Below are 57,671 nucleotides of genomic sequence, written 5' to 3'. Positions count from 1 at the left end.
GGCGTCGTCACCACCTCCGACTCCTGGCTGGTCCACCGCCTCACCGGCGCCTTCGTCACCGACGCCGCCACCGCCGGCCGCACCCAGCTGCTGGACCTGGACGGCGTCACCTGGTCCCCGCGCGCCCTCGACCTGTACGGGCTGGCCGGCGAACGCCTGCCCGAGGTGACCGACGCCGCGCAACCGGTCGGCACGACACGGGCGTTCGGCCCCGAGATCCCGCTGACCGGTCTCGCCGTCGACCAGCAGGCCGCCCTGCTCGCCCAGCGCGTCACCGGGCCCGGCGCCGCCAAGTGCACCTACGGCACCGGCGCGTTCCTCCTCGCCCACACCGGCGACCGCCCCCGGCGCGGCGCCTCGGGCCTGGTCAGCTGCGTGGCCTGGCGGCTCGCCGGACACACCAGCTACTGTCTGGACGGCCAGGTGTACACGGCCGCCTCCGCCGTCCGCTGGCTCACCGACCTCGGCGTCCTCTCCCGCGCCGCCGACCTCGACCCGGTCGGCGCCGCCGTGCCCGACAGCGGCGGGGTCACCTTCGTCCCGGCCCTCGCCGGACTCGCCGCCCCCTGGTGGCGCGGCGACCTGCGCGGCTCCCTCACCGGCCTCGGTCTCGACACCACCCCCGGGCACCTGGTGCGCGCCCTGTGCGAGGGCATCGCCGCCCAGGTCGCCGAACTCGCCGAGGCCGCCGCCACCGACCTCGGCACCCCGCTGGACACCCTCCGCGTCGACGGCGGCCTGACCCGCTCCGCCCTCCTCATGCAGGCCCAGGCCGACCTGCTCCAGCGCCCCGTCGAGGTGTCCGCGCTGCCCGATGCCACCGCGCTCGGCGCCGCCGCCCTCGCCCGCCTCGGCGCGGACCGCGCACTGAGCGTCGATGACGCCCTGCCCGACTGGGCACCCGCCACCGTGTACGAGCCCCGCATGCCGGCCGACCGGGCCGCCGAACACCGCGCCCGCTTCCGCGGCGCCGTCGCGGCCCTCCTCGGCCCGTGACCGTCACCGCGGACGGCCCGCTGCCGTCGGCGCCGTACGACGTGGCGATCGTCGGCGCCGGCGTCGTCGGCTGCGCCATCGCCCGCGAACTCGCCCGCCATCCCCGCCTGCGCATCGCGCTTCTCGAGGCCCAGGACGACGTCGGCCAGGGCACCTCCAAGGCCAACACCGCCATCCTGCACACCGGTTTCGACGCGACCCCCGGCACCCTGGAGGCCCGCCTGGTCCGCGAGGGCTACCAGCGGCTCGGCGCCTACGCCGCCGAGACCGGCATCCCCGTGGAACGGGTCGGCGCGCTGCTGGTCGCCTGGGACGAGGAGCAGCTGGCCGCGCTTCCCCGGCTCGCCGCGAAGGCCGAGCGCAACGCCTGCCCCGACCTCGCGCTGCTGGGCCCCGGCGAGCTGTACGCCCGCGAACCCCACCTCGGCCCCGGCGCGCTCGGCGCCCTGCGCATCCCCGGCGAGAGCGTCATCTGCCCCTGGACGACCACCCTCGCCTACGCCACCCAGGCCGTCGGCGCCGGAGCCGACCTGCACCTCAACACCGCCGTGAGCGACGCGCGGTGGGCGGCGGACGGGCACCGGCTGACCACCACCAGAGGCACCCTGCGCGCCCGCCACCTGGTCAACGCGGCCGGACTGCACGCCGACACCCTGGACCGCCGGCTCGGTCACCAGGACCTCACCGTGACCCCGCGCCGCGGCCAGCTCCTGGTGTTCGACAAGCTCGCCCGCCCCCTCGTCCGGCACATCCTGCTGCCCGTCCCCACCGCCCTCGGCAAGGGCGTCCTCGTCGCCCCCACCGTCCACGGCAACGTCCTCCTCGGCCCCACCGCCGAGGACTTGCGCGACAAACGGGCCACCGGGTCCACCGCCGACGGACTCGCCACGCTGCGTGACCAGGGCCGGCGCATCCTGCCCGCCCTCCTCGACGAGGAGGTCACCGCCGTCTACGCCGGGCTGCGCGCGGCCACCGGGCACGAGGACTACCGGATCACCAGCCACCCCGGGCAGGCGTACGTCACCGTCGGCGGCATCCGCTCCACCGGCCTCACCGCGTCCCTGGCCATCGCCGCCCACGTCACCGGCCTGCTCACCGACGCCGGCCTCGACCCCGGCCCGGTACGCGAACCGGAGGCGGTCGCCCTGCCCCAGCTCGGCGAGGCCTTCCCCCGCCCCTACCAGCGGCCCGACCTCATCGCCGCGGACCCCGAGTACGGCATCCTCGTCTGCCACTGCGAGCGCGTCTCCCGCGGCGAGATCCGCGACGCCCTCGCCGGGCCGCTCCCGCCCCGCAGCCTGGAGGGTCTGCGCCGCCGCACCCGGGCCCGGGCGGGCCGCTGCCAGGGCTTCTACTGCGGGGCGGCGGTGCGCGAGCTGTTCGAGCGGGGGCCCGGCGACGGAAGGAACGGGCCATGACGACAGCGCGCCGCGTCGACGTCCTCGTCGTCGGGGCGGGCCCCGCCGGGCTCGCCGCCGCCGCGCGGCTGGCCGTGGCCGGCGCCGGACGCGTGGAGGTACTGGAACGTGAGGCGGCGCCGGGCGGAGTCCCCCGGTACTGCGCGCACGGCGGCTTCGGCACCTGGACGCGCCCGTTGACCGGCCCCCGCTACGCCCGCCTGCTCACCGGGGCCGCCGAACGAGCGGGCGCCACGGTCCGCACCCGGACGACCGCGCTGGACTGGGCGACCGGGGGCCCGGCCCTCCACGTCGTCGGTCCCGGCGGGCACGAGATCATCGAGGCGCGGGCGGTCGTCCTGGCCACCGGCGCGCGCGAACGCCCGCGCCCCGCACGGCTGGTGCCCGGCACCCGCCCCGCCGGCGTCTACACCACCGGCGAACTCCAGCAGGCCGTCCACCTGTTCGGCCAGCACATCGGCAGCCGCGCGGTCGTCGTCGGCGCCGAGGACGTCTCCTACGCGGCCGTCGGCACCCTGCGCGCCGCCGGCACCGGGGTCGTCGCCCTGGTCACGGAACACCCGCGCGCCGGGACGGGACGCGCCCGCGCCCAGGCGGCCCGGCTGCTCCACGGCATCCCGCTGCTGACGGGCACCACGGTCGCCGAACTGCTCGGCCACGGGCGGCTGTCCGGCCTCCGCGTCCGTCACCGGGACGGCCGTACGGCCGTACTGCCCTGCGACACCGTCGTGTTCACCGGCGACTTCGTCCCCGACCACGAACTCGCCCGGCGCGGCGGCCTCACCCTCGACCCCGGCACCCGCGGCCCCGCCGTCGGCGGCTCCCTGCACACCTCGCGGCCCGGCGTCCTCGCCGCCGGCAACGTCCTGCACGCCGTGGAGCCCGCCGGCACCGCGGCCCGCGAGGGCGCCCGGGCGGCCGGCACCGTCCTGGACCTCCTGGCGGGCGCGCCCTGGCCGGACCCGGGCGTACCCGTCACCGTCGAGGCGCCGCTGCGCTGGATCGCCCCCAACCGCGTCACACCGGGCGCCCGACCCGCCCGCCATGTGCTGCGCACCGGCACCCCGCTGACCCGCCCGGTCCTCCTCGTCCACCAGGACGGCCGCCTGCTGCACCGCGAGCGCCCCGGCACCGCCTCACCCCACCGCCCCCTGACCCTCACCGGCCACTGGCACGACCTGGTCGACCCCGGGGGAGGAGAGGTACGGGTGAGCACGGCCCGGTGACCGCAAACGGTGCTCGCTGGGGCTGTTGGCCAGGTCAGGGCATGTGTGCACGTCGTTTGCAGGGGCTGGTGCGGGCCCGGTGCCGCCGCCGTCGGCGACACCGCTGTCTGCGCCACCGTGATGGTCGGCGGCAGTCTGTGGCGTCACCGCCACTACCGGTTCGGCCTCACCAACCGCTCCAGCCAGATGCACGAACACCGCCTGCCGAGCATCGCCGGGCCCCTCGTCCACCGACTGCACGCGCTGCTGGCCATGGGCCCTGTTCGCCGCGTGGCCGTTCAGCCGCCTCGTCCACGCCTTCACCGCTCCCACGGCCTGCCTCGTGCGGCCCCGCATCGTCCTACCGCTCCCGCGGCGCGTACCCGGCAGCCGCCCACCGCACGGGCCCCTGCCTGGGAAGAGCCCGGGAACCGTGAGGAACGGAGTCGCATATTCCGGCGACGCGACCGGCGGCTACCGACGCTGCTCCCAGTCGGATCGGGCGAGGCCGTACTCGACCTCGCCCTGCTCGGATCCCACGATCGCCTCCGGCCAGTCTCCGGTGAAGTGCCGGAGGAACGACAAACCCGCCTTCTCCATCACGCGCCGGGACCGTGTGTTCACCGCCATGGTGTTCGCGATGACCCGCTCCACCCCGAGGTCGGTGAATCCTTTGCCGATCAGGGCCCGCGATCCCTCCGTGGCGTAGCCCCTGCCCCAGGCGGCCTTGTTCAGCCGGTAGCCGAGCTCGACCACGGTGGGGCTGCGCTCGTCAAGGGGACGGAACTCGAACCAGCCCAGGAAGGTCCCGGCCTTGTCCTGGGCGGCCCAGTAGCCACGGGTACCGAAGCACGGATAGTCGTGCAGGAGCCATGGCAGGGTCTGCGCACGGATCGCCTCGCGGGTTGTCGGCCGGCCGCCGTTGATGAAGCGCATGACGTCGGGATCGTCGTCCAGCGCGAACAGGTCGTCGGTGTCGGCGTCGGTGAACGGGCGCAGCACGAGCTGGTCGGTCTCCAGGAAGACATGCATGCCGCGATCCTCACTACGGGCGGCCGTGTCCGCCACCGGATATCGAAGGCAGGGCGTGAGAGGGCGGTTCACGCAGCGCCGCGCCGCGACCTGCCGAGCCAAGGGGCGGAAGGACCACCGCTGCCGCCCCGGTCCCGGTCCGTCCACGGGGCGGCGCTTCACGCGTCCGGGAACGTGCCGTGTCGGCCGGAGCCGGAGGCGAAGCGGGTCGCGCCCTGCGTGCCGTGGGCCAGGACGGCCATGCCGTGGCGGAGTTCGGTGCGCAGCGCCGTCTCCTCGTCCCGGCCCTCCTGGTCCAGGACCGACGCGCGGTCGCCGCGCAGGCAGGCCTGGGGGAAGCGGGCGATCCCCGCGGCGAGCGCCTCGGCCTCCGCGCGGGCGGTGCCGGCCGGCACCACGCGGTCGGCGAGCCCCATCGCCCGCGCCTCGCGGGCGGGGACCGGGCGGCCCGTGAGGATCATGTCCATGGCCCGTCCGGTCCCGATCAGCCGGGGCAGCCGTACCGTGCCGCCGTCGATCAGCGGCACCCCCCAGCGCCGGCAGAACACCCCGAACACCGCGTCCTCCTCCGCGACCCGCAGATCGCACCACAGGGCGAGTTCCAGGCCGCCCGCGACCGCGTGCCCGGCCACCGCCGCGATCACCGGCTTGGACAGCCGCATCCGCGTCGGCCCCATCGGCCCGTCACCGTCCTCCGCCACCCGGTTGCCGCGGTCGGTGCCGATCGCCTTCAGGTCCGCGCCCGCGCAGAACGTGCCGCCCTCCCCCCACAGCACCGCCACCCGGGCGTCGTCGTCCGCCTCGAACGACCGGAAGGCGGCGGCGAGGGCGGCGGCCGTCGGCCCGTCCACCGCGTTGCGGGCCTCCGGCCGGGAGAGGACGACCGTGGTGACGTACTCCTGCCGTTCGACGCGCACCGGCATACGGCGACCTCCTTCTCGGGCCCCGTGCGCAGACGGGGACGGTGGACTTCCCCGTAGCTTCGCGTGGAACGGCCTCCGGGCGCACCACCGCCCCGCGCGTCAGCGCTCCCGGCACCACCACCGCTTCCGCGTGAACACGCTGGCCACCCAGGTCAGGCACCTCGCACCGGCCGCCGCGAGCGACCACGGCCGGCAACCGCCGAAGGCGCCCCGCGCCGTCCCGCCGGCGGGTGGCGGGACCCGCCGGTACGGGGGCACCGGCGGGGGCGGAAGAGCGCGGCCCTTGACCTCGACGACGCTTGAGGTTCTACGTTTTCTCCCATGAGCATGGAAACCACCGCCTGGACGCAACTGCACAGCGTGATGAACGCGCAGTCCGAGCGTCGCCCCCTCGCGCGCGCCACGCTGCGCCGCATCGCCGCCTTCGCCCGCCCCCATCGCGCCGGCATCGTCCGGTTCGTGCTCCTGGGGGTGGTGACGGCCCTGCTCGCCGTGGCGACCCCCGTGCTCGCCGGCCGCGTCGTCGACGCGATCGTGGCGGGGCACGACTCCCGCACCGTGGTCCGGCTGTCCCTGCTCATCGGCCTCGTCGCCCTCGCCGAGGCCGGGCTCGGCATCCTCGGCCGGCGCCTGTCGGCGACGCTCGGGGAGGGACTCATCCTCGACCTCCGCACGGCCGTGTTCGATCATGTGCAGCGCATGCCCGTCGCGTTCTTCACCCGTACCCGTACGGGCGCGCTGGTCAGCCGTCTCAACAACGACGTGATCGGTGCCCAGCGGGCGTTCGCCAACACCCTCTCCGGCGTGGTCAGCAACCTGGTCACCCTGCTGCTCACGCTCGCGGTGATGCTCACCCTGTCCTGGCAGATCACCCTGCTCGCACTGGTGCTGCTCCCGGTGTTCGTGCTGCCCGCCCGCCGCATGGGCCGCCGGATGGCCCGCATGCAGCGGGAGGCGGCGACACTGAACGCGGCCATGGGCACCCGGATGACCGAACGGTTCTCCGCCCCCGGCGCCACCCTGGTCAAACTGTTCGGCCGCCCGGAGGAGGAGTCGGCCGAGTTCGCGGCCCGCGCCCGCGAGGTCCGTGACATCGGCGTGCGCACGGCCACGGCCCAGTCGGTCTTCATCACCTCCCTCACCCTGGTCTCCGCCCTCGCCCTGGCCCTCGTCTACGGCCTGGGCGGCTGGTTCGCGCTGCGCGGCACCCTGGAGCCCGGCGCGGTGGTCTCCCTCGCCCTGCTGCTCACCCGCCTGTACGCCCCGCTGACCGCGCTCGCCGGGGCCCGGGTCGAGGTGATGAGCGCGCTCGTCAGCTTCGAGCGGGTCTTCGAGGTGCTCGACCTGGAGCCGCTCATCGCGGAGAAGCCGGACGCCCGCGAGGTCCCCGAAGGCCCCGTGGCCGTCGAGTTCGAGGACGTCCGCTTCGCCTACCCGTCCGCCGACCAGGTCTCCCTGGCCTCCCTGGAGGAGGTCGCCGCCCTCGACACCCGGGGCGGCGCCGAGGTCCTGCACGGCGTCTCCTTCCGCGCCGAACCCGGCCAGACCGTCGCCCTCGTCGGCTCCTCCGGCGCCGGCAAGTCGACCATCGCGCAGCTCCTGCCGCGCCTGTACGACGTGGACGCGGGCGCGGTCCGCATCGGCGGCACCGACGTCCGGGACGTGACCGCCGCGTCGCTGCGGGCCACCCTCGGCATGGTCACCCAGGACGGTCACCTCTTCCACGACACCGTCCGCGCCAACCTGCTGCTGGCCCGGCCGGACGCCACGGACGACGACCTGTGGGACGCCCTCGGACGTGCCCGCCTCGCCGACGTCGTACGGTCCCTGCCCGACGGCCTGGACACGGTCGTCGGCGAGCGCGGCTACCGGCTCTCCGGCGGCGAACGCCAGCGCATGACCATCGCCCGGCTGCTGCTGGCCCGCCAGCGCGTCGTCATCCTGGACGAGGCCACCGCCCACCTGGACAACACCTCCGAGGCGGCCGTCCAGGAGGCGCTCACCGAGGCACTGGAGGGCCGCACCGCCGTCGTCATCGCACACCGCCTGTCCACCGTGCGGGCCGCCGACCAGATCCTGGTGGTGGAGTCCGGCCGGATCGCAGAACGGGGCACGCACGAGGAACTGCTGGCGGCGGGCGGCCGGTACGCGGAGCTGCACCGCACCCAGTTCGCCCGGCGGGACGAGACCGTGCCGACGGTCTGAGCGGCCACGGCCCACGGGTACCCCACTGCCCGGGCGTGAGGGGCGCGGGGCGGGGAAGCCGTGATCGGGTCAAGTACCCGTGAACGAAACCGAATTGGAAGGAACCTCACCGTGTCCAAGGCTGGTATCGGAAGTGCCGTCGCCGCCCTCGTCCTCGCCGCCGGGCTGACCGGCTGCGGCAGCGAGGACGGTGCCGGCAAGGGCGGGGGCACGCAGGCCCGGCCGAGCGCGACCCCGCCCGCCCGGGCCGTCCAGGACGCCTACCGCAGGACGATGGCCGCGGGCACCGCGAAGATCGACATCACCAGCAAGGTCGTCGCCGAGGGACAGGCCGTCACGGCGCACGGCAGCGGCGTGGCCGGTTTGAAGGACGGCACCAGCCGCGTCACGCTGACCTCGCGGGGCGCCACCGTCGAGCAGCGCGTCGTCGACGGCGTGGTCTACCAGAAGCCGTCGGGAGGGAAGCACGCCTCCGTGCCGGGCGGCAAGACCTGGGCGAAGATCGACCTCGAGCGGCTGGCCGCCCGGGGTTCGGCCGGCCGGTCCCAGGTCAGCGATCCCGCCGAACCGGTCCGCTACCTCAGGAAGGTCGGCTCCGAGGACGTCACCCGCGTCGGCACCCAGACCCTCGACGGCACCCGCACCACCCACTACCGCGTCTCCGTCCCCCTCTCCGCGTTCTCATCGGGAAACGCCGCACAGGAGCGGGAACTGCGCGAGCAGCTCGGCAAATCCACCCTGCCCGTGGAGCTGTGGCTGGACGCGCGGGGGCGGCTGCGCCAGGAGAGCGTCCGCCTCACCCTGCACCCGCTCGCCCACAAGACCCCTGGCCGGGGGGACACCCCCGTGACGAGCACGACCGTGCTGCGCTTGTCGGACTTCGGGACCGACGCGCGGGTCAGCGCGCCGCCCGCCCGCGACACCGCGGACGTGACCGACAAGGTGGCCAGGACCGGCGCGGCCGGCACCTGACAGGTGTGAGCAGCCCGCGTCTGGATACGCGGTGGAGACGGCATCACCGCCCGTCCGGAAGGTCAGCCCCCACATGACCAGCGCACAGGAGCCCGGCCACCACTCCGAGGTGACCCTCCGGGTCAACGGCAAACCGCACACCGTGCTCGTCGACCACCGGCGCGTCCTGCTGGACGTGCTGCGCGAGGACCTGGATCTCACCGGGTCGAAGAAGGGCTGCGACCAGGGCCAGTGCGGTGCCTGCACCGTGCTGGTCGACGGGCGCCGCCTGAACAGCTGCCTGCTGCTCGCCGTCGCCCTCGACGGCCGTGAGGTCACCACCGTCGAGGGCCTCGGTGACGGGGAGCAGCCGCATCCGCTCCAGCGGGCCTTCCTGGACCGCGACGCCTTCCAGTGCGGGTACTGCACCCCGGGCCAGCTCTGCTCCGCCGTGGGCATGCTCGCCGAGGCCGCGGCCGGCCACCCCTCCCACGTCACCGACCCGGCGGCCCCCGCCGGGCGGCCCGTGGCGCTGGACCGGCCCGAGATCCGCGAGCGGATGAGCGGCAACCTGTGCCGCTGCGGTGCCTACCCGCGCATCGTCGAGGCGATCGAGGACGTGATCGAGTGACCGGCTTCGGATACCTCAGGCCCGACGGTCTGCAGGAGGCCGTCGAGGCGTACGCCGCCCACCCCGGCGCCCGCTACCTCGCCGGCGGCACCAACCTGGTCGACCTGCTGAAACTCGGCGTCGAGCGGCCCGCCCTCCTCATCGACATCGGCCGGCTGCCGCTGGACACCGTCGAGGAGCTGCCCGACGGCTCCCTGCGCGTCGGCGCCACCGTCCGCAACAGCGACCTGGCCGCCGACCCGCGCGTCCGCGCACGCTACCCGGCCCTGTCGCAGGCGCTGCTGGCGGGCGCCTCGGGTCAACTGCGCAACGCCGCAACCACCGGCGGCAACCTGCTCCAGCGCACCCGCTGCCCCTACTTCCAGGACCTGGACAAGCCCTGCAACAAACGCGAGCCGGGCAGTGGCTGCGGCGCGCGGGACGGCGTCCACCGCGACCACGCCGTCCTCGGCCACTCCGAGCACTGCATCGCCACCCACCCCTCCGACATGGCCGTCGCCCTGACCGCGCTGGACGCCCAGGTCGAGCTGTACGGCACCGACGGCACCCGGCGCCTCGCCGTGGCCGACCTGCACCGGCTGCCCGGCGAGCACCCCGAACGGGACACCTGGATCCGCCCCGGCGAACTGATCACCGGGGTGGTCCTGCCGGCCGCCACCGCCGGGGTCCCCTCCGCCTACCGCAAGGCCCGCGACCGGGCGTCGTACGCCTTCGCCCTCGCCTCCGTGGCCGTCGTCCTGAAGGTCGTGGACGGGGTCGTCGACCAGGCCGGCGTCGCCTTCGGCGGACTCGCCCACCGGCCCTGGCGGGCCCGGCACACCGAGCTGGCCCTGCTGGGCGCCCCCGCCACCCCGGCCGCCTTCGAAGGGGCCGTGGCACTCGAACTCGCGCACGCCGAGCCGCTGCGGGACAACGCCTACAAGGTGCCTCTCGCCCGCAACCTGGCCCTCGACGTTCTGCACCGTCTCGTCCCGGCACCCGCAACGGCCTGAGCCGCCACAGGAGGAACCATGACCGGCAGCGCCCTGGGCGCCCCCGCCGAGCGCCGGGAAGGACGCCAGAAGGTCACCGGCACCGCCCGCTACGCCGCCGAGTACGCCGTGCCCGGCCGCGCCCACGCCTGGCCCGTGCCGGCCTCGGTCGCCCGCGGCCGGGTCACCGGCGTCGACACCTCGGCCGCCCTCGCCCTGCCCGGCGTCCTCGCCGTCCTCACCCCCGGCGACGCCCCGCGCCTCGCCGAACCCGAGGACGCCACCCTCGCCGTCCTCCAGGACGCCGCCGTACCGCACCGCGGCTGGTGCGTGGCCCTGGTCGTCGCCGAGACCCCGGAGACGGCCCGCGCCGCCGCCCGCGCGGTCCGCGTCAGCTACGACACCCGGCCCCACGACGTGGACCTGAACGAGGGCCACCGCGACGCGTACGCGCCGAAGCAGGCCGGTGGCGAGCCGGGCACCCTGGAGCACGGCGACCCGGAGGCGGCCTTCGCCGCCGCCGACGTGCGCGTCGACGTCACCTACCGGGTGCCGCCGCTGCACAACCACCCCATGGAGCCGCACGCCAGCACCGCCCACTGGGACGGCGACCGGCTCACCGTGTACACCTCCAGCCAGGGCGGTACGGCCGTCCGGTCCGTGCTGGCCCAGCTGTTCGAGCTGCCCGAGGAGCAGATCACCGTCGTCGCCGAGCACGTCGGCGGCGGCTTCGGCGCCAAGGGCACCCCGCGCCCGGACGTCGTCCTCGCCGCGATGGCCGCCCGGCACACCGGCCGCCCCGTCACCCTGGCCTGCCACCGCCGCCACCTGCCCACCACCACCGGCCACCGCGCCCCCACCCGGCAGCGGATCCGGCTGGGAACGGACGCGGACGGCCGCCTCACCGCCCTGCTGCACGAGGTCACCACCTACACCTCGCGGGTGAAGGAGTTCGTGGAGTACGCCGCACTCGTCTCCCGCACCATGTACGCCACCCCCGCCCTGCGCAGCACCCATCGCGTCGTCCCCCTGGACGTGCCCTCCCCCTCCTGGATGCGGGCACCCGGCGAGGCCCCCGGCATGTACGCCCTGGAGTCCGCGCTGGACGAACTCGCCGACGCGCTCGGCGTGGACCCGGTGGAGCTGCGCGTCCGCAACGAACCCGACCGCGAACCCGGCAGCGGCAAGCCGTTCAGCAGCCGCGGCCTCGTGCGGTGCCTGCGCGAGGGCGCCCGCCGCTTCGGCTGGGCCGGCCGCGACCCGCGCCCCGGCATCCGCCGTGAGGGCCCCCTGCTCCTGGGCACCGGCGTGGCCGCCGCCACCTACCCCGTGATGGCCTCCCCGTCCTCGGCCAGTGTCCAGGCCCTGCCCGACGGCACGTTCACCGTCCGGGTCAACGCGGCCGACATCGGCACCGGAGCCCGTACCGTCCTCGCCCAGATCGCCGCCGACGCCCTCGGCGTCCCCTTGGACCGGGTGCGCAGCGAGGTCGGTCACAGCGACCTGCCCCCGGCCCCGCTGGCCGGCGGTTCCTCCGGCACCGCCTCCTGGGGCTGGGCCGTGCACGAGGCGTGCACCCGGCTCGCCGCGCATCCCGGCCCGCTGCCCCCCGACGGCCTGACCGTCCGCGCCGACACCACCGGCCGCGCGGACGCCGAGAGCCCCTACGCACGGCACGCGTTCGGCGCCCACTTCGCGGAGGTCGCGGTCGACACCGTCACCGGCGAGGTCCGGGTGCGCCGCATGCTGGGCGTCTTCGCCGCCGGCCGGATCCTCAACGCCCGCACAGCACGCTCCCAGTTCACCGGCGGCATGGTCATGGGCCTCGGCATGGCGCTCACCGAGGGCAGCACCCTTGACCCCACGTTCGGTGACTTCCCCGAGACCGACCTCGCCTCCTACCACGTCCCCGCCCACGCCGACGTCCCGGCCATCGAGGCCGACTGGATCGACGAGGACGATCCCCACCTCAACCCGATGGGCAGCAAGGGCATCGGCGAGATCGGCATCGTCGGCACCGCCGCCGCCCTCGGCAACGCCGTCCACCACGCCACCGGCATCCGCTTCCGCGAACTGCCCCTCACCCCCGACCGCATCCTCACCGGCCTGCTGTCCGAGGGCTGACCCGCCCGGCCCGGTCGGATCCGTCAGTGCTCGGCGACCGGGTAGCGGTGCACCGGGGGCAGGCCCGGCAGGAGCCCCGGCCACACGGTGTCCAGGACGTGGGCGCTCGGTGTGAACGGCGGCGCGGACAGGGCGGGCAGGTCGGCCACCTCGTGCCACTCCCAGCGGTGGATCAGATGCGGCTCGGTGACGACCGGTGCTCCGGTGAACGCGGTGACCTGGACGGCGGCCGTCAGCCGGGGCATGCCGTCGACGGAGTCCAGCAGCACCGCCCGCACCATGACGCCGGCCGGATCGGCCCGCAGCGACGTCTCCTCCGCCAGCTCCCGCACCCCGGCGGAGGCGAAGTCCTCACCCGGGTCGTTCTTGCCGCCGGGCAGCTCCCAGACGCCCCGCACCGACCAGCCCAGCAGCACCCGCCCCGCCGGATCGGTGACCACGACACCGGCACCGGTCAGCGCGTGCGGGACGGGGCGCCCCTTGGCGGCGCACACGAGCGGGCCGGGGGAGGGGCCGCGCAGCACGAGCAGGGCCAGGCCGTCGGCGTCGTACCGCCCGGCCGACTCCCAGCCCGCGCACAGCAGCCCGATCTCCTCCTCGTCCAGGGCGACAGCCCGCTTGTCCTCCGGTACGGCGTCCGCGATCCAGGTGATCACGCACAGCGCGCCGCCGGGACGCAGCCGCTCCCGCAGCCGGTTCAGCACCCGGGTACGGTCGCGCACGAACGCCCAGGCGAGCCGGACGGTGATCAAGTCATAGGCCTCATGGGGTAGTCGTCGCAGGTCGTCGCGTTCGACGTCCAGCCGCAGGTACGCCACCTCCGGCCCGTCCGTGCGCCCGGCCTCGGCGAGCGCGGCGGCCGACAGGTCGACCGCGTCCACCCGGTACCCCGACCCGGCAAGATGGCGGGCGAGTTCGCCGAGTCCGCAGCCCACGTCCAGGGCGAGCCCGCCTGCGGGGGCCGGGACGCGGGCGGCGAGCAGCCGCCGCTCGGCCTCGCCCAGCGACCGGAACCGGCCGCCCCTCGCGTAGTGGGCGTCCCACGCCTCGGGTGTCAGGTGTGCCACCGGGTCTCCTCCGTGCGTGCCGGTCCGTTCCGCCGCCAAGGCAATCATGGCCGGGGGAGGGACCGGACACACCGCCGGCCCGGACACACCCGCCGGATCCGCGCACCGCCGGCCCTGGCACACCGCCGATCCGCGCGCACCGCCGTACGCGATCTCGACGCGAGGGCCCGACGGGACCACCATTCCCTGGGAGGAGCGGTCGAGGGCGACGGGAGCTGCCGGAACATGCACGTGAGTGACGTACCCCTGCGCGTCCTGGCGGTGGACGACGAGCGACCCGCACTGGAGGAACTGCTGTACCTGCTGGGCCAGGACCCGAGGGTGGGCACGGTCGTGCCCGCGTCCGCGGCCACCGAGGCGCTGCGCCGGCTCGGCCGGGCCATGGAGACGGGGCCGGGCGGCGCGGACGCCTTCGACGTCGTGTTCCTCGACGTCAGCATGCCGGGCCTCAACGGCCTGGAACTGGCCCGGCTGCTCGGCGGGTTCGCCACCCCGCCACTGATCGTGTTCGTCACCGCCCACGAGGACTTCGCGGTCCGCGCCTTCGACCTCAAGGCCGTCGACTACCTGCTCAAGCCGCTGCGCGAGGAGCGCTTCGCCGAGGCCGTGCGCCGGGTCGCCGACCTGGTCCGGGCCGGGCAGGGGCCCCGGCCCGCCGCCCTCCCGCCGCCCACCCCCGCTCTCGGTGACCAGATCCCGGTGGAACTGGGCGGGGTGACCCGCTTCGTGCCCGTCGCCGACATCACCTATGCCGAGGCGCACGGCGACTACGCCCGGCTGCACACCCGCGACGGCAGCCACCTGGTGCGGACACCGCTGTCGACGCTGGAGGAACAGTGGCGCGCACGCGGCTTCGTACGGATCCACCGCAGCCGGCTCGTCGCCCTCGGCCGGATCGAGGAACTCCGGCTGGACGGCGGCAACCTGAGCGTCCGGATCGGCGACCGGATCCTCGCGGTGAGCCGCCGCAACGCCCGCGAACTTCGCGACCTGCTGGCCCTGCGCGCGACGGCCCGGCCCCGCTGAACCGGCGACGCGACGGCGGCCCGGTGCCGCGCCCGGCTGCCGGGCCGTGGGGAATCCGGTCCGCCGGGTGTCTCGACGGTGGCGCTCTGCGTACACTCGCCGCACACAAGGTGATCACCGTGGCGTCGGGGAGTGCGTGATGGGTGCGGAATCCGTCCCTCGCAGAGAGGTGGTCACCGGACGGCCGCGCACGCCCGGCGGCGGCCGGGCCCTGCCGCCCCCGGTCCCCGTGCCCGCCCCCGGCCCCGCCCGCCCGGACGGCGACACCGCCGTCCGTGCCCTGATGCGCCGTCAGCTGCGGGCCGCCCTCACCGCCATGGCCCTGCTCGCGGTCCCGCTCGGTCTGCTCCCCGTCCTCCTGCGGGTCCTGCCGCTCGCCGGCACCGCGCCCCGCGTCCCGCCGGCCCTCTGGCTCCTGCTGGGCGTGGCGCCGTATCCGGCGCTGCTGGGCATCGGCGCCTGGTACGTCCGCCGGGCCGAGCGCAACGAAACCGGCACGTCCACCCCCGCGGAGCGCCCCTGACCATGCGCCGACCACACACCGGGGCCGGCCGGTGAACCGGACGTACGGCATCGCGGGCGTGACGGCCGTGGTCCTCGCCACGGTCCTCGTCGGCGCGCTGGGCCTGCGGGTCTCCCGCACCACCTCCGACTTCTACGTCGCCTCACGCACCGTGGCCCCCCGTCTCAACGCCTGCGCGGTCAGCGGCGAGTACCTCTCCGCCGCCTCCTTCCTCGGCGTCGCCGGGCTCGTCCTCGCCCAGGGCGTCGACATGCTGTGGTTCCCCATCGGCTACACCGCCGGGTTCCTGGTGCTGCTGGCCTTCGTCGCCGCCCCGCTGCGCCGCTCCGGCGCCTACACCCTGCCCGACTTCGCCGAGGCCCGGCTGGAGTCCCGGGCGGTCCGCCGGGTCGCGGGCGGCCTGGTCGTCGGCATCGGCTGGCTGTATCTGCTGCCCCAGCTGCGCGGGGCCGGGCTGACCCTGCGGCTGCTCACGGGCGTGCCCGGCTGGTTCGGCGGGCTGATCGTCGCGGCCGTGGTGACCGTGGCGGTTGCCGCCGGGGGGATGCGCAGCATCACCTTCGTCCAGGCCTTCCAGTACTGGCTGAAACTCACCGCCCTTCTGGTGCCCGTCGCCTTCCTGCTGCTCGCCTGGCGCGCCGACCACGCCCCGGCTCCGTCCTGGGACGACCGGCCCGTCCTCCACCGCTCGACCGAGGCGCGCCTGGACCGGCCGGTCACCCTCACCGCCCGCGCACCGGTCCGCGTGATCGTCTCCGGCTCCGTCGACGGCCGTACCCTGCACGGCGCGCCGCTCACCCTGGCCGAGGGACGGCACCGGATCGGCGCGGACACCACCCTGCGCTTCCCGGCCGGCGCCCGCGTCCCGCTGCCGGACGGCACGTCCGGCCGTACCGCCCCGTCCAGCTGGGGGAGACCGCTCTCCTCGGACCGCGGACAGCACGGCCTGTACGCCACCTACGGGCTGATTCTGGCCACCTTTCTCGGCACGATGGGCCTGCCGCACGTCGTCGTCCGCTTCTACACGAACCCCGACGGGCGCGCCGCCCGCCGCACCACCGTGATCGTGCTCGGTCTGCTCGGCGCCTTCTACCTGCTGGTGCCCCTGTACGGCATGCTGGGCCGGCTGTACGCGCCCGACCTGCTCCTCACGGGCGACACCGACGCCGCGGTCCTCGTGCTGCCGCAGCGGCTGATCGGCGGCGTCGCCGGTGACCTGCTCGGCGCCCTCGTCGCCGGCGGCGCGTGCGCGGCGTTCCTGTCCACCGCCTCCGGGCTCACCCTGTCCGTGGCCGGCGTGCTCGCCCAGGACGTGCTGCCCACCCTGGGGGTACGCCACTTCAGGTTCGCCGCGCTGCCCGCGATCGCGGTGCCCACCGCCGCGGGTGCCGTGGTCAGCGACCTGCCGGTGGCCGACGCGGTCGGGCTCGCCTTCGCCGTGTCAGCCTCCTCGTTCTGCCCGCTGCTCGTGCTCGGCATCTGGTGGCGCGGCCTGACCCCGCCGGGCGCCGTCGCCGGGCTCCTGCTCGGCGGCGGCTCGGCGCTCACCGCGGTCACGGTGACCATCGCGGGCGGCGCCCGTTCGGGCTGGCTGCACACCCTGCTGGCCTGGCCCGCGGTGTGGTCCGTGCCGGTGGGGTTCGCGGCCATGGTGCTGACGTCCCTGGCCACCCGTGACCGGGTGCCACCCGGCACGACCGCCACGATGGCCCGCCTCCACCTCCCCGAACCCGCCTCCACCCACCCCTGATCCACCCCGGCCCCCACCCACCTCCGACCGCCCCGGTCCCGACCGCCCCCGCTCCCGGCCGTCCCGCCCTCGTCCGTCCGCCACGACCAGCCCCGCCGCGGCCACCCGGATCCCGACGCCCCCAACCCCGCCAGAGCCACCCCCACCGCCACCCCACCGCCACCGCCACCGCCACCGCCACCGAGGAGTACCGTGTCCGTCCGTCCGCCGCATCCCCTTCAGCCGTACCGCTCATGACCGTGCTCGTCACCACGGCCCTCGCGCTGGCCGGGCTCGCGCTGTTCGTGCTGGGGGCCGCACTGGGGCACGGCGCGGCGCGCCGGCAGCTGGAACACGCGGCCGGCACCGACGGGACGCGCGCCCTCGCGCACGCCCTGCACTCCGCCGCGCTCGCCGCGGCACCGCTGCGCGCCGGACTGACCCCGGACACGGCCCGCAGGACGGCCCGCCGACTGCGCCCCCTGCTCGGCGCCCCGGCCCTCGCCCTCGCCGACGACACCCGGATCCTCGTCTGGGACGGCGCCGCCGAGCACCACCGCGACCAGCTCGCGGCCCAGCTGGCCCCCGCCCCGCGCCCCCGTACCTTCGCGCTGTCCTGCGCAGACGAGGGCTGTGCGGTGCGCTGGGCCGTCCTGGTGCCGCTGAGCGCCGGCGGGGTGACCACCGGCACGCTCGCCGTGTTCGCGGGAGCGGAGTCCGCCACGCTGGTCCGGGCCGCGGAGGAGGCGGCCCGCCGGCTCTCCGTGGACCTCGACCTGGCCGGCCTCGACCGGGCCCGCTCCAGCGCGCACGAGGCCGAGGTGCGGGCGCTGCGCGCACAGATCTCCCCGCACTTCGTATACAACTCCCTCGCGAGCATCGCCTCCTTCGTCCGCACCGACCCCGACCGGGCCCGTGAACTGCTGCTGGAGTTCGCCGATTTCACCCGCTACTCGTTCCGCCGCGACGGTGACTTCACCACGCTCGCCGAGGAACTGCGTTCCATCGAGCAGTACTTGGAGCTGGCCCGCGCCCGGTTCGGCCACCGTCTCCAGGTCACCCTGCGCATCGCCCCCGAGGTACTGCCCGTGACGCTCCCGTTCCTGTGCCTGCAACCCCTGGTCGAGAACGCCCTCAAGCACGGCCTGGAGGACTGCGTGGAGCGCAGCAGGGTGACGATCACCGCCGAGGACGAGGGCACCGAGGCCCGGGTCGTCATCGAGGACAACGGCGTCGGTATGGAACCGGAGCGGCTGCGCGGGATCCTGCGCGGCACGGCCGGGGCGTCCACCGGGATCGGCCTGAGCAACGTGGACCGCAGACTGCGCCAGGTGTACGGCGACGACCACGGCCTCGTCATCGAGACGGGCGTGGGAGCCGGTACGAAGATCACGGTCCGCGTGCCGAAGTTCCGGCCGGGCGTCCAGGCTCCCCCGCCCTGACGCCGTCGTCCGGCCATCATGGCCGAACCCCGACGGTCGTGGCACCGCGTCAACAGCCCCCCGCCACCGTGGCATTGGTCACGTTAACAGGGGCGCCGACAGGGGCAGGGCTCCTTTTCGGGGACGCGGGGCGGCGAGCCGTCTTGCCGCGGGGACAGGGGTGGGACTTGTGTGGGGGAATGGTGAACGGGGGCCGTGACCACGCGTGCGCCCGGCCAGTCGTCGGCGAGCGTTAACGGCGGCGTCACAGCGATTCGTGGTGCTTCACCGCATGAATACGTATGGTTGTGCGAAGAGATCCATGTGCGGATGGCGAGGGCGTTATTCCTCGCCGGTCATGTGAGGTTCGTGCGCGACTGCGGTTCACCATGCGTGTAGCAACCCGGACAACCGGCGCACAGGCCAGGGGGGTTACTTGATGTTCTTCATCAAACCGGGCCGTGTCATGCAGCAGCCGCTCCGGCAGGGCGGAGTGCGCAGACCGTTCGTTCGCGCAGCACGGCGGACGGGGCGCTGAGGCGCTCCGGTCGAGTCGGACAAGGGCGGACCGCACGGGTCGTGCCGTGCGGGCCGTCGGCGGACAAAGCAGCTGTGAGGTGCGGAATCGTGCTGGACGGCGGACGCGAGCAGACGCAGGACACCTTGCGGTTCTTCCGGGCGGGTCCCCGGAGAGCCGCGGCGGGGGGCAGGGCACCACCTCCGAGCGGCCCCGAAGAAGCGGCCAACGGGTCAGAGCGACACCCCCACAAGATCAGAACGCCACCCGCTCACGAGTCAGAGGTCTGTAGTGCCCCCGCGATATTCAGTCATCTCCGAACAAATTCTTCTGGAATCATCTTCCGAACCGGGCCGCTCTATTGCACAATCCGCGCTGTTCTGGCTCGACGGGCGCCTTGGCAAAAGCATGGAGTTAGCAGCCGCGGCGTCGCAACCGGTCCCGGGGGAACGGACCGGTGGCGTCAGCTCGCTCGAGGCCCGCATCTGGTACGCGACGCTGCTGACCCGAGTCCGCGGCCTGCGGCCGGCCGGCCGTCTCATCGCCGGCGTCGGGTCCGCCCCCCACGCGTCGCTTCGCCCGGAGGTGCATGCGGCGCTGCACCTGTGCCAGGCGGAGATCCACCTCGCCGCGGGGAGACCCGTCGAGGCCGCGGCGGCGGCCCAGGCGGGGCTCCGGCTGGCCGGCCAGGCCGGGAGCCGGGGTCTGCCGCCGCGGGGGCACGTGGTCATGGCCGTGTGCTCGGTGCGTTCCCTGGACCTGACGACAGGCCTGTTGTACGCCAACTACCTGCGGGACGCGGGGCTGCTCGGGCAGGAGAACCTCATGCCGGGCCAGTGCGTGTGGGCCGCCGCCCAGGCGCTGGAGGCCCGCAACGGCCTGGAGAGCGTGGCCCACTTGCTGAAGGGCATCGCCCACGACGACGTGCTCACCGACGACCTGCTGGTGTCCCAGCCGGCGGCGGCCTCCTGGCTGGTGCGGGCCGGGCAGCGCCTCGGCGACGACGGCCTCGCCGAGGGGACCGCTCGCCGCATGAGCGCCCTCGCCCTCGTCAACCGGAGTTTCCGCAGCGTACAGGCGGCGGCCGAGCACGCAGCCGCGCTGTACGAGCGGGACGCGGACGCGCTGGAGGCGGCCTCGGAACGGCACCTGGACCCGTGGGCCCGGGCGTCCGCGCTGGAGGACGCGAGCCGCATACGCTCCGCGCACGTCTCGGAGCGCGACCGGGCGGTCGGCCTGCTCCGGCGCGCGGCCGACGCCTACCTGGGGGCCGGTGCGTCCCGCGACCTGTCCCGGGTGCAGAGCCGGATCCGGGAGCTCGACGGGCAGTGCGGCAGGCCGGCCCGCAGCCGGACCCGGGTCAGCCGGCTCACGGACACCGAGTTCGCGGTGGCCGAACTGGTCAGCCAGGGTCTGACCAACGGTCGGGTCGGCAGTCAGCTGTACATCTCGCCGCACACGGTGGCGTTCCATCTGAAAAAAATCTTCCGCAAGCTCGACGTGACCTCCCGCGTCGAACTGGCCCGCTCCTGGAACCGGATCCTGGTCGAGGAACGCCCCGACTCCCCGCGGGAGTCCGAGCCCGGGTTCAAGGTCCGGCCGCCCATGGCGCGGCAGGCCGGGTAGCCACCCGTCGGTGCGGGGCCGTCGTCGCAGCTGGCAGCCCCGCGCCGGGACCACCTACCCCGCCCTACCAACCTGGGGGATGCCGCAGCGCCGGTGTCTGCCCGTAGCCTCCCGTCGAGGGAAGCACCGCTCCTCACCGTGGTGTGCCGTCCGTCGGCGAGTGCCGGCCGGAAGGGACCGGGCGGGTTGCCGGGACAGCCGTACAAGTGGCCAGGAGTCATGTCATGACCCATCTTCTGCACATCGACGCGAGCATCCGTTCCGGCGAGTCCGTGACGCGGCAGCTCACCGCCGAGTTCGCCACCCAGTGGCGGCAGAACCACCCCGACGCCGGTTACACCTACCGCGACCTCGGTGCCGAGCCGGTCCCGCACATCACGCACGAGGTGCGGGAGTGGCTCTTCGACCCGTCCGGCGACCTGCACGGCGTCAGCCCCGAGGAGCAGGCGCTCACCGAGGCGCTCGTCTCCGAGGTCCGCGAGGCGACCACGATCGTGCTCGGCATCCCGATGTACAACTACACGATCCCGTCGTCGATCAAGGCATGGATCGACCGGCTGGTCAGCCCGGCCCACATGATCCTCCCGGGTGCCGAGTCCGGCGCGCTGAGCGGCAAGAACGTCATCGCCGTCACCGCGCGCGGCGGCTCCTACGCCCCCGGCACCCCGCGCGAGGGCTGGGACTACCAGGAGCCGTACCTGCGGGCCGTGCTGAGCGCCATCGGCCTGGCCGACCACCTGAAGTTCGTGCACGCCGAACTCACCTTCGCGGCGATCGTGCCCGCCATGGCGCAGCTGAAGCCGCTGGGCGAGAAGTCCCTGGCGGACGCCCGCGAGACCTTGCGCAAGCTGGCCCTGTGACCTTCGGCACCACCGTTCTCGCGGGCGGGCGCACCCGTGGGGGGCGCGGTTCTCCGCGGCCAGGTACGTTCGCACACACTGTGGGGAAGGTGCTTCATGAGCGAGATGCTCTCCTACGAAGAAGTCTGGTCACGCACCCATCACTTCGACCCACCCGCGATCTTCGACGCGCTGCGGGAGGAACGCCCGCTCGCGCGGATGGCCTACCCCGACGGTCACATCGGCTGGATCGCGACCAGCCACCGGCTCGTCCGCGAGGTCCTCAGCGACCCCCGCTTCAGCCACAGCCTGGAGATCGGCCACTTCCCGGTCACCAAGTACGGCGCCGTCGTACCGCAGTTCCCGGCGCTGCCCGGCATGTTCATCCACATGGATCCGCCGGACCACACCCGCTTCCGCCGCATGCTGGCGCGGGAGTTCACCGTCCGGAGCATCGCCGAACTCGCCCCCCGCGTCGAGTCGGTGGCCGCCGAGCAGATCGAGGCGGTGCGCGAGCACGGCGCCCCCGCCGACCTGCTGGCCACCTTCGCCAAACCATTCGTCCTGCGGGTCCTGTCCGAGCTGGTCGGCCTGCCGTACGAGGAGCGGGAACGGTACCAGGACGTGCCCGCCCTCACCCACGACCCGGACGGTGACGCCGAGGAGGCGATGGCCGCCTACGGGCAGGTCGGCGCGCTCATAGGGGAGACCATCGAGCGCAAGCGCAAGGAACCCGGCGACGACATCATCAGCCGGCTCCTGGCCGCCGGCGAGCTGTCCGACGAGGAACTGGGCAACATGGTGGCCCTGTTGCTCTTCGCGGGCTACGAGACGACGGAGAGCGCTCTCAGCGTCGGCGTGCTGGCGCTGCTGCACCACCCCGGGCAACTCGCCGCCCTGCGCGCCGACCTGACCCGGGTCGACGCGGCGGTGGAGGAGATCCTCCGCTATGTGACCGTCAACCAGTACGAGATCTTCCGCACCGCGCTGGAGGACGTCGAGCTGGACGGCCGGACCGTGAAGAAGGGGGAGACTGTCACGGTGTCCCTGCCGGCCGCCAACCGCGACCCGGCGAAGTACGGCTGTCCCGCGCAGCTCGACCTCGACCGCGACACCGCCGGACACCTGGCGTTCGGCCACGGCATCCACCAGTGCGTCGGCCAGAACCTGGCCCGCCTCGAACTGCGTACCGGCCTGCGCGCGCTGCTGGAGGCCTTCCCGAACCTGCGGGCGGCCACGCCGCCCGAGGAGATCCCGCTGAGCCTGCGCGGATCCGTCTTCGGGTTGAAGACCCTGCCCGTCACCTGGTGAGACCCCGCACCTCTCGGTAACCCCACCCCTGCGACCACCTCCGGCGTGGCGGCGCCCCGCGCAATGTCGCGCGGGGCGGCCGCCCCGCTCTTCCGGGCGCCTGACCGCCGCGCGCTCCAGCGCGGCGCGGGATGTTCTGCTCCCGTCGTTCAGGAAGCCGGCCGGCTGTCCGATGCCGCACAGCCGCCTCCGCCGTGTCCGGCAACCGCTCCCGCCCTGCTGCTCCCGGTACCCGCTGCCGCCCTGTGGAAGGAGTCCGAGGCGTGCGTCCCGACCTGGTCACACCGCTTGCGGTCACGCTCCGACAGCACGCTTCCCGCACCCCCGAGAAGGCCGCCTTCGCGGACGACCGGCGCTCCGTCACCTACGGCGAGCTGGAGGCGCGTACCCGGCGGCTCGCCGGACATCTCGTCCGCCTCGGTCTGCGGCGCGGCGACCGGGTGGCGCTCAGCCTCGGCAACTCCGTTTCCATGGTGGAGGGTTACCTCGCGGTCGTACGCGCCGGCGGCGTCGGCGTCCCCGTGAACCCGCGGTCCGCGCCGGCCGAGCTGGAGTACCTTCTCGCCGACAGCGGCGCGGTGTTCGCCCTCGCCGGGGCAGGCAGTGCAGAGACGTTTCTCCGGGTGGTGGCGTCCACCGCCCCCCGTACCACGGTCCTGGTGGCCGGCACCACGTCCGTGCCGCCCGGCACCCACGCCTTCGACGAGCTGGCGGTCACCGATCCGGATACGCCCGCCCCCGACGACCTCGGCCTGGACGAGGTGGCGTGGATGTTCTACACGTCCGGCACCACCGGGCGCCCCAAGGGCGTGCTGTCCACCCAGCGCAACTGCCTGTGGTCCGTCGCCGTCAGCTATGTGCCCCTCCCGGGCCTCACGCCGGACGACCGGGTGCTGTGGCCGCTGCCGCTGTTCCACAGCCTGTCCCACATCGCGTGCGTGCTGTCCGTGACCGCCGTCGGCGCCGCCGCCCGCATCACGGACGGCGGTTCCGCCGACGACGTACTGGACCTGCTCCGCGAGGAGAAGGCCACCTTCCTCGCCGGCGTCCCCACCACCTACCACCACCTCGTCGCCACCGCCCGGCGCACCGGCCTGTCCCTGCCCGACCTGCGCATCGGCCTCGTCGGCGGCGCCGTCACCGGCTCAGAGCTGCGCCGCTCCTTCGAGGAGACCTTCGGCGTCCCGCTGGTCGACGCCTACGGCAGCACCGAGACCTGCGGCGCGATCACCATGAACCCGCCGGACGGCGCCCGCGTCGAAGGCTCCTGCGGACTGCCGGTCCCGGGCGTCGGCGTCCGCGTGGTCGACCCCGGTACGGGACAGGACGTGCCCACCGGGCAGGAGGGCGAGGTCTGGGTCAGCGGCCCCAACGTCATGGTGGGCTACCACAACAGCCCCGAGGCGACCCGCGCCGCGCTGCGCGACGGCTGGTTCCGCACCGGAGACCTGGCCCGCCGCGACGCCGCCGGCTACTTCACCGTCTGCGGCCGGCTCAAGGATCTGATCATCCGCGGCGGCGAGAACATCCACCCCGACGAGGTCGAGGCGGTCCTGCGCGGCGCCCCCACGGTGGCCGACGCCGGAGTCGCCGGCGCCGCCCACGTCACCCTGGGCGAGGTCCCCGTCGCGTGGGTGGTCCCCGGCCCGGCCGGCCTGGACACGGCCGCCGTCCTCGAACACTGCCGCACCCGGCTCTCCGCCTACAAGATCCCCGAACGGATCCACGAGACCACCGTCATCCCGCGCACCGCCTCCGGGAAGATCGTCCGCCGGCTGCTCGCCGCACAGCCGTACTGGCCGCGGCACACCGCCGACGGCCACCACGACACCCTGGTCACCTCCACCTGGATCCCCGCACCTGCCGGCCCCGCCGCCCGCCCGGCCGCGTGCGCCCTGGTCGGCGAGGACACCACCGGACTCGCCGCCGCCCTGCGCACGGCCGGCGTCCGCACCGGCCTCCACCCCGACCTGGCGTCGGCCGCCCGGAGCGACACGCCCCTGACCGTCCTGCTGCCGCCGGCCGCCACCGCCGACCCCGCCACCCCGGCCCGCGTCCTCACCGAACACGTCACCAGCGGCGCCGGTCCCGCACCGCTCGTCGTCCTCACCCGCGGAGCCACACCCGCCGGCGACACCGCACCCGACCCCGCGGGCGCCGCCCTGTGGGCCGCCGTACGGTCCCTCCAGGCGGACGGACACCCGCAGGTGTCCGTCATCGACCTCGGCACCGACGGCCCGGACACGGACACGCTGCTCAGCGCCCTCGCCACGGACGAACCCCAGATGGCCGTCCGCGACGGCCGGTTGCTGGTGCCCCGGCTGCTGCGCACCCCTGTGGACGACCGGCCACGGCCCGCCCCGGCGCTCACCCGCCCCGGCACCGTCGTCGTCACCGGCACCGACACCCCCGTGGGCGCCGCGCTCGCCCACCACCTGGCCGACGTCCACCGGGCCGCCCACCTGCTGCTCGTCCACGCACCCGGCACCACCGACGGCACCGACCCGGACGCCTGGCCCCCCGGCACCCACACCACCAGCGTCGCCGTAGACGGCCCCGGCCCGCACCGCGCCCTGGCGGACATCCGGCACCCGGTCACCGCCGTGGTACACACCACCGGCGACCCCGGCCTGGCGCACATCCTCGACCAACTCGCCGACGAAGAAACCGAGTTCGTCACCATCACCGACGGCTCCGCCACCCTGGGCGCGCCCGGCGACCCGGACCGGGCCCTCCGCGACGCCCGCACCGAGGCGGTCACACACGCCCGCCGGGCCCGGGGCGCCACCGCCTCCAGCCTGGCCTGGACGGGTCCCCGGAACACCGAGGACGCACCGGAACAACTCGTCGACCTGCTGGCCGCGTTCGATGTCCTGCTGGCCGACCGGACCCCCGCCCTCCTCGCGCCCCGCCCCGCCCTGCCCGACCCGTCCCGGCCGGTACCCGCGCTCCTGCGCGCGCTGACCGAACCACCGGCCCGGCAGACGCGGCCCGACCCGGCGGTCACCGCGGCCCTGCGCACCCGCCTGGCCGGTCTTGACGAACGCGCCCAGCTGTCCCACCTCGAACAACTCGTCCGGGAACAGGCCGCCGCGGTCCTGAACGGACCGGACGCGGCCCCGCTCCCCGCCGGCCGTGCCTTCCGCGACCTCGGCCTGACCTCGGTGACCGTCGTCGCCCTGCGCGACCGGCTCACCGGGCACACCGGTCTGCGGCTGCCCACCACCGTGACCTTCGACCACCCGACCCCACGCGACCTGGCGGCCCACCTGCACGGCGCGGTCCTCGGCCTGGACGGCACCCGGGCGCCACAGGAGCAGCCGGCCGAAGCCACCGACCCGCAGGAGCCCATCGCCATCGTCGGCATGGCCTGCCGGCTGCCCGGCGGCGTCAACACCCCCGACGAACTGTGGCAGCTGCTCGCGTCGGGCCGGGACGCCGTCTCCGGCTTCCCGACCGACCGGGGCTGGGACCTGGACCGCCTCTTCGACCAGGACCCGCAGAAGACGGGCACCTCCTACGTCGACCGGGGCGGCTTCCTGCACGAGGCGGGCCGGTTCGACGCCGGCTTCTTCGGGATCTCCCCGCGCGAGGCACTCGCGATGGACCCGCAGCAGCGGCTCCTGCTGGAAACCTCCTGGGAAGCGCTGGAACGGGCCGGTATCGACCCGGCCTCCCTCAAGGGCACCGATGTCGGTGTGTTCGCCGGTGTGATGGGCCAGCAGTACGGCACCGGCGGCGAACTCCCCGCGGAACTCGAGGGCTTCGTGACCACCGGCACCGCGACCAGCGTGGCGTCCGGACGGGTCGCCTACGTGTTCGGCCTCGAAGGCCCCGCCGTCACCGTGGACACCGCCTGCTCCTCCTCCCTGGTCGCCCTGCACCTGGCCGCCCAGGCCCTGCGCCGCGGGGACTGCGCCATGGCCCTGGCCGGCGGCGCCACCGTCATGGCGACCCCGGGCACCTTCGTGGAGTTCTCCCGGCAGCGCGCCCTGGCCCCCGACGGCCGCTGCAAGTCGTACGCGGAGGCCGCCGACGGCACCGGCTGGGCCGAGGGCGCCGGCGTCCTCGTCCTGGAACGCCTGTCGCAGGCCCGCCGCAACGGGCACCGGGTGCTCGCGGTGGTTCGGGGCAGCGCGGTCAACCAGGACGGCGCCTCGAACGGCCTCACCGCTCCCAGCGGCCCCTCGCAGCAGCGGGTGATCCGCAAGGCACTGGCCGACGCGGGCCTGACCCCGGCCGACGTCGACGCGGTCGAGGGCCACGGCACGGGCACGACCCTCGGTGACCCGATCGAGGCGCAGGCCCTGCTCGCCACCTACGGCCGCGACCGCGAACGGCCGCTCTGGCTCGGCTCCCTGAAGTCCAACATCGGGCACACGCAGGCCGCCGCCGGAGTCGCCGGCGTCATCAAGATGGTCCAGGCGCTGCGCCGCGGTGTCCTCCCGGCCACGCTGCACGTCGACGCGCCCTCCTCCCAGGTCGACTGGTCGGCGGGCGCGGTCAGACTACTCACCGAGGCCCGGGACTGGCCCGAGGCCGGCCGTCCCCGCCGGGCCGGCGTGTCCTCCTTCGGCGTGAGCGGCACCAACGCGCACGTGATCCTGGAACAGGTGCCGGACGAGCCCGTCACCCCCACCGAGACGTACGACGGTGTGCTGCCCCTGGTGGTGTCGGCGGCTTCGGGGGGTGCTCTGTCGGGGCAGGCGGAGCGGCTTGCGGTGTTCGTCGGTGGCGTGGACGCGTCGCTGGTGGAGGTCGCGGGTGTGCTGGCGGCCCGGCGTGCGGTGCTCTCGGAGCGCGCCGTCGTCGTCGCGGGGTCGCGTGCGGAGGCGGTGGCGGGGCTGGGCGCGCTGGCCCGGGGCGAGAGCAGCCCCCTCCTCGTGAGCGGAACCGTCGCCGGCTCCGGCGGCCCCGGCCGGACGGTGCTGGTGTTTCCGGGTCAGGGTTCGCAGTGGTTGGGCATGGGGCGGGAGTTGCTGGGGTCCTCACGGGTGTTCGCGGAGCGGGTGGGGGAGTGTGCTCGGGCTCTGGAGCCGTGGGTGGATTGGGACTTGTTGGCCGTGCTGCGGGGCGATGTCGATCTGCTGGCGCGGGTGGATGTGGTGCAGCCGGCGAGTTTCGCGGTGAACGTGGCGTTGGCGGCGGTGTGGGCGTCGGTGGGTGTGGTGCCGGATGCGGTGGTGGGTCATTCGCAGGGTGAGATCGCCGCGGCTTGTGTGGCGGGTGCGTTGTCGCTGGAGGATGCGGCGCGGGTGGTGGCGGTGCGTAGTCGGGTGATCGCGGGGGAGTTGGCGGGCGGGGGTGGTATGGCCTCTGTGGCGTTGTCGGAGGCCGACGCGGTGGGCCGGATCGGCCGGTGGGAGGGGCGGGTCGAGGTCGCGGCGGTGAACGGTCCTTCGTCGGTGGTGATCGCCGGTGACGCGGAGGCCTTGGACGGGGTGTTGGCCGTGTTGGAGGCGGATGGTGTGCGGGTGCGTCGTGTCGCAGTGGACTATGCCTCGCACACCCGTCATGTGGAGGCGATCGAGGGGGCGTTGGGGGAGGCATTCGCGGAGGTTCGTGGTCGGGTGCCGGTGGTGCCGTTCTTCTCCACGGTGACCGGTGGCTGGGTGCGTGAGGCGGATGTTCTGGACGGTGGTTACTGGTATCGCAACCTGCGTGGCCAGGTCCGTTTCGGTCCGGCGGTCGCCTCCCTTGTCGCCGAGGGGCACACGGTGTTCGTGGAGTCCAGCGCCCACCCCGTCCTCGTCCAGCCGGTGAACGAGATCGTGGACGAGGCGCAGTGCGAGGCGGTCGTCACAGGCTCCTTGCGGCGTGATGAGGGTGGTCTTCGGCGGTTGTTGGCGTCGATGGCGGAGCTTTTCGTCAGGGGTGTGGCGGTCGACTGGACCGGTGTGCTGCCCGAGGGTGCCGGGGCCGCGGACGTGGAGCTGCCGACGTATGCCTTCGACCACCGGCACTACTGGCTGAAGCCCGCTCCTGTGGCGGACGCGGCCTCCCTGGGGCAGGCCCGCGCCGACCACCCCCTGCTCGGCGCGGTCGTCGGCCGACCCGACTCCGGCGGGTTCATGACGACCTCGCGGTGGTCGTCGCGCGCGCAGCCCTGGCTGGCCGAGCACCTCGTCGGCGACGACACTGTCCTGGTGCCGAACGCGGCACTGGTCGAGCTGGCGGTCCGGCTCGGTGACGAGGCCGGGGCGCCGGTCGTGGTGGAACTGACCGTCGAGCGGCCCGTGGTCCTGCCGGCGCGCGGTGGCCGGGCCGTCCAGACGGTGGTCGGCGAGGCGGACGGCACGGGGCGGCGTACGGTCGAGGTCTACTCGCGTGCGGACGGCTCCGGGCTGGACGCCGTCTGGACGCGGCACGCGCACGGCACGCTGGCACCCGCCGCCGAAGAGGACGACGAACGGCCGGCCGCCGGGCCCGGTGTCGAGGTGACCCTCGACGAGGCCGCCGGGGACGCCGACCGGTACGGCGTACACCCCACCCTGCTCGACGCGGCCGTGCGGAGCGCGCTGCCCGCCGGGACCCTCGCCGCGACCTGGCGCGGGGTCAGGCTGCACGCGTCGGGCGCGACCACCGTCACGGTGCGGTCGGCGGGGGAGGGCACCACCCGGCTGGAGCTGACCGACCCGGCCGGGCGGCCCGTGCTGAGCGTCGACGCCGTACTGTACGAGCCGTTCGACCCGGCACGCGCCGGGCTCGCCGAGGCACTCGTCCACGACGCGCTGTTCCGCGTCGACTGGACGGAACTGCCGCTTCCAGCGGGTGACGGGACACCGTCCGCCGCCACCGTACGGACCGCGCGGGACGTCACCGCCGACGCGGCGGACGCTGACGTCCTGCTGTACGCGGCCGACCGCGCGGGCGGGGATCCGCGGGCGGCGCTGGCCGCCGCGCTCGCCGTCCTCCAGGCCTGGCTCGCCGAGCCCGCCCTGGAGGGGACGCGGCTGGTCGTGGCAGCCCCCGACGCCGCCACGGACCTCGCCACGGCCGCCGTCCAAGGACTGCTGCGTTCCGCCCAGTCCGAACACCCCGGCCGGATCGTGCTCGTCGAGGTCGACGGGCCGGACGGCGCCCAGGAAGCCGACGCGGCGGTCCGCTCCGCCCTGCCCGGCCTGCTGGCCTGCGGCGAACCGCTGATACGCATACGGGCCACGGGGGCCTCGAACGCCCCCGGGCCCACGGGGACCGCGGTGGCCGAGGTGCCCCGGCTGGTACGGGCCGACGTGCCGGTGGGGGCGGGCGACGCCCCGCAGCCGGGGCGCGCGCTCGATCCGGACGGGACCGTCCTGGTCACCGGCGGCACCGGCACCCTGGGCGCGCTGACCGCGCGGCACCTGGTCACCGACCACGGCGTGCGCCACCTGCTCCTGCTCAGCCGGCGCGGACCCGCCGCGGAGGGCGCCGCCGCGCTGTCCGAGGAGCTGACCGCGCTCGGCGCCACCGTCACGATCGCCGCCTGCGACACCGCCGACCGGGCCCAGCTCGCGGCCGTCCTGGACGCGGTGCCCGCCGCGCACCCGCTGACCGCCGTCCTGCACACCGCCGGTGTCCTGGACGACGGCGTGCTCACTGCGCTCACCCCGGAGCGACTCGACACCGTACTGCGGCCGAAACTGGACGCGGCCCTGCTGCTGGACGAGCTGACGCGGGAACGCGACCTCGCGGCGTTCGTCCTGTTCTCCTCGGCCGCCAACGTGTTCGGCAACCCCGGACAGGCCAACTACGCCGCCGCCAACGCCTGCCTGGACGCGCTCGCCGCGTACCGCCGCGAACAGGGACTGCCCGGCGTCTCGCTCGCCTGGGGGCACTGGGAGCGGGCCAGCGGCATGACCCGGCACCTCGGCGCCGCAGACCTCAACCGCAACCGGCGCCTCGGCATGGCCGCGCTGTCCGAGGCCGAGGGCATGGCCCTGCTGGACCTCGCCCTGCGCCCCGGCACCGGGCTGCCCGCCGCCCTGGTGGCCGCGCGGCTCGACCTGCCCGCCCTGCGCGCGGCGGCCCGTACCGCGCCCGTGGCACCCCTGCTGCGGGGCCTCGCCCCCGCGCCGCGCACACCGGCCCGCGCCGCCGGCAGCGCCGACCAGGGCAGTCTGCGCGACCGCGTCGGCCGGCTGGACCCGGCCGCCCAGCAGGCACTGCTGCTGGACCTCGTCCGGGGCAACGCCGCCGACGTGCTCGGCCACGGCACCGCCGACGCCGTGCGCGCCGACCGGGCCTTCAAGGACGCCGGGTTCGACTCGCTGACCGCGGTGGAGCTGCGCAACCGGCTGGCGGCCGCCACCGGTCTCACCCTGCCCTCGGCCGTCGTCTTCGACTACCCGAAACCCACGGCGCTCGCCGAGCACCTGCGGGCCCGGCTCGCCGGTGACGGCACCGCCACCGCCGCACCCGCCGCACCGGCGCCCGGCGCGGGCACGGTCGCGCCGGACGAGCCGATCGCGATCGTCGCGATGGCCTGCCGCTTCCCCGCCGGGGTGCACAGCCCGGAGGACCTGTGGCGGGTCGTCGCCGACGGGGTCGACGCCGTCACGGAGTTTCCCGGCGACCGCGGCTGGGACATCGACCGGCTCTACGACACCGACCCCGACAAACCCGGCACGACCTACGTGCGGCACGGCGCGTTCCTCGACGACGCGCCCGGCTTCGACGCCGCGTTCTTCGGCATCTCCCCGAACGAGGCCCTGGCGATGGACCCGCAGCAGCGGCTGCTGCTGGAGACGTCCTGGGAGGCGTTCGAACGCGCCGCGATCGATCCCACCGGGCTCGGTGGCCGGGACATCGGGGTCTTCGTCGGCGTCAACAGCCACGACTACACCGTGCGGATGCACCACTCGGCCGACGCCGAGGGATTCCGCCTCACCGGTGGCTCCGGCAGCGTCGTGTCGGGCCGCGTCGCCTACCACTTCGGGTTCGAGGGCCCGGCCGTCACCATCGACACCGCCTGCTCCTCCTCCCTGGTCGCCCTGCACCTCGCGGCCCAGGCGCTGCGCAACGGGGAGTGCTCCATGGCGCTCGCCGGCGGTGTGATGGTGATGGGCGACGTCGAGACGTTCGTCGAGTTCTCCCGGCAGCGCGGCCTGGCGCCCGACGGCCGGTGCAAGGCCTTCGCGGACGGCGCGGACGGCACCGGCTGGTCCGAGGGCGCGGGCGTGCTCCTGGTCGAGCGGCTGTCCGAGGCACAGCGGCAGGGCCACCGGGTGCTGGCGGTGCTGCGGGGCAGCGCGGTCAACCAGGACGGCGCCTCGAACGGCCTCACGGCGCCGAACGGGCCGTCGCAGCAGCGGGTGATCCGCAGGGCGCTGGCGAACGCCGGTCTCTCGGTGTCCGAGGTGGACGCCGTCGAGGCGCACGGCACGGGCACGGTCCTCGGTGACCCGATCGAGGCGCAGGCCCTGCTCGCCACCTACGGGCAGGACCGCGACGAACCGCTGTGGATCGGATCGGTGAAGTCCAACCTCGGGCACACCCAGGCCGCGGCCGGTGTCGCCGGCGTCATCAAGATGGTCATGGCGATGCGGCACGGGCTGCTGCCCCGCACCCTGCACGTCGACCGGCCGTCCCGCCACGTGGACTGGTCGGCGGGCGCGGTGGAGGTCCTCACCGAGGCCCGGGCCTGGCCGGACACCGGCCGCCCGCGTCGCGCCGGTGTCTCCGCCTTCGGCATCGGCGGCACCAACGCCCACCTGGTCCTGGAACAGGCACCCGCACCCGCCGGAATCCTGGCGGACGGCGCCGTGCCCGCACCGGCCGACCGTGCCGCGCCGGCGTCAGCGGGCAGGGCGGAAGCGGCACCGACGGACCCGGAGGAGGCGTCGGCGCCGGTCACGGGGGACACGGACGGTCTCCCGGCTGTGCCGGCGTCGGCCCAGGACGTGGACGCAGCGGCGGACGGTCCTCTCCTCGTCCCGGTCTCCGCACGCACCCCCGCCGGTCTGCGCGGACAGGCCGGCCGGCTCGCGGACTGGGTGGCGGACCGCACCGGGACGCCGCTCGGCGCCACGGCCCACGCGCTCGCCACCACCCGCGCCCACCTCGACCACCGCGCCGTCGTCCTGGCGGCCGACCGGCAGCGGCTCGTCACCGCCCTGCGCACGCTCGCCGACGGCACCGCCGGCACGGACACCGTCACCGGCACCCCGGCCGACGGCGAACTCGCCTTCCTGTTCACCGGACAGGGCAGCCAGTGGCCCGGCATGGGCCGCGAACTCGCCGCCGCACACCCGGTGTTCCGCGGTGCCTTCGACGCCGCCTGTGCCGCCGTGGAACGGCACCTGGACGGACTCGCCCATCCCCTGAAGGACGTGGTGTTCGCCGAGCCCGGCACCGAACAGGCCGCCCTGCTCGACCAGACCCTCTACACGCAGGCCGCGCTGTTCGCCCTGGAGACCGCGCTGTTCCGGCTGTTCGCCTCCTGGGGCGTACGGCCCGGCCTGCTCGCCGGCCACTCGGTCGGTGAGATCGCCGCGGCCCACGCGGCCGGCATCCTGGACCTGGCGGACGCGGGCGAACTCGTCGCCGCACGAGGCAGGTTGATGCAGGCCCTGCCCGAGGGCGGGGCGATGATCGCCGTCGAGGCCACCGAGGCCGAGGTGGCGCCGCTGCTCGCCCGGGCACCCGGTGCCGTCGGGATCTCGGCGGTCAACGGACCACGGGCGCTGGTCCTGTCCGGTGCCGAGGACGCCGTCCTGGCCGTCACCGGGCGCCTCGCCCAGGACGGCCACCGCACCCGCCGGCTGTCCGTCAGCCACGCCTTCCACTCCCCGCTCATGGAGCCGATGCTCGACGAGCTGCGTGCCGTGGCCGCCCGGCTCCGCTACCGGCCGGGCACCGTGCCGATCGTGTCCACGCTCACCGGCGCACTCGCCCCGGACGGGCTGCTCGCCACCCCGGACTACTGGGTGGACCAGGCCCGGCACGCCGTGCGGTTCGCCGACGCCGTCACCGCCCTGCGCGACCAGGGCGCCGTGACCCACCTCGAACTGGGCCCCGGCGGAGTCCTCAGTGCCATGGCCCTCGGCACGCTCGGACCGGACACCCGGGGCTGTGTCACCACGCTGCGCCGGGACACCCCCGAGGACACCGCCGTCCGTACCGCGCTCGCGGAACTGCACGTACGGGGCGTGCCGGTCGACTGGAGCGCCGTCCTCGGCCGTCCCGGGCCGGACGTCGGCCCCGACCTGCCCACCTACGCCTTCCAGCACCAGCGGTACTGGGTGGAGGGCGACACCGCCACCGACGCCGAGGCGCTCGGCGCCCGGGCCGCCGGCCATCCGCTGCTGGGCGGGGTGGTGGAGGTCCCCGGCACCCGCGGCGGCACCGGCGTCGTCCTCACCGGGCGGCTGTCCGGCCGAGGCCCCGGCCGCCTGCCCGGGGCGCACACCGACGCGGACACCACCGTCCCGGCGGCCGTCCTGCTGGAGCTGCTGGTCCGGGCCGGTGACGAGGCCGGTGGCGGCACCGCCGAGCGCATCACCGTCGACGCGCCCCTCGTCGTCCCCGCGCACGGACACCTCCAGCTGCGTGTCTTCGTGGACGCCCCCTGCCCCGACGGCCGGCGCGGTGCCACCGTGCACAGCCGGCCGGCGGGCCGGGAGAGCGAGCCGTGGCTGCGGCACGCCCACGCCACCCTCGTGCCCGGCGTCCCCCGGCACGCGTTCGACCTGCGCACCTGGCCTGCGGAGCCGGCCGAAACCAGTGTTCTGCCCGGGGTGCGCGGCCTGTGGCGCCGACCCGGCGAGATCCTCGCCGATATCGCCCTGCCCGTCGAACTCGTCGACGAGGCGGCGGACTTCACCCTGCACCCGGTGCTCCTGGACACGGCCCTGCGGCTGGCGGCCGAGGCCGCCCCCGGTGACCCGGACGCCTGCTCCCCGACGGAGGCGGCCTCTCTCGCCGTCTACGCGGTGGGCGCCACCGAGCTGCGGGTGCGCGTCACCCCCGCCCACGGCGGGCACCTGGTCGAGCTGGCCGACCCCGAGGGCCGGCCCGTCGCCCTGCTCGGCCCCGTGACGTTCACCCCCGTCGAGGCCGCGGAGGCCAGGGAGGCCAGGGAGGCCGCGGAGGCCAGGGAGGCCAGGGAGGCCGCGGAGGCCAGGGAGGCCGCGGAGGCCACCGGGGACAACGGGGCCACCAAGGCCACCGGGGCCACCAAGGCCAGCGGGAAAGCCCACGGCATCGAGACCGCGACTGCTGCCGCCCGGCGTGTCATCCGCCGCGCATCCGCCGCCGACGGCGACGGGCTGGCCGCCCGGCTGGCAGGTCTCGCTGCCGCGGAACAACGCCGCGCCCTGCTCGACCTCGTCCGGGAGAGCGCCGCCGTCGTGCTGGGGCACCGGGACACGGACGGCTTCGACGAGGCGCAGCCGTTCAAGAACCTGGGGTTCGACTCGCTCACCGCGGTCAAACTGCGCAACCGGCTGCACGACTTCACCGGTGTCAGCCTGCCCAGCAGCCTGGTCTTCGACCACCCGACACCGGGCCTGCTCGCCGACCACCTGCGCGGCGAACTCCTCGGCAGCCGACCGGAGCCGGCCGCCGTCACCCGCCGGGGCACGGCGGACCCGGACGAGCCCATCGCCATCATCGCGATGAGCAGCCGGCTGCCCGGCGGCGTCAACAGCCCCGAGGACCTGTGGCAGCTCGTCATGGACCGGCGTGACGCCATCTCCGCCTTCCCCGCCGACCGCGACTGGGACATCGACCGGCTCTACCACCCCGACCCGGCCCACCCCGGCACCAGCTACACCCGCGCCGGCGGCTTCCTGCACGACGCCGCCCGGTTCGACGCCGCGCTCTTCGGGATCTCCCCGCGTGAGGCACTGGCGATGGACCCGCAGCAGCGGCTGCTCCTGGAGACCTCCTGGGAGGCGCTGGAGCGGGCCGGCATCGATCCCCTCTCCACCCGCGGCCAGGACATCGGCGTCTTCACCGGCATCGTCCACCACGACTACGTGACCCGGCTGCGCCAGGTGCCCGAGGACGTCCACGGCTACGTCATGACGGGTACGGCGTCCAGCGTGGCCTCGGGCCGGGTGTCGTACGTGTTCGGCTTCGAGGGCCCCGCGGTGACCGTGGACACCGCCTGCTCGTCCTCGCTCGTCGCGATGCACCTCGCGGCGCAGGCGCTGCGCAACGGCGAGTGCACCCTGGCACTCGCCGGCGGCGCCACCGTCATGGCCAGCCCGGACGCCTTCCTGGAGTTCTCCCGCCAGCGGGGCCTGTCCGCCGACGGCCGCTGCAAGGCGTACTCGGCCACCGCCGACGGCACCGGCTGGGCGGAGGGCGTCGGCGTGGTGCTGCTGGAACCGCTGTCGGAGGCCCACCGCAACGGGCACCGGGTGCTGGCGGTGCTGCGCGGCAGCGCGGTCAACCAGGACGGCGCGTCCAACGGTCTGACCGCCCCGAACGGCCCCTCGCAGCAGCGGGTGATCCGCAGCGCCCTGGCCGCGGCGGGACTGGAGCCCGCCGACGTGGACGTGGTAGAGGGTCACGGCACGGGCACGACCCTGGGTGACCCGATCGAGGTGCAGGCTCTGCTGGCCACCTACGGCCAGGACCGTGAGAAGCCCTTGTATCTGGGCTCGTTGAAGTCGAACATCGGGCACACGCAGGCGGCCGCCGGAGTCGCCGGGGTGATCAAGATGGTCCAGGCGCTGCGGCACGGCGTCCTGCCCCCGACCCTGAACGTCACGGAGCCCACCCCGCAGGTGGACTGGTCGGCGGGCGCGGTCGAACTGCTCACCGAGGCCCGCGAGTGGACCCGTGACGACCGGCCGCGCCGGGCCGCGGTGTCCTCGTTCGGCGCGAGCGGCACCAACGCGCACGTCATCCTGGAGGAGGCGCCCGACACCGGCCCGGTCACCCGGCCCGAGGTGCCCGCCGGCGTCGCTGCGCTGGTGGTCTCGGCCCGCAGCGCGGCCTCGCTCGCGGCCCAGGCCGGGCGGCTCGCGGCGTTCGCCACGGACACCGGCGCGGCCCCGGCCGAGGTCGCGGGCGCGCTCGTCGGCCGCCGGGCCCTGCTGTCCGAGCGGGCCGTGGTCGTCGCCGGTTCCCGTGCCGAGGCGGTGGCCGGACTGGGCGCGCTGGCCCGGGGCGAGAGCAGCCCCCTCCTCGTGAGCGGAACCGTCGCCGGCTCCGGCGGCCCCGGGCGGACGGTGCTGGTGTTTCCGGGTCAGGGTTCGCAGTGGTTGGGCATGGGGCGGGAGTTGCTGGGGTCCTCACGGGTGTTCGCGGAGCGGGTGGGGGAGTGTGCTCGGGCTCTGGAGCCGTGGGTGGATTGGGACTTGTTGGCTGTGCTGCGGGGCGATGTCGATCTGCTGGCGCGGGTGGATGTGGTGCAGCCGGCGAGTTTCGCGGTGAATGTCGCGTTGGCGGCGGTGTGGGCGTCGGTGGGTGTGGTGCCGGATGCGGTGGTGGGTCATTCGCAGGGTGAGATCGCCGCGGCTTGTGTGGCGGGTGCGTTGTCGCTGGAGGATGCGGCGCGGGTGGTGGCGGTGCGTAGTCGGGTGATCGCGGGGGAGTTGGCGGGTGGGGGTGGTATGGCCTCTGTGGCGTTGTCGGAGGCTGATGCGGTGGGCCGGATCGGCCGGTGGGAGGGGCGGGTCGAGGTCGCGGCGGTGAACGGTCCTTCGTCGGTGGTGATCGCCGGTGACGCGGAGGCCTTGGACGGGGTGTTGGCCGTGTTGGAGGCGGATGGTGTGCGGGTGCGTCGTGTCGCGGTGGACTATGCCTCGCACACCCGTCATGTGGAGGCGATCGAGGGGGCGTTGGGGGAGGCATTCGCGGACATTCGCGGTCGGGTGCCGGTGGTGCCGTTCTTCTCGACGGTGACCGGTGGCTGGGTGCGTGAGGCGGGTGTTCTGGACGGTGGTTACTGGTATCGCAACCTGCGTGGCCAGGTCCGTTTCGGTCCGGCGGTCGCTTCCCTTGTCGCCGAGGGGCACACGGTGTTCGTGGAGTCCAGCGCCCACCCGGTTCTTGTGCAGCCGGTGAACGAGATCTTCGATGAGGCCGCCGACGACAACGTCCGCCTCCGTGCCGTCGCCGCCGGTTCACTGCGGCGTGACGAGGGCGGTCTGCGCAGGCTGCTGACGTCGATGGCGGAAGTCTTCGTCAAGGGTGTGGCGGTCGACTGGACCGGTGTGCTGCCCGAGGGTGCCGGGGCCGCGGACGTGGAGCTGCCGACGTACGCCTTCGACCGGCAGCACTTCTGGCTGCGCGAGGCGGAGACCACCACGGACGCCGCCACGGCCGAGGGCGCCGAGACCGACTTCTGGTCCGCCGTCGAACAGGCCGACACCGACTCCCTCGCCGAACTGCTCGACCTCGCCGCGGCCGATCAGCGCGACGCGCTGCGCACGGTCGTCCCCGTGCTGGCCGACTGGCGCGGGCGGCGGCGCGAGCGGTCGGCGGCGGAGAAGCTGCGCTACCACGTCACCTGGCGGCCCGTCGACCAGGAGGGCGCCGGTGTCCCGGCCGGCACCTGGCTGGCCGTCGTGCCGGCGGCGGCGCCGACCGACTCGGTGCCGGCCCAGCTGCTGCGGGAACTCACCGCGCAGGGACTGGACGTCGTCCCGCTGGAGGTCGCCGTGGCCGACGCCACCCGTGACCGGCTCGGCGAACGTCTGTCCGCCGTCCTCGCCGAGCACGCCGTGGCCGGTGTGCTGTCACTGCTCGCGCTCGACCCGGCGGGCGAGGAGGACGACACCGGGCAGGGCGGTTCCCAGGACCCGGTTCCGCTGACGGCGGCCACCGTCGCACTGGTCCAGGCCTTGGGCGACACCGGGGTCGCACAGCCGCTGTGGTGCCTGACCCGGGGCGCGGTCAACACCGGCATCCAGGACACCGTCACCGCCCCGGCGCAAGCGGCCGTCTGGGGCATCGGCCGGGCCGCCGCCCTGGAACGCGGCGACCGCTGGGGCGGGCTGATCGACCTGCCCGCCACCTCCGACAGCCGGACCGTCCGGCATCTGCTGGGCGCGCTCGACGCCCCCGGCGACGACGACCAGCTGGCCGTACGCCGATCCGGAGTGCACACCCGCAGGCTGCTGCGCAAGACCGCCCCCGACCCGGCCGCCGGCTCCGGCTGGCAGCCCCGCGGCACCGTCCTGGTGACCGGCGGCGCCGAGGGCCTCGGCCGGCACGCCTCCCTGTGGCTCGCCCGGTCCGGCGCCGGCCGGCTCCTCGTCACCACCACCGCCGCCGCCCCCGGGGACGCCGTCGCCGCACTGCGCGCCGAGGTGGCCGCGCTCGGCACCGGCACCACCGTCGAGACGTGCGCCGACACCGACCGGACCGCCCTGGACCGCCTGCTCGCCGGGTTGCCCGGCGAGCAGCCGCTCACCGCCGTCGTGCACACCGCCGACATCGCCCGCACCAGCACCGTGGACGACACCGGCGTACCCGAACTCACCGAGGTGTTCTCCGCCAAGGTGGACACCGCCCGATGGCTCGCCGGACGGTTCGCGGACACCCCGCTCGACGCGTTCGTGGTCTTCTCCTCCATCGCCGGCATCTGGGGCGGCGGCGGACAGGGACCGTCCGGCGCGGCCAACGCCGTCCTCGACGCCCTCGTGGAGTGGCGCCGCGGCCACGGCCACCCCGCCACCGCGATCGCCTGGGGCGCCCTCGACGAGGTCGGCGTCGGCATGGACGAGGACACCCTCACCCAGCTGCGCCGGCGCGGTGTCCTGCCCATGGCCCCGCACATCGCCGTCACCGCCTTCGAACAGGCCGTCCAGGCCCAGGAGAAGGCCGTCACCGTCGTCGACATGGACTGGGACGCCTTTATCCCGGCGTTCACCTCGGTCCGGCCCAGCCCGCTGTTCGCCGACCTGCCCGAGGCGCAGGCCGCCCTGCGGGCCACCCAGCCGGACACCGACGACGGCGACACCACCGCCGGCCTCGTCCAGTCCCTCCGCGACGTACCCGAGGCCGACCAGAACCGCCTCCTGCTCCGGCTGGTCTGCGGACACGCCGCGACCGTCCTCGGACACAGCGGCGCCGAGAGCATCGGAGCCCTCCAGGCCTTCCAGGAGGCCGGCTTCGACTCGCTCGCCGCCGTCAACCTGCGCAACAGCCTCCACGTGGCGACCGGCCTGCGGCTGCCCGCCACCCTCATCTTCGACTACCCCACGCCGGACGCCCTCGTCGGCTACCTGCGCTCCGAACTGCTCCGGGACGCCGACGACGGGCTCGACGGGCGGGAGGACGACCTCAGGCGGGCACTGGCCGCCGTCCCCCTCGCCCGCTTCAGGGAAGCCGGCGTGCTGGACACCCTGCTCGGCCTGGTGGACATCGAGGACGCCCCCGCGTCCGCAACGGTGGAACCGGCCGGGAACGACGAGACCCTGATCGACGCCATGGACGTTGCCGACCTCGTGCAGCGTGCTCTGGGCAGGACGAGCTGACCCCATGACAGCGGACGTACCACGGAGGACGGATATGTCGGGCCCGGACGACCAGATCGTCAACGCGCTGCGCGCCTCCCTCAAGGAGAACGCTCGGCTCCAGCAGGAGAACGGCAGACTCGCGGCGGCCGCTGCCGAGCCCATCGCCATCGTCTCCATGGCCTGCCGGTACGCGGGGGGCATCCGCAGCCCCGAGGACCTGTGGCGGGTGGTGACCGACGGCACCGACGTCTACACCGCGTTCCCCGAGGACCGCGGCTGGGACCTGGAGGGGCTCTACCACCCCGACCCGGACAACCCCGGCACGACGTACGTCCGCGAAGGCGCCTTCCTGCACGAGGCCGCCGAGTTCGACGCCGCCTTCTTCGGCATCTCGCCGCGCGAGGCCCTCGCCATGGACCCGCAGCAGCGCCAGCTGCTCGAGGTGAGCTGGGAGACCCTGGAACGGGCCGGCATCGACCCGCACTCCGTGCGCGGCAGCGACATCGGCGTCTTCGCCGGCATCGTCCACCAGGACTACGCCCCCGACCTGAGCGGCCACGAGGGCTTCCTCAGCCTGGAACGCGCCCTGGGCACCGCGGGCGGTGTCGCCTCGGGCCGCGTCGCCTACACCCTCGGCCTGGAGGGACCGGCGGTCACCGTCGACACGATGTGTTCGTCCTCCCTCGTCGCGATCCACCTCGCCAGCCAGGCGCTGCGCCGCGGCGAGTGCTCCATGGCGCTCGCCGGCGGCTCCACCGTGATGGCCACCCCCGGCGGCTTCGTCGGCTTCGCCCGCCAGCGCGGCCTCGCCTTCGACGGCCGCTGCAAGTCCTACGCCGCCGCCGCCGACGGCTCCGGCTGGGCCGAGGGCGTCGGTGTCGTCCTGCTGGAGACGCTGTCGCAGGCCCGGGAGCGCGGCCACCGGGTCCTCGCCGTGGTCCGCGGCTCGGCCGTCAACCAGGACGGCGCCTCCAACGGCCTGACCGCCCCCAACGGCCCCTCCCAGCAGCGCGTCATCCGCAAGGCGCTGAGCGGCGCCGGACTGAGCACCTCCGACATCGACATGGTGGACGGGCACGGCACCGGCACCGTCCTCGGCGACCCCATCGAGGCCCAGGCGATCCTCGCCACCTACGGCCAGGACCGCCCTGCCGGACAGCCGCTGCGGCTGGGCTCCGTGAAGTCGGTCATCGGCCACACCCAGGCCGCCTCCGGCGTGGCCGGCGTCATCAACATGGTGCAGGCCCTGCGCCACGGCCTGATGCCGGCCAGCCGCCACATCGACGCCCCCACCCCGCAGGTCGACTGGTCGTCCGGCGCCGTGGAACTGCTCACCGAGGCCCGGCAGTGGCCCGAGACCGACCGGCCGCGCCGCGCCGGCGTCTCCGCGTTCGGCGCCAGCGGCACCAACGCCCACCTGATCCTGGAACAGGCCCCCGAGGAGGACGCGCCGCCCGCCGCCGAGACGCCGGCCGGCGCGGTGCCGCTGGTGGTGTCGGCGGCCTCCGCCGCGTCGCTCGCCGGCCAGGCCGGCCGCCTCGCCGCCTACCTGGACGACACGGACACCCCTCTCCCGGACATCGCGGGCACCCTCGCCACCCGGCGCGCCGTGCTCGGCGAACGCGCCGTCGTGGTCGCGGAGAGCCGCGAGGAGGCACTGGCCGCGCTGACCGCCCTCGCCCGTGACGAGCAGGCCCCCGCAACGGTCCGGGGCGCCGCCGGCGCCGCCGGGTCCGGCAAGACCGTCCTGGTCTTCCCCGGCCAGGGCACCCAGTGGATCGGCATGGGCCGCGAACTCCTCGACACCTCACCGGTGTTCGCCGAGCGGATCGAGGAGTGCGCCCGGGCCCTGGAACGCTGGGTGGACTGGGACCTGAAGGCCGTGCTGCGCGGCGACGCCGACGCCGGCCCGCTGACGCGTGTCGACGTGGTGCAGCCCGCCGGCTTCGCCGTCATGGTCGGCCTGGCGGCCGTGTGGGCGTCGGTGGGCGTCGTACCGGACGCGGTGGTCGGCCACTCGCAGGGCGAGATCGCCGCCGCCTGCGTCGCCGGCGCCCTCACGCTGGACGACGCCGCCCGCATCGTCGCCGTCCGCAGCCAGGTCATCCGCGGCCGGCTCGCCGGGCTGGGCGGCATGGCCTCCGTCGCGCTCACCGAGGACGACGTCACCGCCCGGCTGGAGCGGTGGGCCGGCCGGGTCGAGGTGGCCGCCGTCAACGGGCCGGCCTCCGTCGTGATCGCCGGTGACGCCGAGGCCCTCGACGAGGTCCTGGACACCCTGGAGGACCAGGGCGTGCGGGTCCGGCGCATCGCCGTGGACTACGCCTCGCACAGCCGGCACGTCCAGGCCGTGCAGGAGGCCCTCACCGAGGCCTTCGCGGACATCCGCGGCCAGGCCCCCGCCATCCCCTTCCTGTCCACCGTCACCGGCGAGTGGGTCCGTGACGCGGGCGTCCTGGACGGCGGCTACTGGTACCGCAACCTGCGCCGCCAGGTGCGTTTCGGCCCGGCCGTCGCCACCCTCCTCGCCGAGGGCCACACCGTGTTCGTCGAGTCCAGCGCCCACCCCGTCCTCGTCCAGCCGGTCACCGAGATCGCCGACGCCGCCGACGCCCTGGTCACCGGATCGCTGCGCCGTGACGACGGCGGCCTGCGCCGCCTGCTCACCTCCATGGCCGAGGTCTTCGCCGGCGGCGTGGCCGTCGACTGGAAGGGCATCCTGCCCGAGGCCGCCCGCACCGCCCACGTCGACCTGCCGACGTACGCCTTCGACCGCCGCCGCTACTGGATCCAGCTCACCCCCAACGGCGGTGACGCCGCCTCCCTCGGCGTGACCGGCACCGACCACCCGCTGCTCGGCGCGCTGGTGCCGCTGCCGCAGACCGACGGACTGGTCCTCACCTCCCGGCTGTCCCTGCGCACCCATCCCTGGCTGGCCGACCACGCCATGCAGGGCGTGGTCATCGTCCCGGGCACCGTCTACGTCGACCTCGCGGTGCGCGCCGGCGACGAGTTCGGCTGCGGCACCCTGGAGGAACTCGTCATCGAGGCGCCGCTGGTGCTGCCCCCGCAGGGCGGCGTCCGCGTCCAGGTCGCCGTCGGCGGCCCCACCGCGAACGGCGCGCGCACCGTCGACGTGTACTCGCTGCGCGAGGATGCCGGCGAGGACGGGCACGGCGAGTGGACCCGGCACGCCACCGGCCTGCTGTCCAGCGCGCCCGCCCGGTTCACCGCGCCCGCCGCGGACTTCACCGCCTGGCCGCCGCCCGGCGCGGAACCCGTCGCCATCGACGACTTCTACACCGCCCTCGTCGCCCGCGGCTACTCCTACGGCCCCGCCTTCCAGGGACTGCGCGGGGTGTGGCGGCGCGGCGAGGAGCTCTTCGCCGAGGCGGCCCTGCCGCAGGACCACCGCGAGGACGCCGACAAGTTCGCCATCCACCCGGCGCTCCTCGACGCGGCCCTGCACACCAACGCGTTCGCCAACCCCGACGACGATCGCAACGTCCTGCCGTTTGCCTGGAACGGCCTCGTCCTGCACGCCGAGGGCGCCTTGGCCCTGCGGGTGCGGGTCGCGCCCGCAGGCCCCGACGCCCTGTCCTTCCAGGCCGCCGACGAGACCGGCGACCTGGTGCTGACCATGGACTCCCTGGTGTCCCTGCCGGTCTCCGCCGAACAGCTCGGCGCCGCGGCCGGCGGCGACCAGGACGCCCTGTTCGCCGTCGACTGGGTGCCGCTGCCCGCCGCCGAGGGCGCCACCACCGCACCCACCTGGGTGCCGGTCGCCGACGCCGACGCCGTGCGCGCGCTCGCGGCCCGCGACAGCGTGCCCGCCGCGGCGGTCCTGGACGCCTACAGCGACGGCGCCGACGCCCAGACCCTGACCTGCCGCGTCCTGGACGTCCTCCAGGCCTGGCTGACCACACCCGGTCTCGAAGCCGCCCGCCTGGTGGTCGCCACCCGGGGAGCGGTGCCCGCGGGCGGCGACGCCACGGTCACCGACCCGGCCGGCGCGGCCGTGTGGGGACTCGTCCGCGCCGCCCAGGCCGAGAACCCCGACCGGGTCGTCCTCGCCGACCTCGACCCGGCCACGGCCGGCGGGGCCGGCCCCGCCCTCGCGCGGCTCCTCGCCACCGGCGAGCCGCAACTCGCCGTCCGCGGCACCGCCCTGTCGGCACCCCGCCTGGTCCGCGCGGACCAGACGGACACCACCGCCGGCACCGCCGGCCCCACCGGTGCGGCGGACACCGTCACCGACGCCGGGACCCCCGCCTTCGACCCCGACGGCACCGTCCTGATCACCGGCGGCACCGGCTCGCTCGGCGCGCTCGTCGCCCGGCACCTCGTCCAGCGGCACGGCGTACGCCGCCTGGTGCTGGCCGGCCGGCGCGGCCCCGACGCCACCGGCGCCGCCGCCCTGAAGGCCGACCTGACCGGCCTCGGCGCGGACGTGTTGGTCGTCGCCTGCGACGTCTCCGACCGGGACGCGGTCGCCGCGCTGCTGCGCGGCCTGCCGGCCGAGCACCCGCTGACCGGCCTGGTGCACCTCGCCGGCATCCTCGACGACGGCGTGATCAGCGCCCTCACCGAGGAGCGGATCGCCGGGGTCTTCGCCCCCAAGGCCACCGCCGTACGGCACCTGCACGAGCTGACCCGGGAACTCGCGCCCGCCCTGCGCTCGTTCGTGGTGTTCTCCTCCGCCGCCGCCCTCCTCGGCTCCGCCGGCCAGGGCAACTACGCGGCTGCCAACGCCTTCCTGGACGCCCTCATGGCCCACCGCCGCGCGGCCGGGCTGCCCGGCGTCTCCCTCGCCTGGGGCCTGTGGGAGCAGAGCGCCGGCCTGACCGCGCACCTCAGCGAGACCGACCAGGCCCGCATGAGCCGCGGCGGCGTCCTCGCGCTCACCGCGGACGAGGGCCTCGCCCTCCTCGACACCGGTCTGCACGCCGACCGGGCCCTGCTGGTCCCCATCAAGCTGGATCTGCGCGCGCTGCGCTCCGACGCGGCCTCCGGCTCCGCCGTACCGCACCTGCTGCGCGGCCTGGTCCGGGCCGGCCGGCGCTCCGCGCGGGCCGCCGCCGGTGACGGCAGCGCTCTCCTGCGCCGTCTCACCGGTCTCGGCGAGGCCGAGCAGGAGGCCGTCCTGCTGGGCGTCATCCAGGCCGAGGCCACCGCCGTCCTCGGCTTCAGCGGTCCCGAACTCGCCCAGGGCACACGCGGGTTCGGCGACATCGGCTTCGACTCGCTCACCGCGATCGAACTGCGCAACCGGCTGTCCGCCGCCACCGGCGTCAAGCTGCCCGCCACGCTCATCTTCGACTACCCCACCCCGGTGGCGCTCGCCCGCCATCTGCGCGAGGAACTCGGCGAGAGCACGGCCGGGGCCGCCGCCCCCACGGTCACCGCCACCGACCCCGACGAGCCCATCGCCATCGTCGGCATGGCCTGCCGGCTGCCGGGCGGCGTCACCGACCCGGCCGGCCTGTGGCGGCTGGTCCTCGACCGCCGCGAGGGCATGACGGGCTTCCCCGACGACCGCGGCTGGAACCTGGACGAGCTGTTCGACGCCGACCCCGACAAGGCCGGCACCTCCTACGTCCACAAGAGCGGGTTCCTCCAGGGCGCCGCCGAGTTCGACGCCGAGTTCTTCGGCATCTCCCCTCGTGAGGCGCTGGCCATGGACCCCCAGCAGCGGCTGCTGCTGGAGGCGACCTGGGAAGCTCTGGAGAACGCCGGCATCGACCCCGGCTCCACCCGCGGCGCCGACGTCGGCGTCTTCTCCGGCGTCTCCATCCACGACTACCTGGAGTCCCTCAGCAACATGCCCCCCGAACTGGAGGGCTACGTCACCACCGCGACCGCGGGCAGCGTCGCCTCGGGCCGGGTGTCGTACGCGTTCGGCTTCGAGGGGCCCGCGGTCACCGTCGACACGGCCTGTTCCTCCTCGCTCGTCGCCATGCACCTGGCGGCCCAGGCGCTGCGGCAGGGCGAGTGCTCGCTCGCGCTGGCCGGCGGGGTCGCCGTGATGGGCTCGCCGATCGGCGTGCTCGGCATGTCCCGCCAGCGCGGCCTCGCCGCGGACGGCCGGGTCAAGGCGTTCTCCGCGGGCGCCGACGGCACCGTCCTGTCCGAGGGCGTGGGCATCGTCGTCCTGGAACGCCTGTCAAAGGCCCGCCGCAACGGGCACCGGGTGCTGGCGGTGCTGCGCGGCAGCGCGGTCAACCAGGACGGCGCGTCCAACGGTCTCACCGCCCCTAACGGCCCCTCGCAGCAGCGCGTCATCCGAAGGGCGCTGGCCGCTGCCGGTCTGGCCGCCGCCGACGTGGACGCCGTGGAGGCGCACGGCACGGGCACCGCGCTCGGTGACCCGATCGAGGCGCAGGCCCTGCTCGCCACCTACGGCCGCGACCGCGAACAGCCCCTGTGGCTGGGCTCGTTGAAGTCCAACATCGGGCACACGCAGGCCGCCGCCGGCGTCGCCGGGGTCATCAAGATGGTCCAGGCGCTGCGCCACGGGGTCCTGCCGCCCACCCTCAACGTCACCGAGCCGACCCCGCAGGTCGACTGGTCGGCCGGAGCCGTCGAGCTGCTGACCGAGGCCCGGCAGTGGCCCGAGTCCGGCCGTCCGCGCCGGGCCGGCGTCTCCTCCTTCGGTATCAGCGGCACCAACGCCCACCTCATCCTGGAGCAGGCCCCCGAGGAGCCGGCCGCCGCGCCGGCTGCCCCGGCCGACGGCCCGGTGCCGCTGGTGGTGTCGGCGGCCTCCGAGGGCTCACTGGCCGCCCAGGCGGAACGACTGGCCGCGTACACCGCGGACACCGACGCACCGCTCGCGGACATCGCGAGCGCCCTCGTCACGCGCCGGGCCGCGCTGTCCGAGCGGGCCGTGGTGGTCGCGGAGAGCCGCGCGGAGGCGGTGGCCGCACTGGCCGCGCTGGCCCGGGACGAGTCGGCCGCCGGACTGGTGACCGGCGCTGCGGGCGCCGCGGGACGGACGGTCCTGGTCTTCCCCGGCCAGGGCTCGCAGTGGACCGGCATGGGCCGCGAACTGCTGGAGACGTCACCGGTGTTCGCCGAACGGATCGAGGAGTGCGCCCGCGCCCTGGAACCCTGGACCGACTGGGACCTGAAGGCGGTGCTGCGCGGCGAGGCCGACGCCGCTCTCGTCGCCCGCGTCGACGTCGTCCAGCCGGCGAGCTTCGCGGTGATGGTCGCCCTGGCGGCCGTGTGGGCGTCCGTGGGCGTCGTACCGGACGCGGTGGTCGGCCACTCGCAGGGCGAGATCGCCGCCGCGTGCGTCGCCGGTGCCCTGTCGCTGGAGGACGCGGCCCGCGTCGTCGCCGTACGCAGCCGGGTGATCGCCGGGGAACTCGCGGGCCGCGGCGGCATGGCCTCCGTGGCGCTGCCCGAGTCCGACGCCGCCGCCCGGATCGCCGCGTGGGAGGGCCGGGTAGAGGTCGCCGCCGTCAACAGCCCCTCGTCGGTGGTCATCGCCGGCGACGCCGAGGCCCTCGACGAGGCGCTGGCCGCGCTGGAGGCGGACGGCGTGCGCGTCCGGCGCGTCGCCGTGGACTACGCCTCCCACACCCGGCACGTCGAGGCCATCGAGCGCACCCTCGCCGAAGCGCTCGCCGAGGTCCGCGGGCAGGCGCCGCTGGTGCCGTTCTACTCCACGGTGACCGGCGAGTGGGTTCGTGAGGCGGGCGTCCTCGACGGCGGCTACTGGTACCGCAACCTGCGCCGCCAGGTCCGCTTCGGACCGGCGATCGCCGCCCTCATCGCCGAGGGCCACACCGTGTTCATCGAGTCCAGCGCCCACCCCGTCCTCGTCCAGCCGGTCAACGAGATCACCGACGACACCCGGGCCGACGCGGTCGCCACCGGCTCCCTGCGCCGCGAGGAGGGCGGCCTGCGCCGGCTGCTCACCTCGATGGCCGAGGTCTTCGTCAAGGGCGTCCCTGTCGACTGGACCGGCGTGCTGCCCGAGGGCACCGGCGCCGGACACGTCGACCTGCCGACGTACGCCTTCGAACACCGCTCCTACTGGCTGACGACCGCCCCGGCCACGGACGCCGCCTCGCTCGGCCAGGCTTCGGCCGACCACCCCCTGCTGGGCGCGGTCGTCCCGCTGCCCCAGTCGGACGGGCTGGTCCTCACCTCCCGCCTCTCCCTGCGCACCCACCCCTGGCTGGCCGACCACGTCGTCGGCGGCGCGGTCGTCGTCCCGGCCACGGCCCTGGTGGAACTGGCTCTGCGCGCCGGCGACGAGGCCGGCACCGCCACCCTGGACGAGCTGACGGTCGAGGCACCGCTGCTCCTGCCCGAGGACGGCGGCATACGCGTCCAGGTCGCCGTCGGCGGCCCCGACGAGACCGGCGCGCGGACCGTCGACGTCTACGCGGCCGGCGAGGACCCCGAGGCCGGCGCCTGGACCCGGCACGCCACCGGACGGCTCTCGCCCGCCCCGCTCACCACGCCGAGCGCGAGCGCCGACCTGACCCTGTGGCCGCCGACCGGCGCCCGCCCGGCCGGCACCGACGAGTTCTACGACGACCTGCTCCGCCTCGGCCACCCCTTCGGCCCCGCCTTCCGGGGCGTACGGACGCTGTGGCGGCGCGGCGACGAGGTCTTCGCCGAGGTCGCCCTGCCCGACGAACAGCGCACGGGCGCCGACCGGTTCGGCATCCACCCCGCGCTCCTGGACGCCTCCGTGCAGTCCGGGCTGCGGCACGCGGCCACGGCCGGTCAGGACGACGGCGGGCAGCGGCTGTGGCAGCCCGCCACCTGGCAGGGGCTGACCCTGCACGCCACCGGCGCGACCACGCTCCGCGTGCGCCTCGCCCCTGCCGGGGACGGGCGCCTGTCGCTGGAGGCCGCGGACGGCACGGGCGGCCTCGTCGTCACCCTGGACGCCCTGGGCTTCCTGCCGGTCGCCGCCGAGCAGCTGACCGCGGCCCCCGCCGACGGCGGCCACTCCTTGTACCGCGTCGACTGGACCGACCTGCCCGCCCCCGAGCTCGAGGGGCAGCAGGTACCGCAGTGGGTGCCGCTGTTCCACGCGGACGAGGTCGGCATCCTCGCCGGCGCGGCGACCGGCCCGCTGGTCGCCGTGGTCGAAGCCGCCGCCCCCGACGGCACCGCGGACGGCGCGCTGTCCCTCACCAACCGGATGCTGGCCATGCTCCAGGCGTGGTTCGCCGCACCCAGCCTGGAGGAGTCCCGGCTGGTGATCCTCACCCGGGGCGCCGTCCCGGCCGGCGGCGACACCGCGGTGACGGACCCGGCCGGGACGGCCGTCTGGGGCCTGGTCCGCGCGGCCCAGGCCGAGAACCCGGGCCGGATCGTCCTGATCGACACGGACACCGACCCCGACATCGCCTACGGCACCACTGTCGAACCGCTCCTCGCCACCGTCCTGGCCTCCGGGGAACCGCAGGTGGCGGTGCGCGGGGCGGCCCTGTCGGTGCCGCGCCTGGTGCGGGCCGAGCCGACGGCGGGCGCACCGGTGGGCGGTGACGGTGAGCCGGCCGTGGCGTTCCGTCCGCGGGGCACGGTCCTGGTCACGGGCGGTACCGGTTCGCTCGGCGCGCTGGTCGCCCGCCACCTGGTCGTACGGCACGGGGTACGGCACCTCGTGCTGGCCGGCCGGCGCGGTGGGGAGGCCGAGGGCGCGTCGGAGCTGGTGGCGGAACTGTCGGAGCTGGGCGCCGAGTCGGTGTCCCTGCGGGCCGCCGACGTGTCCGACCGTACGCAGGTGGCACGACTGCTGGACTCGATCCCGGCGGAGCACCCCCTGACGGGTGTCATCCACACGGCCGGTGTCCTGGACGACGGCGTGATCGGCGCCCTCACCCCGGAACGGATGGCGGGCGTCTTCGCCCCCAAGGCCGGTGCCGCCGCCCACCTGGACGAGCTGACCCGCACCCTGGACCTCACCACGTTCGCCGTCTACTCCTCCGGCGCCGGCCTGTTCGGCTCGGCCGGCCAGGGTAACTACGCCGCCGCCAACGCCTACCTCGACGGCCTGATGGCCCGCCGCCGCGCCGCCGGCCTGCCCGCGGTGTCCCTGGCCTGGGGTCTGTGGGAGCAGACCACCGGCCTGACCGCCCACCTCAGCGACACCGACCAGGCCCGTATGAGCCGCGGCGGTGTCCGCGCCCTGACCCCCGACGAGGGCCTCGCCCTCTTCGACGCGGCCCTGCACACGGGCGAGGCACTCCTCGTCCCCATCAAACTGGACCTGCGGGCCGCCCGCGCCGGCGCCGCCTCCGGCGGCGCCGTGCAGCCCCTGATGCGCGGCCTGATCCGCGTCACCCGGCAGGCCGCCCGGACGGCCGCCGCGGACCGCACCGGCGGCGGCCTGGCCGACCGGCTCGCCGGACTCGCCCCCGACGAGCAGGAAGCACTGCTCCTCGACGTCGTGCGCGGCCAGGTCGCGGCCGTCCTCGGCCACGCGGGCGCCGACCAGGTCAGGGCGGACAAGGCGTTCAAGGACGCCGGCTTCGACTCCCTCACCTCCGTCGAACTGCGCAACCGTGTCCGCGAGGCCACCGGCCTGACCCTGCCGACCACCGTCGTCTTCGACTACCCGACCCCGCTCGCCCTCGCCCGCCATCTGCACGGCCACTTCGGGCACGTCACCGCGGCACCCGCCGGCCCGGAACCGGCCGTCGCCGCGGCCGACCCCGGCGAGCCGATCGCCATCGTCGGCATGGCCTGCCGGCTGCCCGGCGGCGTCACCGGCCCCGAGGACCTCTGGCGGCTGGTGGCGGAGGGCCGGGACGCGATGACCGGCTTCCCGGCCGACCGCGGCTGGGACCTGGAGGGCCTGTTCGACTCCGACCCGGGACGCGTCGGCACCTCGTACGTCGACCAGGGCGGCTTCCTCCACGACGCCGGCCTGTTCGACGCGGGCTTCTTCGGTATCTCGCCGCGTGAGGCGCTGGCGATGGACCCGCAGCAGCGGCTGCTCCTGGAGACCTCGTGGGAGGCGCTGGAGCGGGCGGGCATCGACCCGACCTCCCTGAAGGGCACCGACGTGGGCGTGTTCTCCGGCGTGATGACCCAGGGCTACGGCTTCGGCGGGGAACTCCCGCCGGAGCTGGCCGGGTTCACCGCGACCGGCTCCGCGGGCAGCGTGGCCTCCGGCCGGGTGTCGTACGTCTTCGGCCTCGAGGGCCCCGCCGTCACCGTGGACACCGCGTGCTCCTCGTCGCTGGTCGCCCTGCACCTCGCCGCGCAGGCGCTGCGCAACGGGGAGTGCTCCATGGCCCTCGCCGGCGGGGCGACCGTCCTCGCCAATCCGTACACCTTCGTGGAGTTCTCCCGCCAGCAGGCCCTCTCGCCCGACGGCCGCTGCAAGGCCTTCGCGGACGGCGCGGACGGCACCGGCTGGGCCGAGGGCGCGGGTGTCGTCGTCCTGGAGCGGCTGTCGGAGGCGCGCCGCAAGGGCCACCGGGTCCTGGCGGTCGTACGCGGCAGCGCCGTCAACCAGGACGGCGCCTCCAACGGCCTCACGGCCCCCAACGGCCCCTCCCAGCAGCGGGTGATCCGCAGGGCGCTGGCGAACGCCGGTCTCTCGGTGTCCGAGGTGGACGCCGTCGAGGCGCACGGCACGGGCACGGTCCTCGGTGACCCGATCGAGGCGCAGGCCCTGCTCGCCACCTACGGGCAGGACCGCGACGAACCGCTGTGGATCGGATCGGTGAAGTCCAACCTCGGCCACGCCCAGGCCGCGGCCGGTGTCGCCGGCGTCATCAAGACCGTCGAGGCACTGCGGCACGCGGTGCTGCCCCCCACGCTCCACGTCGACCAGCCGTCGACCGAGGTCGACTGGTCGGCGGGCGCGGTGGAGATCCTCACCGAGGCCCGGCCCTGGCCGGACACCGGCCGCCCCCGCCGCGCCGGCGTCTCCGCCTTCGGCGTGAGCGGCACCAACGCCCACGTCATCCTGGAACAGGCACCCGAGGAGCAGCCGGCCGCGAAGCCGGTGGCCCCCGCCGGGGGTGTACTGCCGCTGGTGGTGTCGGCCCGCGGCGCCGACGCGCTGGCCGGACAGGCCGGACGGCTCACCGAGTTCCTCGGCGGCACCGACGCCCCGACGGCGGCCGTCGCCGGAGCACTCGTCTCCCGCCGGGCCGTGCTCCCCGAACGGGCCGTGATCGTCGCCGGCTCGCGCGAGGAGGCGGTGGCCGGGCTCGCGGCACTGGCGGCCGGCGAGTCGTCGCCGGTCGTGGTCACGGGCACCGAGAGCAGCGGTGGCACGGTGGTCGTGTTCCCCGGCCAGGGCTCCCAGCGCCTCGGCATGGGACGCGAGTTGCACGACCGGTACCCGGTGTTCGCCCGCGCCTTCGACGAGGCGTGCGCCGCGCTCGACGCACAGCTGGCCGGCTGGGCGGACCACCCCGTCAAGGACGTGGTGTTCGGCGAGGTCGGCAACGCCGGCGGCGGCCTGCTGGACCAGACGGTCTTCACCCAGGCCGGTCTGTTCGCGGTGGAGTCGGCGTTGTTCCGGCTGGTGGAGTCGTGGGGTGTGCGGCCGGACGTGGTGGCCGGGCACTCGATCGGCGAGGTCGTCGCCGCGCATGTCGCCGGGGTGCTGTCGCTGACGGACGCGGCGGCACTGGTCGCCGCCCGGGGCCGGCTGATGCAGGCCCTGGCACCGGTCGGCGCGATGGTCGCGGTAGGGGCGAGCGAGGCGGAGATCGCCGGTCACCTCGGCGCGGGCGTGGACCTGGCCGCGGTGAACGCGCCCGACTCGGTGGTGCTCTCCGGTGACGAGGAAGCCGTCACGGCCGTCGCCGAGAAGATGCGCGAACAGGGCCGCAGGGTCAAGCGGCTGACCGTCTCCCACGCCTTCCACTCGGCACTGATGGAGCCGATGCTGGCCGGGTTCGGCGAGGTGCTGTCGGGGCTGACCTGGAACGAGCCGGCCATCCCGGTGGTGTCGAACGTGACGGGAAGGCTGGCCGAGCCGGGGCAGTTGACCGACCCGGCCTACTGGGTCGACCACGTCCGCCGCCCGGTCCGCTTCGCCGACGGCATTGCCGCCTCGGGTGGGTCGGTCTTCCTGGAACTGGGCCCCGGTGGTGCCCTGACCGGCGCGATCGCGCAGTCGGCCGGCGACGACGCGGTCAGCGTGCCCGCGCTACGCGACGAGCGCGGCGAGGCCCAGACCCTCCTGCTGTCCGTAGCGGAGCTGTTCGTGCGCGGCACGAAGGTGGACTGGGCGGCCGTCCTCCCCGAGGGTGCCACCGAGGCCCGCGTGGACCTGCCGACGTACGCCTTCGACCACCGCCACTACTGGCTGCGGACGGCTCCCGCCACCGACGCGGTCGCCCTGGGCCAGGGCACGGCGGACCATCCCCTGCTGGGCGCGGTGGTGGAGGTCCCGGAGACCGGCGGGGTGCTGTTCACCTCCCGGCTCTCCCTGCGCACCCACCCCTGGCTGGCCGACCACGCCGTCGGGGGCGTGGTCCTGGTGCCCGGCACCGGCCTGGTCGAACTCGCCGTACGCGCCGGTGACGAGGTCGGCAGCGGAGTGCTGGACGAACTCGTCATCGAAGCGCCCCTGGTCGTTCCCGAGCAGGGCGGCGTCCGGGTCCAGGTCGCCGTCGGCGGACCCGGCGACAGCGGACTGCGGACCGTCGCCGTCTACTCGGCCCGGGAGAACACCACCGGCGAGATCGACACCGACGCCTGGACCCGGCACGCCACCGGCACCGTGACGGCGTCGGCGGGAGACACCCCCGCCTTCGACACCACCATCTGGCCGCCCGCCGGAGCCGAACCGGTCGACCTCGACATCACCGCCTTCTACGCGGGCCTGCTCAGCCACGGCTACGCCTACGGCCCGGCGTTCCAGGGGCTGCGCGCGGTGTGGCGGCGCGGCGAGGAGATCTTCGCCGAGGTCGCCCTGCCGGACGAGCGGCGCGACGAGGCGGCACGGTTCGGCCTCCACCCCGCCCTGCTCGACGCGGCCCTGCACACGGATGCCTTCGCCCAGCCGGACGACGGGCACAACGTCCTGCCGTTCTCGTGGACCGGACTGGAGCTGCACGCCGCCGGCGCCGCGTCCCTCCGGGTACGGATCACCCCCGGCGGAACGGACGTGCTGTCCCTCGTCGCGGCCGACGAGAACGGCGGTCTCGTCCTGACCGTCGACTCGGTGACCTTCCGCCCGGTGGACGTCGGACAGCTCGACGCCGCCGCGACGGCCGGCGAGGACCGCGACGCCCTGTTCACCGTGGCCTGGACCGACCTGCCCACCACAGCCAGGACGCCGGACACGGCTCCCGCTTGGACGCGGGTCACCACCGCCGCCGAGGTGACCGCGCTGAAGGGCGAGCTGTCCGAGGCCGCCGTCCTGGACCTCCGGGGCACCGGCGACGGCGACGAGGAGGCACTCACCCGGACCGCCGCCGCCCTGGAGGTCGTCCAGGCCTGGCTCGCCGACGAGGACGCCGAGGACGTGCGGCTGCTGGTGGTGACCCGGGGCGCGGTGCCCGCGGGCGGCGCCGCCACGGTGACCGACGCGGCCGGCGCGGCCGTCTGGGGCCTGGTCCGCGCGGCCCAGGCCGAGAACCCGGACCGCATCGTCCTGCTCGACCTGGACCCGGCCACCGACCCGGCCACCGACGACCCGTCCGACGACCTCCTCGCCACCGTCCTGGCCTCCGGGGAACCGCAGGTGGCGGTGCGCGGGGCGGCCCTGTCGGTGCCGCGCCTGGTGCGGGCCGAGCCGACGGCGGGCGCACCGGTGGGCGGTGACGGTGAGCCGGCCGTGGCGTTCCGTCCGCGGGGCACGGTCCTGGTCACGGGCGGTACCGGTTCGCTCGGCGCGCTGGTCGCCCGCCACCTGGTCGTACGGCACGGGGTACGGCACCTCGTGCTGGCCGGCCGGCGCGGTGGGGAGGCCGAGGGCGCGTCGGAGCTGGTGGCGGAACTGTCGGAGCTGGGCGCCGAGTCGGTGTCCCTGCGGGCCGCCGACGTGTCCGACCGTACGCAGGTGGCACGACTGCTGGACTCGATCCCGGCGGAGCACCCCCTGACGGGTGTCATCCACACGGCCGGTGTCCTCGACGACGGCGTGATCGGCGCCCTCACCCCCGAACGCCTGGCCCGGGTCTTCGCACCCAAGGTCAGCGCGGTACGGCACCTGGACGAACTGACCCGCCCCCTGGACCTGGCCGCGTTCGCCGTCTTCTCCTCCGCGTCCGGCCTGTTCGGCTCGGCCGGCCAGGGCAACTACGCCGCCGCCAACGCCTACCTCGACGCGGTCGCCCACCAGCGCCGCGCGAGCGGCCTGCCCGCCACCTCGCTCGCCTGGGGCCTGTGGGAACAGACCAGCGGCATGACCGCCCACCTGGGCGCCGCCGACCAGGCCCGCATGAGCCGGGGCGGTGTCCTGCCCATCGGTCCCGCCGAGGGCATGCGCCTCCTCGACGCGGCCCTGGGCACCGGCGAGGCGCTCCTGGTCCCCATCAAGCTCGACCTGCGGTCGCTGCGCGCCGACGCTGCGGCGGGCCGCACCGTACAGCCCCTGCTCCGCGGCCTGGTGCGCACCGGCCGCCAGGCGGTCCGCACCACCGCCGCGGACAGCGGCGGCCTCACCCGCCGGCTCGCCGGACTCGCCCAGGCGGAACAGGAGGCCCTGCTCCTGGACCTCGTCCGCGGCCAGGTCGCGACGGTCCTCGGCCACGCCGGGGCGGAGAACGTGGGACCCGAGACGGCGTTCAAGGACGCCGGGTTCGATTCGCTCACCTCCGTCGAACTGCGCAACCGGCTCCGCGAGTCCACCGGCCTCAAACTGGCCGCCACGGTCGTGTTCGACTACCCCAACCCGCTCGCTCTGGCCCGCCATCTGCACACGCAACTGGGCACCACCAGCGACGCCCTGTCGCTGGTGCACGAAAAGATCGAGGACATCGACTCGCTGATCGCCGGACTGCTGTCCGACGAGTCAAAGAAGGCGGACATCGTGCTCCGCCTCCAGGGTCTGGTCGCGAAGTGCAACGGAGTGGTCGAGGAGACAGAGGGTTCGGCCGTGGCGGAACAGCTGGAATCCGCCTCCGCCGATGAGGTCCTCGACTTCATCAACGACGAACTCGGAATCTCCTGACCGTCACGTTTTCGCGGACCGTCAAACCCCCCGGTGAGGAATGGAAGATGGCCACAGAGCAGGAACTCCTCAAGTACCTCAAGCGCGTCACGACCGAACTGCACGACCTGCGCCGGCAGGTCCGGCGGAACGCGGACGAGCCCGTCGCGATCGTCGGCATGGCCTGCCGGCTGCCCGGCGGTGTGACGACCCCGGAGGAGCTGTGGCGGCTGGTCGCCGAGGGCCGGGACGCCGTGTCCGACTTCCCCGCCGACCGCGGCTGGGACCTGGACACCCTGTTCGACGACGACCCCGACAAGGCGGGCACCTCCTACGCCCGCCAAGGCGGGTTCCTGCGCGACGCCGGCCTGTTCGACGCCGAGTTCTTCGGTGTCTCACCCCGTGAGGCACTGGCGATGGACCCGCAGCAGCGGCTGCTGCTCGAAACATCGTGGGAGGCGCTGGAACAGGCCGGGATCGATCCGCTCTCACTGAAGGGCGCGGACGTCGGCGTCTTCAACGGCATCATGGGCGTCGACTACTTCTTCGGCGGCAACCTCCCGCCGGAGCTGGAGGGTTACGCCGGCACCGGCGGCGCGGGCAGTGTCGCCTCCGGCCGCGTCTCCTACGTCTTCGGCTTCGAGGGCCCCGCGGTCACCGTGGACACCGCCTGCTCCTCGTCCCTGGTCGCCATCCACCTCGCGGCCCAGGCACTGCGGCGCGGCGAGTGCTCGATGGCCCTCGCCGGCGGCGCCAGCGTCATGGCCACCCCGCACACCTTCGTGGACTTCTCCCGCCAGCGGGGCCTCGCCGCCGACGGCCGCTGCAAGTCGTACGCCGACACCGCCGACGGCACGGGCTGGGCCGAGGGCGCGGGCGTGGTCGTACTGGAACGCCTCTCGGAAGCCCAGCGCAAGGGGCACCGGGTGCTGGCGGTGATCCGGGGCAGCGCGGTCAACCAGGACGGCGCCTCCAACGGCCTCACGGCCCCCAACGGCCCCTCCCAGCAGCGGGTCATCCGCAAGGCGCTCGCGAACGCGGGGCTGACCTCGGCGGACGTGGACGCGGTCGAGGGCCACGGCACGGGCACCGTCCTCGGCGACCCGATCGAGGCACAAGCACTCCTCGCCACCTACGGCCAAGGGCGCGAAAAGCCCCTGTGGCTGGGCTCGTTGAAGTCCAACCTGGGCCACACCCAGGCCGCCGCCGGAGTCGCCGGTGTGATCAAGACGGTGCAGGCCCTGCGCCACGGCATCCTGCCCGCCACCCTGCACGCGGACGAACCCAGCAGTCGCGTCGACTGGGACGCGGGCGCCGTCCGGCTCCTCCACCGCACCAGCCCCTGGCCCGAGATCGACCGGCCCCGCCGGGCGGCCGTGTCCGGGTTCGGTGTGAGCGGCACGAACGCGCACCTGATTCTTGAGCAGGCACCCGAGGAGGCATCGGAGGAGGGCGCCGCCGAACCGGTGCCGCTTCCGGCCGACGGTGTTCTGCCGGTGATCGTCTCCGCGCGGAGCACGAATTCTCTCGTCGGCCAGGCGGGTCGGTTGGCGGAGTTCGTCCGCCGGAGCGGCGCGCCGATGGCGTCTGTCGCCGGCGCCTTGGTCACGCAGCGCGCGGTCCTGGCCGAGCGGGCGGTCGTGGTCGCCGGTTCGCGT

General features: G+C 75.0%; 21 protein-coding genes and 1 pseudogene (1 of these 22 running past the window's edge). 19 read left to right on the top strand and 3 right to left on the bottom strand.

What is annotated here, in order from left to right:
* The 4 genes and pseudogenes from ACGFT1_RS26930 to ACGFT1_RS26915 form a co-directional block, all read left to right on the top strand.
* Window positions 1–996: the 3' portion of an FGGY family carbohydrate kinase gene (locus ACGFT1_RS26930; protein ID WP_373911564.1), read on the top strand. 435 nt of this gene lie to the left of the window's left edge; the window shows 996 of its 1,431 coding nt (coding positions 436–1,431); its start codon lies beyond the left edge, outside the window; its stop codon occupies window positions 994–996.
* Window positions 993–2,414 (top strand): FAD-dependent oxidoreductase, encoded by a 1,422-nt coding sequence (locus ACGFT1_RS26925; protein WP_373911563.1) that lies wholly within the window; start codon window positions 993–995, stop codon window positions 2,412–2,414. Before ACGFT1_RS26930 ends, ACGFT1_RS26925 begins: the two co-directional genes overlap by 4 nt.
* Window positions 2,411–3,640 (top strand): NAD(P)/FAD-dependent oxidoreductase, encoded by a 1,230-nt coding sequence (locus tag ACGFT1_RS26920; RefSeq protein ID WP_373911562.1) that lies wholly within the window; start codon window positions 2,411–2,413, stop codon window positions 3,638–3,640. The genes ACGFT1_RS26925 and ACGFT1_RS26920 overlap by 4 nt, the downstream gene beginning before the upstream one ends.
* Window positions 3,641–3,760: 120 nt before the next feature.
* Window positions 3,761–3,811 (top strand): annotated as a pseudogene (locus tag ACGFT1_RS26915) (hypothetical protein); the annotation flags it as partial.
* 282 nt (window positions 3,812–4,093) lie between these two features.
* Here ACGFT1_RS26915 and ACGFT1_RS26910 read toward each other — a convergent pair.
* Together ACGFT1_RS26910 and ACGFT1_RS26905 are read right to left on the bottom strand one after the other, a co-directional pair.
* Window positions 4,094–4,651 (bottom strand): GNAT family N-acetyltransferase, encoded by a 558-nt coding sequence (locus tag ACGFT1_RS26910; RefSeq protein WP_373911561.1) that lies wholly within the window; start codon window positions 4,649–4,651, stop codon window positions 4,094–4,096.
* 158 nt (window positions 4,652–4,809) lie between these two features.
* Window positions 4,810–5,574 carry a crotonase/enoyl-CoA hydratase family protein gene (locus tag ACGFT1_RS26905; RefSeq protein WP_373911560.1) on the bottom strand — a complete coding sequence of 255 codons (765 nt, stop codon included), beginning with the start codon at window positions 5,572–5,574 and terminating at the stop codon, window positions 4,810–4,812.
* Window positions 5,575–5,901: 327 nt separating this feature from the next.
* Here ACGFT1_RS26905 and ACGFT1_RS26900 point away from each other — a divergent pair, with 327 nt between their 5' ends.
* From ACGFT1_RS26900 to ACGFT1_RS26880, 5 genes are all read left to right on the top strand, one after another.
* The gene (locus ACGFT1_RS26900) at window positions 5,902–7,779 is read left to right on the top strand and encodes an ABC transporter ATP-binding protein (RefSeq protein WP_373911663.1); all 1,878 of its coding nucleotides are present in this window, start codon (window positions 5,902–5,904) and stop codon (window positions 7,777–7,779) included.
* Between the two features lie 111 nt (window positions 7,780–7,890).
* Complete coding sequence (locus ACGFT1_RS26895) at window positions 7,891–8,751, top strand: hypothetical protein (RefSeq protein WP_373911559.1); 861 nt, start codon at window positions 7,891–7,893, stop codon at window positions 8,749–8,751.
* Between the two features lie 73 nt (window positions 8,752–8,824).
* Window positions 8,825–9,361, top strand: a complete 537-nt coding sequence (locus ACGFT1_RS26890; protein WP_373911558.1) for a (2Fe-2S)-binding protein — start codon at window positions 8,825–8,827, stop codon at window positions 9,359–9,361.
* On the top strand, window positions 9,358–10,353 hold the full coding sequence (locus ACGFT1_RS26885) for a xanthine dehydrogenase family protein subunit M (RefSeq protein WP_373911557.1): 996 nt from the start codon (window positions 9,358–9,360) through the stop codon (window positions 10,351–10,353). The genes ACGFT1_RS26890 and ACGFT1_RS26885 overlap by 4 nt, the downstream gene beginning before the upstream one ends.
* Window positions 10,354–10,371: 18 nt before the next feature.
* Window positions 10,372–12,456: a xanthine dehydrogenase family protein molybdopterin-binding subunit gene (locus tag ACGFT1_RS26880; protein WP_373911556.1), complete on the top strand. Its 2,085-nt coding sequence runs from the start codon at window positions 10,372–10,374 to the stop codon at window positions 12,454–12,456.
* Window positions 12,457–12,479: 23 nt separating this feature from the next.
* Here the strand turns inward: ACGFT1_RS26880 and ACGFT1_RS26875 are convergent, their stop codons facing one another.
* On the bottom strand, window positions 12,480–13,523 hold the full coding sequence (locus tag ACGFT1_RS26875; protein ID WP_373911555.1) for an NUDIX domain-containing protein: 1,044 nt from the start codon (window positions 13,521–13,523) through the stop codon (window positions 12,480–12,482).
* 225 nt (window positions 13,524–13,748) lie between these two features.
* Between ACGFT1_RS26875 and ACGFT1_RS26870 the strand changes: the two genes are divergently transcribed.
* The 10 genes from ACGFT1_RS26870 to ACGFT1_RS26825 all read left to right on the top strand — a co-directional run.
* Entirely contained in the window at window positions 13,749–14,549 is an 801-nt protein-coding gene (locus ACGFT1_RS26870) for a LytR/AlgR family response regulator transcription factor (RefSeq protein WP_373911554.1), read from the top strand.
* A 139-nt stretch (window positions 14,550–14,688) separates the two neighbouring features.
* Window positions 14,689–15,072: a hypothetical protein gene (locus ACGFT1_RS26865; RefSeq protein WP_373911553.1), complete on the top strand. Its 384-nt coding sequence runs from the start codon at window positions 14,689–14,691 to the stop codon at window positions 15,070–15,072.
* Between the two features lie 31 nt (window positions 15,073–15,103).
* Entirely contained in the window at window positions 15,104–16,822 is a 1,719-nt protein-coding gene (locus ACGFT1_RS26860; protein ID WP_373911552.1) for a cation acetate symporter, read from the top strand.
* Between the two features lie 233 nt (window positions 16,823–17,055).
* Window positions 17,056–18,243, top strand: a complete 1,188-nt coding sequence (locus ACGFT1_RS26855; RefSeq protein WP_373911551.1) for a sensor histidine kinase — start codon at window positions 17,056–17,058, stop codon at window positions 18,241–18,243.
* Between the two features lie 904 nt (window positions 18,244–19,147).
* Entirely contained in the window at window positions 19,148–20,365 is a 1,218-nt protein-coding gene (locus ACGFT1_RS26850; RefSeq protein ID WP_373911550.1) for a LuxR C-terminal-related transcriptional regulator, read from the top strand.
* Between the two features lie 224 nt (window positions 20,366–20,589).
* Window positions 20,590–21,225, top strand: a complete 636-nt coding sequence (locus ACGFT1_RS26845) for an NAD(P)H-dependent oxidoreductase (RefSeq protein ID WP_362225700.1) — start codon at window positions 20,590–20,592, stop codon at window positions 21,223–21,225.
* Between the two features lie 96 nt (window positions 21,226–21,321).
* Window positions 21,322–22,515 (top strand): cytochrome P450, encoded by a 1,194-nt coding sequence (locus ACGFT1_RS26840; RefSeq protein ID WP_373911549.1) that lies wholly within the window; start codon window positions 21,322–21,324, stop codon window positions 22,513–22,515.
* Window positions 22,516–22,778: 263 nt separating this feature from the next.
* The gene (locus tag ACGFT1_RS26835; protein WP_373911548.1) at window positions 22,779–39,932 is read left to right on the top strand and encodes a type I polyketide synthase; all 17,154 of its coding nucleotides are present in this window, start codon (window positions 22,779–22,781) and stop codon (window positions 39,930–39,932) included.
* A gap of 34 nt (window positions 39,933–39,966) precedes the next feature.
* On the top strand, window positions 39,967–56,034 hold the full coding sequence (locus tag ACGFT1_RS26830) for an SDR family NAD(P)-dependent oxidoreductase (protein WP_373911547.1): 16,068 nt from the start codon (window positions 39,967–39,969) through the stop codon (window positions 56,032–56,034).
* A partial coding sequence (locus ACGFT1_RS26825) for a type I polyketide synthase (RefSeq protein ID WP_373911662.1) occupies window positions 56,031–57,671 on the top strand: 1,641 nt, incomplete at its 3' end. The genes ACGFT1_RS26830 and ACGFT1_RS26825, both read left to right, overlap by 4 nt.

This window comes from Streptomyces sp. Y20 (genome assembly GCF_043195475.1).
GTDB lineage: Bacteria > Actinomycetota > Actinomycetes > Streptomycetales > Streptomycetaceae > Streptomyces.
This window is presented reverse-complemented; position numbering and strand designations above follow the sequence as displayed.

Excerpts from the sequence above, each read along its gene's own strand:
- ACGFT1_RS26830 (WP_373911547.1), top strand. The coding sequence starts at position 39,967 with ATGTCGGGCCCGGACGACCAGATCGTCAACGCGCTGCGCGCCTCCCTC.
- ACGFT1_RS26840 (WP_373911549.1), top strand. The coding sequence starts at position 21,322 with ATGAGCGAGATGCTCTCCTACGAAGAAGTCTGGTCACGCACCCATCAC.
- ACGFT1_RS26865 (WP_373911553.1), top strand. The coding sequence starts at position 14,689 with ATGGGTGCGGAATCCGTCCCTCGCAGAGAGGTGGTCACCGGACGGCCG.
- ACGFT1_RS26855 (WP_373911551.1), top strand. The coding sequence starts at position 17,056 with ATGACCGTGCTCGTCACCACGGCCCTCGCGCTGGCCGGGCTCGCGCTG.
- ACGFT1_RS26905 (WP_373911560.1), bottom strand. The coding sequence starts at position 5,574 with ATGCCGGTGCGCGTCGAACGGCAGGAGTACGTCACCACGGTCGTCCTC.
- ACGFT1_RS26890 (WP_373911558.1), top strand. The coding sequence starts at position 8,825 with ATGACCAGCGCACAGGAGCCCGGCCACCACTCCGAGGTGACCCTCCGG.
- ACGFT1_RS26900 (WP_373911663.1), top strand. The coding sequence starts at position 5,902 with ATGGAAACCACCGCCTGGACGCAACTGCACAGCGTGATGAACGCGCAG.
- ACGFT1_RS26845 (WP_362225700.1), top strand. The coding sequence starts at position 20,590 with ATGACCCATCTTCTGCACATCGACGCGAGCATCCGTTCCGGCGAGTCC.
- ACGFT1_RS26880 (WP_373911556.1), top strand. The coding sequence starts at position 10,372 with ATGACCGGCAGCGCCCTGGGCGCCCCCGCCGAGCGCCGGGAAGGACGC.
- ACGFT1_RS26850 (WP_373911550.1), top strand. The coding sequence starts at position 19,148 with ATGGAGTTAGCAGCCGCGGCGTCGCAACCGGTCCCGGGGGAACGGACC.
- ACGFT1_RS26870 (WP_373911554.1), top strand. The coding sequence starts at position 13,749 with ATGCACGTGAGTGACGTACCCCTGCGCGTCCTGGCGGTGGACGACGAG.
- ACGFT1_RS26910 (WP_373911561.1), bottom strand. The coding sequence starts at position 4,651 with ATGCATGTCTTCCTGGAGACCGACCAGCTCGTGCTGCGCCCGTTCACC.
- ACGFT1_RS26920 (WP_373911562.1), top strand. The coding sequence starts at position 2,411 with ATGACGACAGCGCGCCGCGTCGACGTCCTCGTCGTCGGGGCGGGCCCC.